This window comes from bacterium (genome assembly GCA_035691305.1).
In the GTDB taxonomy this organism is placed as follows: Bacteria; Sysuimicrobiota; Sysuimicrobiia; order Sysuimicrobiales; family Segetimicrobiaceae; genus DASSJF01.
On sequence record DASSJF010000041.1, the window covers coordinates 1 to 56,916 of the forward strand.

A 56,916-nucleotide genomic window follows, 5' to 3' on the forward strand; every position below is an offset into this window, starting at 1 on the left:
CTCAGGGTGGCGTAAGATGTGCATCCAAGGGTTCACGTCCTTGGGAGTGACAATGTCCTGGACGTACGCGTCGGACAGGTTGTGAGACCAGGGACAGGTCACGCGGCCGCTCGGCGACCGAAGAAAGATCGCGGCGCGTTCGGCGTTCGTTAAGAACAACAAAGCACGCCCGATCGTTATGACCGCCGGTTCGACCGACCTGGCGTTGTCGAGCATCTCGGTGGCAGCGGCCAAGCGGGCTGACAGTTCACCATACTGCCCAACGTTACCAGGGCCCCCCTTCTCGGTGGGGGCAGGTGTCTCTTGCTCGTGTCCGACGGTACTGTGCGCGTCTATGACCATAAGTGTCCGCCCGGAGAGAACCCTACCCTTCGCGATTTTCCGTTGTGGTTGACGCACATGTGCGACGGCCAACCCAGTAATACCCGGTCCGCGAGGTTCCCAGACGAGGCATCTTGGGTGAGTGCACACCGCATCAAGGCGCAGATCAACTGGAAGAACGTTTGAAGGGCGGTCCTTCAGCGAGGCAGGGTTCTCGGAAGTATCCCGCAAGTTCTGCTCGCCCCGAAAGCGGTTCAAAGCGCGACTCATGCCGCGGCCGGTGCTTTCGGCGTGCAAGCTTTTCAACGGAACCGGTCTGCGAAATTGCCGCCGGGGGGCGCGTCAGAGGAACGGGTTCACCGCCCGAACGCTTCCATAGAGGCGGTCCTGCTCAAAATCCTCGGATACCAGCTCCGAAAGGCCGAAATGTTCCGCGTATGCCCACAGATGCGCATCGAACCAGGACAATTGATACGCTACCGCGCCGCGCAGAGCCGTTCTCAACAGCATCTCATCGGGGTACAGGACCGTAAATTGCGTCAGCATTTCCTCTGCTTCCCGGACCGCGTCTTGCGCCGGCAGTAGTGGCGCCGCGGAGCCCAGCGGCCGGGTCACCGCTGCCACAAACTCCATGATCGCCTGATGGGGAACACGTATCGAATCTTCTGCGATTCCGCGTCTCAGAATCTCAGTCGCGATCTTCTGGCGGGCTGGGAACCGCGCGTCGAAGCGATAGACAAGGATGTTCGTGTCAACGAGGACCGCCACGACGATACAGGTCCTCCCGACTCCACCCGCGAGTTTGCGCCGATGCCGCGTGAGCCTGTTTGTTTCGCTTCAACTGCCTGACGGTGGCCAGGTCGAAGCGGCGAAGCCGTTCGGCGGCGCTCAATGTCTTGATCTTCTTCCCCGGGGGAACGACCCGAATCACGTCGCCGGACACGAGCCATTCGATCTCGTCCCCCGGGCGAATGCCATAGTGGTCCGCGACCGTTTTCGGAACCGTAACCTGAAGCTTCGACGTTACCTTCGGCATATCCTTACTCTAGCAATGACACTATCCTTGTCAAGTACGCCTATGAGAGTCCCCCAGAACCCGGCCACCAGTCTTACCAATAAATTAGGCACAAGTTACACTGGCGGGGACCAGCATGTAGTCGACTGGGTGCCACTCCCCTCGCGGAGCGGCTGCCAACAAGTGTACGATGATCGTGGTCGGAAGAACGCGGGCGGACGTGGTTCCGCGTCGATCTTAGCGCGTTGGGGGGCTCGCCACAGTCACTTATTGGGAGGTGGGCGACGTTGGAGTACGCGCTGAACACCATGAACGTCATCTCACAGAGCGTTGTTCCAGTCGCTAACGGGTTGCAGGATGAGCTGTCGCAGGCTCTCGGCCAAGTCACTGGGTCCGTGCATCGGGTTATCTACGACGCTTGGCCCACGGCAGGCACTGGCGGCGGAGGCGTTCCGGCAGTCTACATGATCGCGGGCGCTATGCTTTTCGCTGTCGGGTATTTCACGTTGCGCCGCGCGTGACGATCAGGCGGGGGGTGCTCACGGCGGCCGCCCGTCGATTCAGAAGGTGTTGGTGCGCTTTCCCGCCCGCTCACTGTCCTCCGGCTTCGGGATGGTACTGCTCCGGCGCGGGCGAGGGAAGAGGGGAGGCCGGCCTCGTCGTGCCGCCCCCCGGCGCCACCACGCCGATCGCCACCACGGTGGCGTAGCCCGTCGCCTGTTTGTCGAGCTGGATCTCGAACCACACGCCCAACGCACCGTACCGCAAAATCGCCCGCTGCGACGCCGTGTCGACGGTGACCGCGGACGGGGCGCCCAGCGCCGCGCGGATGTCGGGCCCCGTGTTTCCGGTGTGCAACCCGCCGGCCGTCGTGTATCGCTCATCGCCCATGATGACGACGCGGTCGACAACCCCGCCCTTCGTGACGTGGACCGCGAACCCGTGTTCCGCCGGCGCGTCGGCCCACCGGTAGGTGACGCCGTCGGCCGCCGCTTTCTTGCTCGTGGAGGCGCCGGCGATCGCCGTGACCTCGGCGAGTTTCATGCCGAGCCGGATCGCGCCGATGCTCCGGCCGGGGACGATCGATGCGGGCTCTCCCGGTGAGGCGCGGACGGCGACCATCTGAACGGAGCGCGAGGGGACAGCCGTCGCGGGCGCCCTCTGCGGAGCAGGTGCGGGTGGCGCGGATTGCGGCGGCGATGTCTGGGGCGGCGCCGCCGATGCCGCGGGCTGCGCCGCGGCCGCGCCCACGATAATCGAGTAGACCTTGCCGTTCAGTTTCGCGTCCTGTGCACCCGACGGAATGTAGAACAAGATGCCGGGATACCGCAGGACCTCGAGCCGGCCCAACGTCGTGCTCGGCAGCGATGCGCTCTCGAGCGGCGCGCCCATGACTCCGCGAACGTCGTCGGCCGCGACCCCGTCGCGCAGCCCCCGCGCCGTCGCATAGCGCGGGTCGAGGTTCACGCCGACGTTCTTTGCCCTGCCGTCCGTGTCGAACCATACGCCGAGGCGCCCGCTTCCCGTCGTCTTCCAGGCGAGCACGGTTGCGCCGGTGACGGGATCGGCCGTCGACCGGAGTTCCCGGCCGAGCGCGGCCCGAATCTCCACGACCGTCATCCCGAGGCGCACGGGCCCGATGCTCTCCCCCGGCACGATCAAGAACGCCTGCGCGACTGCGGCGGTCTGCGCGAATGCGCCGGCCGGAACGCACAACGCCAGCGCGAGCGCCGTCACCGCGGTCATGAGTCGATTCGAAAGTTGTCGCAACGGGCTGTTCCTCTTCTGGTCGGCCGTCCGATCGACCGGCCTCTCCCGGGTATTCTACTCGCCGCCGGCACGCCGGAAAAGGGGCCCGGCCCCAGGGCCGACGACCGGCGCTGAGGAAGTGCATCGGTGCATGGCGCCGGCCAATCGTTCCGAAGCGAATCCTCGGGTCTTGCTACTGCTCAACAACCTGCTGCAGCTGGTGACGAACTGCGCCTGGTACATCGGAACGCCCTTCATCTCGCTCTATCTCGTGTCGCACGGTGCGTCCGTCGGGGCTGTTGGGGCGGTGGCCGGCCTGTCCGGAATCGCACCGCTCGCCATCGCGCTACACCTGGGCGGTCTCGTCGACGAGCGCGGCCCGACGCTTGTGTTTGTGGGGTCCGTCGTGCTGTTCGGACTCGGGGCGGCGATGCTGGCCGCGTTTCCCGGGATCGTCGAGGTCACGGTCGCCTACACGCTCCTGATCGCTTCGAATACCGGGCTCGCCGTCGCGTCCCAGGCCGTCGTGGCCGGCGCGAGCACCGACGCCACGCGCATCAGAAATTACGGCTACTACGCGGTGTCGTACTCCGCCGGCGCCGTCGCGGGGCCGGTGATCGGCGGATATCTGGCCGCGCGGTTCGGCTATGCGGCCGCGTTCCTTGCGATGGCGCTGTTCATGGCGCCGTCGCTCGCCGTCGCGGCGGTGATGCGGGTTCCCCCGGCCGCGGATCGGCGCAGCGTCGCCGCGCGGGCGGTTCACACGGTGATCGGGCCGATCTTGAAGGAACACGGGGTCGCGGCGGTGATGTTCGTCTCGAGCATCATGAACTGCGCGCAGGCGCTGCAGGGCACGTTCTATCCGCTGTACCTGTCGCACGTAGGATTGTCGCCCACGCTGATCGGGGTCGCGATTGCCGCCATCAGCGTGGCGTCGATGGCCGTCCGCATGCTTTTGGCCGGCGCCGTCGCGCGGTTGGGGCAGAAGGGCGCCTTGGTCGGTGCGATGGCCCTCAGCGCGGTGGCGTTCGCCGTAACGCCGATTGCACGGAAGTTGGTCCCGCTGCTCGGCGTGTCGGCGCTGATGGGGGCGAGTCTCGGGTTTACGCAGCCGCTGTCGATGAGCCTGCTGGCCGAGTCGGTGGCTCAGCCCTTTTGGGGCGCCGCGTTCGGGATTCGGCAGAGCGTGCAGCGGGTGGCCAGCATCGTCAGCCCGCTGATATTCGGAGTCGCGAGCACGGCCCGGGGCGTGGAATTCGCGTTCTATCTCGGCGCGCTGGTGCTCGCCGGCGCTGCCGGCATCACGGCGAAGGTGACCGACGGGTTCGGCCGCCGTCCCGAAGAGTAGGGTCCCGCGGCCTGTCGCCCGATCCTAGCCGCGCGCGACGATGCGGCAGAACGCGGCGGCTACTTCCGGGTCGAAACGCGTCCCGGACTCACGCTGGAGCCCCGCGATCGCGTCGCGATAGTAGAGTTTCGGAACGCCGGGGCGGCCCGTAATCATTTCGCCGTAGGCGTCCACGACGGCCAGAACGCGAGCACCGAGAGGGATCGCCTTCCCTGTGAGCCGGTCCGGATGCCCGGCGCCATCCCAGCGCTCAAAACGGTGACGGAGAATCGTCGCAACGTCGTTCAGACCGTCGGCGTCCTTGAGCATCTGATGAGCGATGGCCGGTTCTTGTCTGATCATGCCGAGCTCGTCGTCCGTCGGCGCCGTCGCCTTTTTCAGCGTCGCTGCGGGTACGTCGATCTTGCCGATGTCGTGGAGCAGCGCGGCCCGGCGCGTCGACGCCACGTCCTGATCGGAGCACCGGAGCGCGCGCGCGAGCGCTTCCGCCCACTCGGCCAGACGCTTGCCGTAGTCCGCGATGTGGCCGTTGTGCGCATCCAGGTGCCGCGCCACCGCGACAATTTGCTTGTCTATGTCCGATACATTCGCCACGCCCACCCGGCCGACGAGGTCGGCATAGGTCGTCGCCACGGGTTCCACCTCGTGGACCGGCGGGACCCGTTTCTCTTCCGTTCCGGTGAACTGCCGGTCCTTGGCCGGTGCGGCGTCCGCCGCCCCCGGTGGCGCGGCCGGCTGCGCGCGCTCTGCGTCCAGCGCCCGGCGCTCGGCGCTGAGGCGGACGGCCTCCGCCTCCAGCGCCCGCCGCGTTTCCGCCAGGCGGTCCTTCTCCGCGGCGAGAATCGCCTGCGAATCCGCGAAGCGCCGGGTATCCGCCTCGAGCGCGGCTCGGTCGCCGGCGAGCCGGACCCCTTGCGCTTCCAGGTCTCGGCGCAGCGTTTCGAGGCGCGTATGCTCCTCGTGCAGCCGGGTACGATCCGCCGCGAGGCGCGTCTCTTCGCTCGCGGCTTCGGTCCGGGCCGCGGTCAGCCGTTCGCCGTCGCCCTCGTGTCGGGCTCGTTCAGCATCGAACGCTGCGCGGGCTTCCGCCAGCCGTACCCGTTCGACCTCGACTTGGCGTTGCACGCCGGCCAGCCGGTCGCGCTCGGCGGCATGGCTGCGCTGCGCTTCGGTGAGGCGCCCCCGTTCGTCCGCGACCTGCTGCTGCTCGGCCGCGATGCGCCGGCGTGCCTCCGCCGCGTGTGCCTGGGCGGTCTCGAGCTCCTGCCGCGCCGCCGCGAGCTTTTCGCGTTCGCCCGCGAGCCGGTGCGCGTCGGCCTCCAGCGCGGCGCGCTCCGCTGCGAGTCCGGCCGCTTCGGCGGCCGCGGCGGGTTGGGCCGGAGTCGACGGTCTGTCCGCGACGGCGGGGCCCGTCGGCGCGCGGCGCGGCCACCCCGCTCCGGGCGCTTGCTGCGTGTCGCGCCGGACCGGGCCGCCGGCGGGCGAAGGGTCCTCGCCGAGGACGGCTGTCGCCTGCGCCGCGAACGCACGCATCGTCTGCTGTTCCTCTTCGGCGCACTCGTGCGGCGTGTCGTAGTAGCACGCCAGCGCTGCCGTGACGCGGCCGTCCCGGCTGAGCGGCCACACGAACATCGCCCGGAGGTTCTCGCGTACGAACCGGTCAAGGAGCGCCGCGTGATCGGAGGACAGCGCCAGCACGTCGGGCACGATCCACGGCGCGGGATCGACTCTCCGCCGCGTCTTCGGCAGATCCATGCAGGTGAGCTCCGGATGGCGGAGGATGTGAATCCACGGGTTGACGCCGTCCGGCGTGGCGAGCTCGGCGACGTACTGCTCCGACAAGTTGTGCGACCATGGGCAGGTCACGACGCCGGTAGGCGAGCGGAAGAAGATCGCGGCGTGGTCCGCCTCGGACACGACAAGGAGGGCTCGTGCGATCGCGGCGACGGGAGACTCGGCCGGTGCTCCGCTCCTGAGCATCTTGCCGGCTTCGGCAAGACGGGTCGCGAACGCAGGCGGTGGAGCGTCGTCTTCCGGCGCCGCACCTCCCGGCGTCTCCGCCGCGGGCCGCGCGTCTCCTGCGTTTTCCACGCTCGCTCCGCCGCCTGTGGAAATCAGGCTCGACGCTCTCCGCGGCAGGCGTGGGCGGGGCGTTTCATCGAACGGCGGAGGTGTACCCGGACGCTCGCGCGTCTCGAGCGCCGGGCGGCGGGACCGCCATCACATGCGCGGGCGCCTGGACGGAGGCCGGGTGGGCCGGCTGCCAGTAGAAATGGTAGGCCAGGAACGCCGAAGCCGCCGCCAACACCAGCATGCTCGTGCGGTCCAATTCGTACAGGCCGAACACCCCTCCGGCCAAGAGCGCCGTGAAGATCGCGATCGCCGCGGCCGGCCACAGGTTGAAGATCCCGTTCATCATGCGTTCGCCCCAGTAGGATTCACCGGTGTCCAGTTGAGCCTGCGCGACACCGATACCCACGATGCTGACGATGAGCAGCGTTGCGATCACGACCATAGACAGCTGGCGTACCGGCATAGTTTCTCTCCCCCCGGCCGCACGCAGGCTGAAATCAAGGTTCGGCATGGTCATACCCCGGCGGATCGGCTTTCGGACGCGGCAGGGAGGAGGAGCGGCGAGGTGCCCCGGGGCGGCCCTGTTCCGTGCCGCGGAAGTGAGGACCGCCCAGGCGCCGTTGCGAATCTTTATACGCAATGTCGGGCGTGTTGGAACGCATCCGCCTCGCCGGCGACTTCCTGCGACGGAGTCGATGGACCGCGGTGTTGACCGGCGCCGGCGTCAGCACCGAGTCGGGGCTCCCGGACTTTCGGTCGACGCCGTCGCCCCGCCGAGGCGGCGGGTTGTGGACCGGGGTGGATCCAATGCGCGTGGCTTCGGCGACGGCGTTCGCGCGCGACCCCGACGCGTTTTACGAATTCTACCGGCGGCGCCTGTCTCACCTGGCGGGCGCCGAGCCCAATCCGGCGCACCGGGCGATCGCGCGGCTCGAGGCGATCGGCCTCGTTCAGCTGGTGATCACCCAGAACGTGGACCGGCTTCACCAAGCGGCCGGCTCGCGAGAAGTTGTGGAAGTGCACGGCAATCTGGCCGAAGCGCGATGCCAGTCGTGCGGCACGGTCGCGCCGGTGGGGGAGATGACGCGGCAGCTCGAGGCCGGCGGCCGCCCGCGATGCGCGGCCTGCGGCGGCCGGCTCAGGCCGAACGTCGTGCTCTTCGAGGAGATGCTGCCGGCGGCGGCGTACGGCCGCGCTGAGGACGCGTGCCGGCGCTGCGATGTGCTGCTGGTGGCGGGATCGTCCCTCGAAGTCTACCCCGTCGCGGGACTGCCGCGGCGGGCCAAAGAGCACGGCGCGACGATCGTCATCGTGAACAGGGAGCCGACGACGTGCGACGGCCTTGCAGACGTCGTCCTCCGGGGGCAGGCGGGAGAGATCCTTCCGGACATCGTCAGGACCGTCGAGCAGGGAACGGTATGGCCGCACCCGCCGCAAGACCCAGGAAACCGCCGAGGCTAGACCCGGCGCACCACTAGAACGCGCCCTGTTTCCGCAGCCACTTCCAGAACGCTGCCGGCACCGCCATGGTACTCAGCCGGCCCTGGCGCACCAGCGGCAGGCCGTCAAACTCATGCGATTCTTTGATGTCCCGCAGGGTCACCCGCCGCTTGGCGTGCCCGACGTACTTGAAATCCGCCTCCCACGATCGCGGGTCGTCCTTGGCCGGCCGCGGCGGCGACACGACGGTGGCCAGGCCGGCGACGGCCGTCTCGGGTCCCGAATGGTAGATGATGACGGTGTCTCCGGGCTTCATCGTTTTGATCGCGTTGACGGCGGCCGGGTTGCGCACGCCGTCCCACACCGCCGTGCCCTCACGCTTGAGGTCGTCGATTGAGTATTCGCTCGGCTCGGTTTTCGCGAGGAAGTATGCCACCACGTCACCTCCGATTCCGTTCTTCTTCGAGATGGATCGTCCGCTCTCCGCGCTCGGCCGGCGGCGGCAGGATGCGATCCACCGCGAGCGAGAATCACCGCCGTACGGCGGCGTTGATCCGGTTACCGGTGGGTTCGGACGAGTGACGCCGGTTCGGGAGGGTTGACATGGCCGAGGTGAAGGTGACCCAAGCCAGCCGCGTGGTACCGGGGACGGGCGTGGTCGTCGACGCCGCGGGGCAGGCAATCGCGGTATTCAACGTCGGCGGGACGTATTACGCGATTGCCAACGCCTGTACGCATCGGGGCGGACCGCTTGGCGAGGGGCGCTTGGACGGGACCACGGTTACCTGCCCATGGCACGGCAGCCAGTTCGACGTAACGTCCGGCCAGGTGCGGCGGGGACCCGCGCAGCAGCCGGTCGTCTCGTATCCCGTGCGGGTGCAGGGGGATGACGTCTTGGTATCGCTCCCGTGAGATGAAATAAACGATCCCGAGCGCCGTCAGCGGGTCCGCCCACCACCTGCCGAGCGCGCTAAGAGAGTCAAGGGCGCGCGCCGCCAGTAGCCGGCCGTTCTCATCTTGCAAATGGATGAGCGGCGTACACCGCCCCTCCCGCGTTTACGGTGACAATACGCGCCGAGGGCGGCGCGGGACCCCGGAAAAGGATAGGCCCCCCCGTTTTCCAGAAGACCCTTCGAGGTGCGGACGTCTCGCGCGATCGCGGGTCCTGCTCGCGCGGCCACCGTCACAACGTTGTTCGGAGCCTGGAGCATATGACACCGCAGTCGCGCGTGTCGGGGACCGTCCTCGCCCGATGAGTTCGCCGGCCCCCGCCGCACCGGTATACGCGATCGTCGGCACGCGCCGGCCGCGCATCGACGCGGCCGCCTTCGCCCGCGGCACCGCCCGTTACGCGACCGACACCGCGGCGCCGGGAATGCTGCACTGCCGGCTTCTGTACGCACAGCGGGCTCCGGCGCGGATCACGGGCCTCAGCGTCGAGGCCGCGCGGCGGCTGCCGGGCGTCCTGGCCGTGGCCACGGCCGCCGACGCCCCGTCGATGCCACCGACCGGCATGAGCATCGCCGCGAGGCATTTGTTCGCACGCGACGACGTCAGGACGATCGCGGACGTGATCGCCGCCGTGGCCGCCGTCGACGACGAGACCGCGCGCCGCGCCGTGGAGTTGATCGAGGTCGCGTACGAGGACCTGCCGGGCGCGTTTACGCTCGAGACGGCACTGGCGCCGGGCGCGCCGATGGTGCATCCCGGGAAGGCCGAGTATCCGGGCGCCCAGTGGCTCACGCGCTACCGGGTCGCGGAGCCCGGCAACGTCGCGACGCATTTCCGCCTGCGGAAGGGGGACGTCGCGGCCGCGCGCGCGCACGCGCACGTCGTCGTGCACGGCCGGTTCCAGACGCAGCGGATGGAGCATTTTTCGATGGAGCCTCACGCCGCGGTCGTCAACTACGATCCCGCGACGCAGCGGGTGACCCTGTGGGCGTCCACCGGCAAGCCGTTTCGGACGATCATCCAGATGGGCGAGCTGCTGCGGCTGCCGATGAATCGCGTGAACGCGGTCTACGTGCCGACCGGCGGCGACTTTGGCGGCAAGGGCGAAGTGACGATCGAGCCGTACTGCGCGGTGCTCTCGATGATGACCGGCCGTCCGGTGAAGGGCGTCTACACCCGCGAGGAAGAGTTTTTTGCCGCGACCTGCAAGACGCCCTTCGACATAACGATGGCGCTGGGCACCGACGGCGACGGCCGGCTGCTCTTTGCCGAGGGTGACCTCCGGCTCGATACCGGCGCGTACAACTCGATGCCGGCGATGGTGGCCACGTACGCCGCGATCCTGTTCGAGGGGCCCTACGCCGTGCCGAACGTCGCCGTCGATGCGCGCTGTGTGTTTACGCACAACGTGATGAGCGGGTCGTTCCGCGGATTCGGCAGCCCGCAGGTCGCGTTCGCCCGGGAGGCGCTGCTCGACGAGGCGTCGGTCCGCCTCGGCCTCGATCCCGTGGAGATCCGGCTGCGCAACGCGTGGACGACCGGCGCGGTCACGGTGATGGGGCAGGTGCTGCGTCCCGAGCGGCACAGCGTCACCGTGCGCGACACCATCACCGCAGCGGCGGACGCGGCGGGCTGGCGGGCGCGCCGGGCCGGCGCCGCGGCGCCCGGGAAGCCCGGCTCGAGAACGCGGCGGGGCATCGGCGTCGCGACGGCGCACCACGCGCTCGGGGGCCCCGCGGTGATCGGGACGGACACGGCGACCGCCTTCGTCAAGGCCAATCCGGACGGCACGGTGACGCTGATCACCGGGGCGGCCGATGTGGGCCAGGGCATCGACACCGCGCTGGGCCAGATCGTCGGCGAGGAACTCCGGGTGCCGGCCGGCCGGATCGCGATTGCGATGAAGACGACGGACGGCGTGCCCGACGATCAAGGCGCCTCGGCGAGCCGCACCATGTACTCGGTCGGCAACGCGGCGCGGCACGCGGCGCTCAATCTGAAGGAGAAGCTGCTCGGGCTCGCCGCGGAGATGCTGGAGGCGGACCGGCAGGATCTGGAGTGGGGGCAGGGCGCGGCGTATGTTCGGGGGATGCCGGCCCGGGCGTTGACGCTAACCGATCTCGTCCGCCACTCGATGCGACTACGCGGCGAGCAGCCGATCGGCTCCGGCGTGCACCACGGCCACGGCGTCGCGCTTGACGAACGCGGGCGGGGCGAGGTGCAGAGCTTCGAATATTCGACGCAGATCGCCGAGGTCGAGGTCGATCTCGACACCGGTGCCGTCCGCGTGCTGCGCCTCGTGAACGCGCAGGAGGTCGGCCGCGCGATCAACCCGCTGATCGTCGAAGGGCAGATCGAAGGCGGGATGGTGATGGGCCTCGGGTTCGCGCTCTTCGAGGAAGTCGTCTGCAGCGACGGCCAGGTGTTGAACCCGTTTGCCTTCGACTACCGTGTGCCGCGGGCGGAGGATACGCCGGAGATTACGACCGTGCTGCTCGAGCACCGCGACCCGATCGGCCCCTACGGGGCCAAAGGCTGCGGCGAGATCTGCATGGATCCGACCGCCGCGGCGATCGCCAACGCCGTGGCGGACGCGATCGGCGCGCGCGTGACCTCGCTGCCGATCACGCCGGAGAAAGTGCTGCGGGCCCTCCGCGGCAAGGTCGGCCGGTGACGGGGACGCCGGACGCCGTGACACGGCGACTGCCGGATCGCGCACCAGAGGCGGCCGAGCGGCGTCGGGCGGCCAACGCCGCGGCACTCGCGCGCCTCACCGCCGGCCATCCGTTCCTGATCGACGTCCGGGCGGCCCTCGATGTCGTCCCGGGGATGACGCCCGATCTCATCCTCCACGCGGGTCCGCCCCTCGACTGGGATGAGATGGTGCCGCCGATGCGCGCGGCCGTGCAGGGCGCGCTCGTTCACGCCGGACGCTGCGCCACGCCCGCGGAGGCCGGCGCGCTCGTTCGGGACGGCCGCGTCCGTTTCGCGCCGGCCCACGACCACGGCATGGTGGGGCCGATGGCCGGTGTCGTGTGCGCCGCGATGCCGGTGTTCGTGGTGCGCAACGAGGCCCACGGCAACCTCGCGTTTGCGACGATCAACGAAGGCCTCGGTCGCGTGCTGCGATTCGGCGCCAACGATGAGACGGTCCTGGAGCGGCTCGCCTGGATCCGGGACGTGCTGGCGCCTTCGCTCGCCGCCGCCATCCGCCGCAGCGGGCCGGTCGATCTCCGCCGGATGGTGTCGGAGGCGCTGCACCGCGGCGACGAAGCGCACAACCGGAACAAGGCCGGCACGGCGCTCTTCATCCGCCACGTCGCGCCCCATCTCTGCCGCGCCGTGGACGGCGGCGTCGCGGCCCGGTGCCTCGAGTTCATCGGCGGCAACGATCACTTCTTCCTCAACCTGTCGATCGCGCACAGCAAGGCGCTGACGGACGCCGTGGGAACGGCGCCGCACAGCAGCCTCGTCACGGCGATGGCGGGGAACGGGGTGCGGTTCGGCCTGCGGGTGGCGGGGCTCGGCGCGGAATGGGTCACCGCGCCGCCTGATCCGCCGGTCGGTCGGATGTTCCCGGGGTTCACGCGGGACGACGGCGTCCCGCTGATGGGCGATTCCTACGTCTCGGAGGTCGCGGGGATCGGCGCGTTTGCGCTCGCGGCGGCGCCGGCGATCGCGGGTTTCATCGGCGGCACCGCCGGCGAGATGACGGCGCATACGCTGAGGATGTACGGGATCACGCTGGGCGAGCATCCATGGTACACGATTCCGGCGCTCGATTTCCGCGGCACCCCGGTCGGCATCGACGCCGAGGCGGTCGCGGCGACCGGCGTTCAGCCGATTCTCAACACCGGAATCGCCGGCCGGCGAGCCGGGGTGGGACAGGTCGGCGCCGGCATCGCGGCGGCGCCGCTCGCGTGCTTCGCGGCCGCCGCCGCCCGTCTGGACCGATGAACACGGGGAGGTCCTAGCGTGCTGCAGCCGTTCCGACTGCACGAGCCCACGACCGTGGGCGAGGCTTCCGGCCTGCTCGCGCGGCTCGGCGACGAAGGCCGCATCTACGCGGGCGGCACCGAACTGCTGCTGGCGATGAAGCAGGGCCTGCTGCGCTATTCGGATCTCGTGAACATCAAGCGCATCGGGCTGGACGGTATCGCGTTCGATGAAGCGGCGGGGACGCTGCGCGTGGGCGCCACGACCACTCACCGGTCGGTCGAGCGGTCGCCGGCCGTCGGCGCGCGCTACCCGATGCTCGCGGCGATGGAGCGGCACCTCGCGAACGTCCGCGTGCGGGCCGTCGGCACCGTGGGCGGGAATTTGTCCTTCGCGGAGCCGCACTCCGATCTCGCGACGGTCCTGCTGCTTTACGGCGCGACGGTCCGGATCGGCGGGGCCTCCGGCCCGCGGGTGATCGGCGTGGCGGAGCTGCTGGTCGATGCGTATACGACGTCGCTCGCGCCTGATGAGCTGCTGCTCGGGATCGATATCCCGGCGCTCCCCGCCGGGGCCGGCGCGGACTATCGCAAGTTCGCGTTTTTCGAGCGGCCGTCGGTCGGCGCCGGCGCGGCGTTGATACCTGGACAGGGCGGTGCCCTCGCGGAGGCCCGGGTGGCGGTGGGCTGCGTGGGGCCCGTGCCGCGCCGCGTCGCCGAAGCCGAGTCCGCGCTCGCCGGCGTATCCCTGCGGAACGGCGCGTTTGAGCGCGCGGCGTCGCGGGCGGCCGAAGCCGTGCGCCACGCCTGCGATCCGGTCGACGACCTGTACGGCTCGGCCGAGTATAAGCGGCACCTGGCCGGCGTGCTGACGGAGCGCGCGCTGGCCGCTGCGCGTGACCGGATTCTGGCGCGAGGGCGGCACGGGGAGGGCCGAGGATGATCCGGGAAGAGCGCCCCGGCGGCGAGCCGGCGGCGCCGCAACACGTCGCGATCGAGGCGCAGGTCAACGGCCGTCGAGTCCGGGGCAACGTGCCGGCGCACCGGACGCTGTTGGATTTTCTTCGCGAAGACCTCGCGCTGACCGCCGCCAAGCGGGCGTGCGACGTGCAGGTCTGCGGCGCCTGCACGGTCCTGGTGGACGGCCTCGCGGTGAGCGCCTGCACGTACCTGGCGTTCGAGATCAACGGCAGGTCGGTTGAGACCTGTGAGGGTCTTGCCCGTCCGGGGGAACTGCACCCCATCCAGCGGGCGTTTGTGGACGCCGGGGCGCTGCAGTGCGGGTACTGCACGCCCGGCATGGTCATGATCACGAAGGCGCTGCTCGCCGACCATCCGCGGCCATCGGTCGAGCAGATCAAAGAGTATCTGCACGGCAACATCTGCCGCTGTACCGGCTACAAGAAAATCCTCGACGCCGTGCTCGCCGCGGCCGGGGCGAAGTAATCAGTCGAACCGAGGAGGCGATATGAAGAGATACTTGGTGGCCCGCAGTGGGATCGCGCTCATCGTCGCGGCGGTGCTGGTTGTCGGGCTCGCGGGAATCGCGCTGCCCCAAACCAAGTACACGGTGCGGTTCGGCATCGTCGGCGTGCCGTCGACGACATACTACGCGCCGCTCGTCGTCGCACAACAGAAGGGCTTCTTCGCACAGCAGGGGGTGGAGCTGAAACAGACCGTGATCGGGCCGGACGACAATCTGGTCCGGGCCGTGGCCGGCGGGGCGCTCGACCTCGGCATTCCCGAGGCGAGCATCGCCATCAACGGCAACGCCCACGGGGCGCCGGTCAAGGTGATCGCCTGCCTCACAGACCGGTACCCCTACAACCTCTTCGCGCGGCCCGGTATCAAGTCGTACGCGGACCTGAAGGGCAAGACGATTTCGCATTGGACGGTTGCGCCGGAGGCCAGCACGGCCCTGATCCGTCGGCTCATGACGGGCGGCGGGCTGAAGGACGGCGAGTACAACCTGATCGCGGGCGGCGGCCTGGCGGCGCGTTACGCGGCGCTGAGCAAGGGCGCCGTCGACGCGGCCATCCTGACCGCGCCGTTCAACCTCCTCGCGCGGAAGGACGGCATGACCGACCTGGGCGGCCTGTTCGACATTCCGGCGGTTTTCGCGTGCGTGGTCGACAATACCAACTGGGCCGCGCGCAACCGCGACGCCACCGTGGCGACGTTGAAGGCCCTGATCATGGGTTTCCGCTACACCGCGAACACGGCGCACAAGGACGAGGTCGTGAAGATGCTCTCGGACCTCGGGCACCTGGATCCGGCCGTTGTGGGTCAGACCTACGACCAGTTCTACCGGACGCAAACCTATCTCACGAGCTGGGATCTTGCGCCGAGCCCCCGCTCGATGCAGGGCGTCGTAGACATTCTGGCGGGCCTCGGCCAGGTCCCGAAGGGCGCCAATGCGCAGCGCTACTTCGACCTGTCATACTTGAACGCCGCGCTGGCGCAGGCCGGCAAGTAGTTCCGCGGCAGTGCCACCCCGGCCAGCCGTCTTCACTGCGGTAGGGGCGCGAACGCCGCGGCTCGACGCCGCGGCGTTCGCGACGGGCCGGGCGTCCTTCTCGACGGACATCGGCCTGCCCGGCATGCTCCACTGCCGGCTGCTCTACGCCGAGCAGGCCCCCGCCCGCATCACCGGGGTGGATCTCTCGGAGACGCTCCGGCTGCCGGGCGTCGAGGCCGTGATCACCGCCGCGGACGTGCCGTCGATGCCGCCGGCCGGCACCAGCATCTCGTCCCGGCATCTCTTCGCGCGGGGCGACGCGCGGTGCATCGGCGATGTCATCGCCGCGGTTGCGGCGGTCGACGTCGAGACGGCGCAGCGGGCGACCGAGCTGATCCGCGTCCGCTACGAGGCGCAGCCGGCGGTGTACACGCTCGACGCCGCGCTCGCGCCCGGGGCGCCGCCGGTGCATCCCGGCAAGGCCGGCTACCCGGTCGCGTCGTGGATGCGCAAATGGTTCGTGGACGCGGTGGGCAACGAGGCGACTCACTTCCGGCTGGTCAAAGGGGACGTCGGCGGCGCGCGGGCACGCTCGCACGTGGTCGTCCGGGACCGCTTCCGCACGCAGCGGATCGAGCACTTTTCCATGGAGCCGCACGCCGGGGTCGCGGAGTACGATCAAGCTACCGGCCGCGTCACGGTCTGGTGCTCCACCGGGAAGCCGTTCCGAACCCAGTTGCAGTTGGCCGAGCTCCTTCAGGTGCCGCTGAACCGCGTCAACGTCGTGTTCGTCCCGACCGGCGGCGATTTCGGCGGCAAAGGCGAGGTCACCGTCGAGCCGTACTGCGCCCTGCTGGCCATGCGGACCGGGCGTCCGGTCAAGTGCGTGTACACGCGCGAAGAAGAGTTCTTCGCGGCGACCTGCAAGACGCCGTTCGACATCGACCTCGCGCTGGGGTTCGATCGGGACGGCCTGCTGCAGTTCGCGGACGGCGAGTTGTGGCTCGACACCGGCGCCTACAACTCGATGCCGGCGATGATCTCCGTCTATGCCGCGATTCACCTCGAGGGCCCGTACGCGGTGCCGAATCTCAACATCCAGTCGCGCTGCGCGTTCACGCACAACACCATGAGCGGGTCGTTCCGGGGATTCGGCAATCCGCAGGTCTCCTTCGCGCGGGAGAGCCTCCTCGATGAAGGGGCGGCGCGGCTCGGCCTCGATCCGCTCGAGGTCCGGCTTCGCAACGCCTGGCGGCCGGGCTGGACGAACTGCACCGGCCAGGTCCTGGACCCGGCGAAGCACAGCGTGCACGTCCGCGAGGTGATCGCGGCGGCCGGGGAGGCGAGCGACTTTCGAACGCGGTGGCGCGCGCTGCGGGAGGCGCGTCGCGGCGCGGCATCCACCGCGCCGCGCCGGGGACTCGGTGTCGCCGCCGCCCACCACGGACTCGGCGGTCCGGCGCTCCACGGCACGGACACGGGTGCCGCGCTTCTGAAGGCCAATCCCGACGGCACCGTCACGCTGATCACCGGGGCCGCCGACGTCGGGCAGGGCATCGACACGGCCCTCAGCCAGGTTGTCGCGGAGGCGCTCGGGTTGCCCCGCGACGCCATCGCGATCGCGCCGAAGACGACCGACGGTGTGCCCCAGGACCTGGGTGCCTCGGCCAGCCGCACGACGTACTTCGTCGGCAACGCCGTTCGGGCCGCGTCGCTTGATTTGCGGCAGAAACTGACCGCCGTCGCGGCCGAGATGCTGGAGGCCGACCCCCAGGATCTCGAGTGCGCCGGCGGCAAGGTCTTCGTCCGCGGCACGCCCGCGAGGGCGCTCGCGTTCGCGGAGGTCGTCCACTACTCGATGCGCCGCCGCGGCGAGCAGCCGTTCGGCCAGGGGGTCCATCAGGGCCGAACGACGGAGCTGGATGAGCGCGGCCAGGGCAACGCCAACAACACGTTCGAGTACTCGTGCCAGGTCGCCGAGGTGGAAGTCGATCCGGGCACCGGGGAAGTCCGCGTTCTGCGCCTCCTCAACGCGCAGGACGTCGGCCGCGCGCTCAACCCGCTGATCGTCGAGGGGCAGATGGAGGGCGGGATGGTGATGGGCCTCGGGTTCGCGCTCCTCGAGGAAGTGGTGTGCGAAGAGGGGCGGGTGCTGAATCCGTTTGCCTTCGATTACCGGACCCCGCGTGCCGGCGACCTGCCGGAGCTGCGGACCGTATTGCTCGAGCACCGCGATCCGGTCGGCCCCTACGGCGCGAAGGGAGTCGGGGAGATCTGCATGAACCCGACCGCCGCGGCAATCGCGAACGCGGTCGCGGACGCGATCGGGATCCGCATCACCTCGCTGCCGATTACGCCGGAGAAGGTCCTCGCGGCCCTCCGCGCCGCCGGCCGCCGCGGTCCCGCGGAAGGAGACTAGTCATGGTGCAGTTTCCGCTGTCGTCGCTCGTCGGCGCTGAAGCGGTGGTGCTGTTTCGGGAGGAACTCCTCCTGTGCAATCTGCGGTCTTCGGAGAAAGTGCTGATCGTTTCCGACGCCTCGACCAACCCGCACTACGTCGCCGCCTGTTTCGGGGCGGTGCTCGAGATCGGCGCCGAGGTCGCGCAGGTCGTCGTGCCGTACGTCGAAGGCACGCCCGAGATGACGGCGCGCCGCCGCGTGGAGAAGCGGGTCCCCTACGAGCACATCATCGATCTGATGAAACGGATGGACTTCGTCGCCGATCTCACGTCGATCGGTTTTCTCCACTCCGAGCGGCAGATCGAGATGCTCTCCCAGGGGACGCGCATGCTCCGCGTTCGGGAGCCGATCGAGGTATTGCAGCGGTTGTTCCCGACGCGTGAGATCAAGGCGCGGGTCGAAGCCGGCGCCCGCGTTCTGGGCGCGAGCCGCCGTCTGCGCGTGACGACGCCCGCGGGTACCGATCTCTCCGTCGATCGCGGCGACCGCCCCGTCTTCATGCAGTACGGCTTCGCGGATCTGCCGGGCCGCTGGGACCACTGGCCGACGGCGCAGGTGGTCCTCGCGCCGGCCGAAGATACCGCAGCCGGAACGCTGGTGCTCACGCCGGGCGACATCATCGGCCACCGGTACGCCGGCAGTCCCGTGCGGCTGACGGTCGAGCACGGCCGCATCACCGGGATGGAGGGCGGCGGGTTTGACGTGGTGCTGCTGCGCGACCATTTCGCCCGAGGCCGGGAGAGCGACGCGGACCGCATCTCGCACATCGGCTGGGGCTGCGATCCGCGGGCGCGCTACGACGCCCTGGACCGGTACGCGCACTACCATACCCGCGGCGCCGAGGTGCGCGGCGTGTACGGTGCGGTGACGCTGGCTTTCGGGTCCAACGCCGACCTCGGCGGCGGCAACCGCACGCCGCTCCACCTCGACCTGGGGTTCCGGGGCGCGCGGTTTCTGCTCGACGACCGGCCGGTCCTGGAGCGCGAGGCGTTCCTCATCCCGGAGCTGCGGTGAGGACGGGGCTCCTGCTCGCGCGATGGGGGCGCGTCACGTTGAGCGGCGCGGCCGGCATCGTGCTGTGGCAGTGGTTCGCCATCTACGTGGTGCGGAATCCGCTCTTTCTCCCGACGCCGTCCTCCGTGCTCGCCGCGACGATCCAGGTCATCGGCAGCGGCGAGCTGCTCGATAACATCAAAGTCAGCTTGACGTATTTCTCGGTGGGATCCTCGCTCGGCTTCGCCGGCGGCGTGCTGCTCGGCGTGCTGTTGGGCGCGAGCCCGCGGACCGCGGAATACGTCGATCCCTGGGTCTCCGCGGCCTACACCGCGCCGCTCGTCGCGCTCACGCCGCTCCTGATCATCTGGTTCGGCATCGGCCTGTGGTCGAAGACCATCATCATTGCGCTGGTTGTGATTTTCCCGGTGACGATCGGCACGGTGGCGGGCATCCGGTCTACCGACCGGTCGCTGCTGGAGGTGGCAACCAGCATGGGCGCCGGCCGGCTGGACACGCTGCGCAAAGTGATGGTGCCGTGGGCGCTTTCGTTCATCCTGTCGGGTGCGCGGATCGGCGTCGGGCGCGGGGTGATCGGCATCTTCGTCGCGGAGCTGTTCGGCGGCGCCAGCAAAGGCGTCGGGCTGATGATCACCAACGCGGCGTCTGTCTTCAACACACCGCTCCTGTTCGTCGGCATCATCGTGCTGGCTGTGATGGGCGTGGCCGTGACGAGCGTGCTGCGGTATCTGGAACGGAGGATGGCGCCGTGGCGTACGCAGTCGGTCGTGTAGCGGCGTCGACCGAACTCAGCGTCGAGCGGCTCGCGGTCTCGTTCGAGCGGACCGGCGCGCCGCCGCTGCTCGTCCTCGACCATGTGAGCTTCGACGTCCAGGAGGGGCAGTTCGTCGCGCTCGTCGGTCCGAGCGGCTGCGGCAAGACGACAGTGCTGCGCTGCATGGCCGGTCTGCAGCGGCCGGGCGAGGGCCGCATCACCATCGGCGGCCGCCCGCTCACGGGGGTCGACCGCCGAGTGGCGATGGTGTTCCAGAGCGATTCGCTGTTTCCGTGGCGCACGGTGCAGGCGAACGTCGCCTTCGGGCTGGAGGTGCGCCGGGTGCCGCGGGCGCGGTCCGGCGAAACCGTCCAGGAACTCGTGGATCTCGTCGGCCTGAGCGGATTCGAGCGCGCCTACCCGCATCAGCTGTCCGGCGGGATGCGTCAGCGCGTGAACCTCGCGCGCGCCCTCGCGGTGGATCCCGAGGTCCTGCTGATGGACGAACCGTTCAGCGCGCTCGACATGCTGACGCGCGAGCTGATGCAGGCGGAACTGCAACGCATTTGGCTCCGCCGGAAGAAGACGGTGCTCTTCGTGACGCACCAGATCGAAGAGGCGGTGTTTCTCGCGGATCGCGTGCTCCTGATGTCGCGCCGGCCCGGCCGCCTGCGCGCGGACGTGGCCGTGCCGCTCACGCGGCCGAGGGAGGCCCACGACCGGCACACGCCGGAGTTCCACGCGCTCGTCGATGATCTGGCCGAGGCGCTCAGCGCGGAGCTGAGCCCCTCCGACGCCGCCCGGTAGGCACCCGCGGAGCGGCGGGCGCCTCTGCCTAGCGCGTGATCGGCAGTTTCGCCTCGATCTTCATGTAGTCGTCGGACACCGCCTCCGTCTTGATGTCCGGAATCTTTGCCGGCTTCTCGCCGTCGTCGTAGAGGCCCACGGCGTTCGGGTGCGTTCCGCCGAGATAGACCGGCGCGAATACTTCGAGGATCGTGCACGGCTTGTCCGACGTGATCCAGCCCCAATGCACCGCGTTGCGCGGAATGCGGTAGTAGTCGCCCGCCTTCACCAGGAAAAACGTGTCCTCGACAAAGACCCAGATCTCTCCGTCGATCACGTAGTTCATCTGCTCGGTGTCGTGCTTGTGGGGGTGCGAGTGATACCCTCCGGGGCGCGTCGCGAGCATGAGGCAGCTTTCGGCGCCGTACACCATCTGGGTCGACATGTGCGTGTACTGCGTCCTCACCGTATCGTCGGCAATGTCCTCGCGACGGACGTATAACGGCATCGCTCACACCTCCGGGGATTTGGTATCGCGGCACGCGGCCGGCTGTCCGCCGATGCCCCGTTCGTAGCTTCCATGGTTGGGCGGACGATTCCCTGCGCCCGGTGCGGCCCGCGTGGTATGGTGGGCCCATGCGTTTCGAAAAGGAGATCGCCGTCGCCCGGTCGCCCGAGCAGGTGTGGCAATTTCTGTGGGACGTCGAGCGGGTGGCGCGGTGCCTGCCCGGCTGCCGCGACGCGCGGACGCTCGTGCCGCACGAGCGCTACGCCGCCGTCGTGGCGGAGCGCATCGGACCGTTCAGCGTGACGTTCCCGATGGAAATTCAGATTCTCGAGGTCGAGGAGGGACGGCGCCTGCGGGCCCAGGCGGGCGGCCGCGACAGCGCGATGGGAAGTTCGCTCCGGGTGACGCTCGACCTCGCCGTCGAGCCGCGGGATGGCGGCAGCGTGCTCCGCCTGGCCTCGGACGCCGCGGTCCTGGGCAGGCTCGGCACGCTGGGGCAGGGCATGATTCAGCGAAAGGCGGACCAGATCATGGAACAGTTTGCCGACGCCCTGAGGCGGGCGCTGGAGATCCCGGTCTAGAGGTCGGGGCACCGAGCCGCGTGAGGCTCATCGATGGGAGTGCAGCACTTCGAACATCCGGCGCACGTCGTCGAGCGTGTTGGTCTCCGCGGCCGGTTTGTCGTCGCGGACGCGAACGATCCGCGGAAAGCGCAGCGCGAACCCCGAGTCGTGACGGTCGCTCCGCGTGATCGCATCGAAGGCGACTTCGAGCACCACCCCCGGTTCGACCGTCCGCATGAACCCGAGGTCCTCGCGCGTGTGCGCGAGAAACCAGGCGGTCAGTTCCTTAATCTCTTTGTCCGTGAGGCCCGAATACGCTTTGCCGATCGTCGCCAGCCGGTCCGCGTCCCGGACCGCAAACGTGTAGTCGGAGAGCACGCCGGCGCGCCTTCCGTGCCCGTACTCCGCCGCGACCACGACGACGTCGAGCGTGCCGACGCCGGGTTTCCATTTCGTCCAGAGCCGTCCGCGCCGGCCGGGCTGGTAGGGCGCGTCCGGCCGCTTCATCACGATGCCCTCGTTGCCGGCCGCCCGCGCGGCGGCGAAGCGCCGCTCCAGGTCCTTCGGGGTCCGCGCCTCCTCGGCGGTGCTGAGCCGGACCGGCGACGGAAGGTCGAGCGCTTCGAGCGCCGCTCCGCCAGCGGCAGACCGAGCAGGTCCCGGCCGTCGAGGTGCACCACGTCGAAGGCCACGAGCACGACCGGAATCTCGGCGACCAGCGCTCCCGGGCGTCGGCGCTGCAGCCGCTGCTGCAGCCGTCCAAACGCGAGCGCGCGGCCGTCCTTCCAGGCGACGATCTCGCCGTCGACGATGTACGCGCCGGCGCGCGCGGCGAGCGCCGGCGGGAGCTCCGGAAACGCCGCCGTCACATTGTCGAGCGTCCGCGAGAGGATCACCACCCCCTCGCCCGTGCGATGCGCCTGGACGCGGATGCCGTCGTACTTGTCCTCGACCCACAGGACGGGCGTGCGGTCGTCGAAGGCGTCGGCGGGCGTCTCCAGCGGGCTCGCCAGCATGAAGCGGAACGGGCGGCCGGGGACGAGCGAGGCGCCGTCCAGCGTTCCGGCGCGGGCGCGCACCGCGACCTCCCCCGGTTCGGCGATCAACAGCGCCGCCTGCCGCACCGCCGCGGGGTCGCGCGCGAAGGCCGTGGCGATCGCGGGCAGCAGCAGCCCTTCGCGCAGGCCGACCCGCATGTCCGAAGTCATGATCTTGATGAGGTATGCCGTTTCTCGCGGGGCGGTGCCGCCGAGGAGGTCCCGCAGCGCCGCGGCTTTGGCGCGCCGCGACGCCCGGCCCTGGGCCGCGGCGATCGCCGCGAACTCTTCCTCGACGTGCGCAAGCGTGAGCGGCCGCGCGAACAGGCCGGCCGGCGGCGGGTACCGTGCGAGCAGCGCGGCCGCGGCGTCCCCGAGATCGCCGTGGGCACGGTAGGTCGCGCCCATCTCCGCGTCCGGCGCGCGCGTCAACTCTTGGAGCACCGCGCCGATCGCGGCCCACCCCAGGCCGAGGCGGCGGCCGTCGCCCGGCGCGAACGGCCGGCCCGCGAGAAACGTGCAGGCGCGGCCGAGGTCCTCGTCCGAGAGCGTCGTGAGGTACCCGGCCAGCCGGGCGACCTTCGCCGAGATCGAGGCGGTGACGCGAATCTCGTCCAGCACGGCGGCGAGATCCTGGAACCGCGCCTCGTCGCGGCCGTGGTCCACGCGGTCTAGACCTTTGCCAGTACCGTCTTCTTGATGTCTCGAATGCGCGCTTCGTCTCGCTTGTAGAACGTCCAGCGTTTGATCCGCTTGGCCCGGACGAGTCCCGTTTGAGTGAGAATCTGCATGTGCCGGCTCACCGTCGGCTGGCTGATCCCGAGCTTCCGGGCGATGAGCAGGCCGCAGACCCCGTCCCGAATCAGGTCGCCGTCCGCCTGCGGCGGAAAGTGTGCCGTGGGATCCTTCAGCCACTCCAGGATGCGCAACCGACGCTCGTTGGCGAGGGCCCGGATCGCCGCCTCGGTGGACATATTGTAACTTTGCTAATTATCTAATAGTATGTCAAGTGCCATGGCGGAGTGTGCGGATCGCATCACCCGGGAACGGATCGCGGCCACTTATTCGGTCATCAAACCGTACATCCGGCGTACCCCCGTCCTCGAGGTGGACGGCGCGGATTTCGGTTTGGGCCGGTTTCCGACCCTCTTGAAGCTCGAGCTCTTTCAGCACTCCGGCTCGTTCAAGGCGCGCGGGGCCTTCGCGAACCTGCTCGGCCGGACGGTGCCGCGCGCCGGCGTCGTCGCGGCGTCGGGCGGCAACCACGGGGCGGCGGTCGCGTACGCCGCGATGAAGACCGGTGTTCCGGCGAAGATCTTCGTGCCGGCGATCTCGTCGCAGGCGAAGATCGACCGGATCCGCGGTTACGGCGCCGATCTCGTCGTCGGCGGCGACCGGTACGCGGACGCCCTCGAGGCGAGCGAGGCGTGGGCCGCGTCGAGCGGCGCGCTGCCGGTCCATGCTTTCGACCAGGTCGAGACCCTGCTCGGGCAGGGCACGATCGGGCTCGAACTGGCGGAGCAGGGGGCGGCCGTCGACACCCTCCTCGTCGCCGTCGGCGGCGGCGGGCTGATCGGCGGCATCGCGGCGTGGTTTGGCGGGGGCGTCTGCGTCGTCGGCGTCGAGCCGGAGGCTTCCCCGACCCTGTATCGCGCGCTCGCGGCCGGTCGTCCCGTGGACGCCGAGGCGGGTGGACTCGCCGCGGACTCGCTTGCGCCGCGCCGGGTCGGGGAGTTGATGTATCCGATCGCGCAGCGCTACGTGAGCCGGGTCGTACTGGTCACGGACGAGGCGATCCGGCACGCGCAGCAGGCGCTGTGGAACGCCGCGCGGGTCGCGGCGGAGCCGGGCGGCGCCGCGGCACTGGCCGCGCTGCTGTCCGGCCGCTATCAGCCCGAGCCGGGTGCGCGCGTCGGCGTGCTCGTCAGCGGCGGCAATACCACCGCCGTAGACTTCACCCGGTAGACGGGTCCAAGCCCACGGCTGCCCGGCGGGCGGACGCCCGCCGCCTACCGCCGCCGTTCGTACGAGACGATGTTTTCCCACTCGGAGGCGTCGGACCGCGCGACGACGGCCACGACAGGCTCCGTGTCGCTGAGGTTGCGCACTTCGTGGGGGATCCCCGGCTCGATGAAAATGAAGTCGCCCGCCTCGTTGTCGATGCTCAGCGAACAGTTCGGCCCGTACTCATGCCGGACGCGGCCCCGCAGGATGTAGAGCATTACCTCGAACCCGACGTGGATGTGGGCGTAGGCCACGCCCCCGGGCGGGATCGTCGCGACGTTCATCGAGAGGTGCTTGGCCCCGACGTTCTTCGCGGACAACCCCGTCTTGTAGCGGATGTTGTTCCAGCTGCGGTGGAGGGTGCTACCGCGTACGGTCAGAATGCCGCCGCTCCCGTCTATGTCGTGCGTCAGATTGTCCGGTGAAGACGCCATCTCGCTTCCTCCCACGGCGCCTTGGGCCGGCCGCACGATTGGGACGGGCGGTCAACGAGGCGTCTCCCCCTTACGGGGACGAGCCGGCGATATGCGCCGGCGTCGCCGTCTTTATTGTAGGGCAACGCGGTGCACAAAAGCGTGGGGGCCCGGTGCGGTCCTCCGTTCGGGATTGCGCGCGAGTGGTGCAGCCGGGGGCATGCTCATCGGCCGACCATGCCCCCGGCCGGTGGTGCGGGTCGCCCCTAGACGGTGTGCCGGAAGATGTCCGCGCGGCCGTGGCGCGAGAGCCCGGCCGCCGGGAAGATGACGGTCAGACAGTCGGCCGGCCACGCCGTCGCGGTGCCCGCGAGGATACCGGCGACGCCGCGGAGCCGACGAAGATTGCTCAAGTTCGTCCCTTTCCGCGGGAGCCGCCACCGATGTCCGACGGGCGAACCCGCCATCCGATATAATGCCGAGCCGCCGGATGCGGTAGACTCGCGAACCCGAAAGAGTACACCGCCGGCCGCCGCTCAATCGAGCACGTCTGCAAAGGATCGCCGAGACGGTGCGCCGAACCTGCCGCTCGGCCGATGACCGCGCGTCCACCGCAGGCGCCGTCCCTGGAGGGCCAGTCGAGCCCGGGTCTCGGCGGCCCCATCGTCCCGTTTCCATCCGCCCGGCCGCGCGACGGCCGAGACGGCGCCGATGCCGCGGCGCAGAGTCAGATTTTCCGGCAGACCGGTGCCGGGCGGACGCCGACGATCGTCATCGCGGGCTTCCTGCCCGACGCCACAGAGTCGATCGAGTATCAGCGGGACCTCGTCGCGCGTTACGGCGACATCTACTACGTCAACTATCCGCGCAACCGGTTTTGCACCCGGGCGCTCTTCGCGCAGGTCGGCGGGCTCATCAGGCACCTCAACGCGCGCGGCGAGTACCCCGTCCTCTTCAGCATCTGCTTCGGCGCGGGGCTGGTGGTGAAGTTGCTGTGCGAGCGGGGGGCGCAGCCGGCGCACGCCGGGCCCCAGCTCCAGCTCGCCGGCGTCGTCATGGTCAGCCCGATACTCTGCGCCGCGGACATGGTCCGTCTGGACGCCGCGGCGGCCGGCGCCGCGCCGCTGCGGGAACGGGCCGCGCGGACGTTCTTCCTCGGCGGCCACCACGGCGATCTCGAGCGCGAAGTGGCCCGCACGCGGCGCGCCTTCGGCAGCCTCTTCCGCCGCGAGCGCGCGACGCGGCTGCTCAACGACCGCAATGCGGCGATCATCGCCCGGGTACTCGCCGCCGTGCACGAGATCAGCGTGACCGGCTATTACGAACGGGCGCTGGCGCTGCGGGCTCTGAGCTGGCCGTCTGCCCGCACGCCGATTTTCCGCGGGCCGGCGCTCGTGCTGTTCGCGGAAGACGAGGACGGCGTATTCGTGCCGACCTCACCCACGCTCGCGGCGCTGCGCACGCCGTCGGTCGCCGCGCGGTTCTTTCCCCGCGGCGCGGTGCACGAGGTCGCGTCGTCCGATGCCGGCGATCCGGTGGTGCACGGCTCGATCGTCGTGCACCACCGCTACTTCAATCCGTTCATCACCGCCTGGTACGACCGGCTGGCCGGCACGGCGGCCGTGTAGGGGGGCGCCGCCTACTCGTACTTCAGCGCGTCCACCGGCTGTACGGCCACCGCGCGGGCTGCGGGGTACAGGCTGCCGGCGATCCCGAGCACGAGCGTCACGGCGGCGGCCTCCAGCAGCAGGCGCGGACCGATCTCCGGCTGGACGATGCCGCGCAGCATCGGCGTCTGCGCGAGCCACCGAAGCCCTGCGGCGCCCAGGACGACGCCGGCCGCGCTGCCGGCGAGCGTAAGGGCGAGCCCTTCGAGCACGACCATCGCGAGCACGCGCCCGGGACTCCAGCCGAGCGCGGACAGCACGCCGAACTCGCGGATGCGCTCCGTGACGGACATAAGCAGGGTGTTCAATACCGTGAACAGCCCGATCGCGAGCGCGATGATGGAGATGCCCCACGCCATCGCGCGGATCAGGCGCAGGATGTCGTTGCTGTCGGCCACCGAGCGCGTTTCCGTGAAGGTAAGACCGGGGAACGCGGCGGCGAGCCGCGCCCGCACCGCGTCGACCTGCTCAGGATCCCCGGGCTGCGCCAGCCGCAGGTCGATGACCGTTGCCTTGCCCGGCCGATTGAGGAGCCGCTGCAGCGTCGGCAGCGGGATGATGACCATGTTGTTGTTGATCACGCCGCTCGGACGAAAGACCGCGGTCACGGCGAGCCGCGTCCCGAGGAGATCGAGGCTGCCGCCCGGCTCGAGCCGGAGGGCCGCCGCGAGCCCCTGGCCGACCACGGCGCCGTCCGGCCGCGCCGCGGCGGGGAGGCGGCCGGCGCTGAGGCGCAGCGTCTCCCACAGGAAGCTACCCGCCGGCCAGCCGACCACCAGCACCGGCTGGCCCGACGGCAGCATGACCATATCCGCGAGTTCCTCGGTGGCGTCGCGCACGCCCGCGAATTGCGCGAGCCGGGCCGCCAGCGAGTCGTCCACGGACGCCGTCAGAATCTCCACCGTGCCGCGCGGGATCGCGGTCATGTGGACGTCGCGTTCGACCAGGCTCACCGTCCAGGCGTGCTCCATGCCGCGCGAAAATCCCGTCAGGACCACGAACCCGCCGACCGCCAGCGCGACCCCAAACGCGGTCAGGACGGACCGCACGGGCCGGCGGGTCAGGTTGCGTGCGGGAATGCTCAGGAAGCGCACGAGTCGGCGACGATCCGGCCGTCGGCCAGGCGGATGATCCGGCCGGCCCGGGCGGCGACCTCGGTGTTGTGGGTGGCCAGAACCAGACTCGCGCCGTCGCGCCGCCGCAGGTCGGCGAGCAGGTCGAGCACCTCCAGGGAAGCGTGCGAATCGAGGTTGCCCGTCGGTTCGTCGGCGCCTATGAGAATCGGAGTGTTGGCCAGGCTGCGGGCGATCGCGACGCGCTGCCGCTCGCCGCCGGAGAGTTGCGACGGCAGGTGGTCCAGCCGGCCGCCGAGGCCGACGCGGTCCAGCAGGGCGCGCGCGCGCCGCCGCCGCTCGGCCGCGTGCGGCACGACGCCGAACATCGGGATCTCGACGTTCTCGAGCGCGGTCAACGTCGGGAACAGATAGAACGCCTGGAAGACGAAGCCGATCTGCCGCGCCCGTACCCGGGTCCACGCGGCCGGCGAGGGCGGCTCCGCGCCGCGGAACAGCACGCGGCCGGCCGTCGGGCGGTCGAGGCCGCAGAGCAGGTGAAGCAACGTCGACTTCCCGCTCCCGCTCGGACCGACGATCGCGACGAACTCGCCCGGGGCCACACGGAGCGTGACGTCGCGCAGGGCGACCACCCGGCCGCCGTCGTAGCCGCGGCTCACCTGCTCGAGCGCGACGAGCGGCTCGGCCATGGACGGGCCGCTCAGACGAACAGCGGCAGCATCTCGAGGCGGGCCGCCGACTCGCGCACCGCGGCCTCGTCCGGAGGTGCGGCGTATCGCGAGGCGGCGTCGAGCACCTTCGGCAGCAGCGCGACGTCGCCGACGGTGTTGAGGAAGATGCCGGGCCGGGCGAGCACCCAGTGGACCGCGAGGTCGATGTCCCGCTGGTCTTCGACCGGCTGATACCACGTGGTCCGGGTGCGCTCCCGGCCCCACCACGGGCGCCGCGCCACCGACTTGATCGTCTGCACCGCGACGTTGCGGTCGCGGCAGGCCGCGGCGACGCGCTCGAACATCCCGGCGTAGTGCCCGTCCTGCATCATCACGTAATTGTAGGGCAGCAGCACCGAGTCGAAGTCGAACCGCTCGAGGCTGCGCAGGTGCGTGGCCGCGATCTGGGTCCCATGGCCGGTCACCCCGATGAACCGCACGAGGCCTTCGTCGCGCGCCTCCCGGCAGGCGTCGAGCGCGCCGCGCGGGCTGAGCGCGGTGTCCCACTCGATCGGGTCGGCCAGATTGTGCAGCTGGATCAGGTCGATCCGACCGACCCCCATCCGCTCGAGCGACTGGTGGATCTGTCGCTTCGCGGCGTCGTAGGTGCGCGCGCCGGTCTTGGTCGCGAGAAAGAAACGGTCGCGGTGCGTCCGCAGCCACGGCGCGATCCGCAGTTCCGCCTCCCCGTAGCTCGCCGCGACGTCGATGTGATTCACGCCGTAGCGCAGCAGCAGCTCCAGCACCGGATCGGCCTGATCCTGGGTGACCCGGGCGAGCGCCGCCGCCCCGAAGATCGTGCGGGTGCTCTCGTGCCCGGTACGTCCGAACGCCAGCGTTGGGATCACGGCCCGTGGACCTCCCCCTCCATCGTCGTGGAATGACCGTCCGGCCCCTCGGCGTCCACCGTCTACTTAGCCACGCCGTCTACTTAGCGTCGGTCCCGGGCACAATACCGGCGGATGGCGGGAGAAGCGTTCGCCGTGTGACGGCGATCTTCCGGCAGGGGGGACTGTGTGAGAGCCTGGGTTCCGGTTGGCCTGATCGCGGCGTTTATTCTTGTAGCGACTTCCCCGGCGACCTACATCGGCGTCGTCGGCGGCGGCGAGCGGCCGCACCCGTCCGCCGCGATCTCGCCACCGGTGCCCCGGACGACGACCGACTCCTTCGATCCTCTCGATCCGCCGTGGGTCTACATCCGCTCCGCGGGGGCGCGCGGGGACGGCGTCACGGACGATACCGCGGCGGTCCAGGCCGCTTTCACCGAGGCGGCCACGAGCGGCCGCCCCGTCTTTTGCCGGTCGGGGATCTACCTCGTATCGGCCACCCTGGTGCTCGGTACGGACTTCGCCGGGTCGCCGTCCGCCGGGCGGGCGGCGTGCGTCGTCAAATTCGTCGGTTCCGGCCCGGCGGTGATGGTCACCGCGAACCCGGTGCAGATTCAAAACCTCGTGCTGGACCTTACCGCGAACGCTCACACCGGGACCGGCGGGCTGCTGCTTCCCGACGCCTGCGTACGCTGTACCTTTTCGTCGATTAGAGTCGAGGGGCCGCCCAACGGCGTGATCCCCTACCTCAACTACGGCATCTTTCTGCGGGGCGGCGGCACGGGAGACCGGCTCACGAACATTTCGACCGAATACGCGACCTCGGCCATCATCGCGGGGATCGGCGGCAACCTCTTCTATCAGAGCACGTTCGACAATATCTTCGCCCACCACTGCGGTCAAACGGCGGGGCGCGCCTGTCTGGAGATCACCGGCGCGGTCGACACCGTGATGAACTCGGGGATCGGCGGCGGCGGCGGTTTCCCGGGGGCGCCGACCCGTGTGCCCGTGCGGATCTCCGGCACCGACGCCGAGGCCATCGACATCATCGCCACCGAACTGATTGCGGACGCGCCGCATGGGACGGCGGTGGTCATCGCCCGGCCGGCCCACGACGTGAGCGTCGTCACGCTGATCGACGTCCGCCTGCCGGTACCCGCCCGCCTGGCGTCCGACGTCGTCACTCCGCCGCGGGTCACCCGCATCGCGACGCAGGAGAGCGGCGCAGGCCCCGTCGGGTTCATCAGCGCGGCGGCCCCGATCGCCGCGTTTGTGCCGGCGCGGGATTCGGGCATCACGCTCGACGGCTGCAGCTGCACGGCGGTTGCCGGCACCGTCTCGTTCACGACGGGCGCGGCCGCCCCGGACGGCGCGGCCCCGTTCGGCGAGATCCGGTTTCAGCGCGTGTACCCGCAGCCGCCGATCGTCATCCTGAGCTGGAATTCGGATTCCGCGGCGACCGCGGGGGTGTACGTGCACTCGACGTCGGACCAAGGCGTCCGGCTCCGCTCCTCGCATCTGCAGTCCCGCACACGGTACGTGCTGAGCTACCAGGTGATCGAACAGTAAAGCCGGCCGCGGGGCTTTACCCCGACACCGCCTCGGCCGGTACGCCGCCAGGCTCCAGGTAGAAGTCGTCCGTCAGTTCGTCGAACGCGTAGATCTCGGCGTACCGCCCCCAGCCGATCAGGATCTCCAGTTGGCGACGCGCCTCCTCGTTGCTGAAGTGGCGCTCCAGCTCGTCGAGCACGTCGCCGGCCGGCATCCGGTGGTCTTCGTTTCGGTTGAGTTGCGCGACGATCTCCCGTGTCTGGCTCACCGTGTCGAGCAGCCGCGAGCGGAAGATCTCCTTCTTCTCCTGCACGGTCGCCGCGGCCAGCACCCCACCGCGTTCGGTCAGCTTCAGGTCGCCGGCGTGGGCGGTCGCAAAGCCCAAGAGCTCCGCGGCCTCGACGGCCGGGAGGAGATCTTCGACGTCGAAATGCAGCTCCGCGCCGACCCGCGCGAGATCCGCCTCGTTGCCCCGGTCGTGGATGAACTCTACGAGACCGATCAGCATGCTGACGGTTGCGCTCGGCAGCCTGGGAATGAGCTGCTTGAGATGCTCGAGGCGCCGCGCGCGGTCGCCGGTCAGCAGCTCGTAGACCCGCTCGACGACCTGTTGAAACTGCGGCGAGCGGCGATCCCGCCAGTGCGGCAGTTCCGGCCGGACCTCGTCGACGATGCGCCCCGGCGTCGTCGCCAGTACGATGATGCGGTCGGCCATGAACACGGCCTCCTCGATGCTGTGGGTCACGACGACGATCGCGCGCGTCGGAAAACGGCGCTTCAGCCAGAGTTCCAGCAGGTCCGTGCGGAGGTTCTCCGCGGTCAGCGGGTCGAGCGCGGAAAAGGGTTCGTCCATCAACAGAATGTCCGGTTCCACGGCGAGCGCGCGGGCGAAGCCGACCCGCTGGCGCATGCCGCCGGACAATTCCTTGGGGAAAGCCGACTCGAAGCCGTCGAGTCCGATCAGGTCGATCATCTCGAGCGCCCGCGTCCGGGCCCGCTCCGGTGTCGCGCCCGCCGCCTTGAGCCCCAGTTCGACGTTGTCCAACACGGTCAGCCAGGGGAACAGGGCGAAAGTTTGAAACACCATCGCGACACCCGGGTTGGGACCGGCGAGCGGCTGCCCGCGGTAGAGGACCGTGCCCTCGGTGGGCCGGAGCAGGCCGGCCAGCACGCGGAGGAGGCTCGACTTCCCGCAGCCGGACGGGCCCAGCAGGGCGAGGATCTCGCCCGCGCGGATTTGCAGATCGACGCGGTACAGCACGGCGGTCGATCCGCCGTCGGGCCGCGCGTAGGCAATGGTCAGGCTCCTGGCCTCGACGAGAACGGTCGGGGGGCTGCTGATCGCCACGGCTATGCTCCTCCGTCACGCCGGGCCGCGTGCGCCCGCGCATCGTTCATCCCAGATGGTACCGTTCCTCCGCGAGATGCGCCGCGCGCCGCCAGAAGAGGCGGTTCCAGACGACGACGATCGTGCCCATCGCCACGGTCGCCGCGGCCAGCAGCGGGTAATTCGCGTTCGCGGCGGCCGCCGAGATCAGGGCGCCGAGGCCGATCGTCTGCAGCGTCCTGTTCTCGAACGTCACGTATTCCGAGACGATCGAGGCGTTGAAGGCGCCGCCCTGGGCCGTGATGCCGCCGGTGACGAGGTGCGGAAAAATACCCGGAAGGATGAGGGTTCGCCACCGCGCCCAGCCCCGGACCTTCATCACGTCGGTGGCCTCCAGCAGGTCGCGCGGCAGCGCAATCGCCCCCGCGATGGCGTTGAACAGGACGTACCATTGAGTGCCGAGCAGCATCAATAGAATGGATGCGATCGTGAGCCCGCCGCCGACGTGGATCAGGAGGAGCAGCAGGATCGGGAAGACCGCGGTCGCCGGCACCGACGCCGCGACCTGCGCCAGGGGCTCCGCCACCCGGGCGAGGCGCGGGTGCAGCCCGATCGCGACGCCCGCGGGGACCGTCCAGGCGAGCGACACGGCGAGGGCGACGATGATCCGCAGCAGCGTGGCTCCCGTGCCCGCGCCGATCGTGAGCCATTGCACGGCCGGCAGGGCGGCGATCAGTCTGATCAAGGAGACGGTGCCCCAGACGACGGCGGCGAGCGCGGCCGCGGTCGCGACCCAGCCCAAGCCCCTCGTCACCGCCGCGGCGGCGGGGTCCGGCGCCGCCGGGCGGGGCGCACGGGCCGGGGGCCGTCCCTTCTGCATGCGCGCGGACATCGTGCGCAGCGCGCGGCCTGCGGCGGGCAGCAAGGTGGAGTCGCGCAGCACGTTGAGGGCCCACGAGCGCGGGACGTCCTGTCCCTCGGACAGCTCGACCTTGAACCGTTCGCTCCAGGCGATGAGGGGCCGCCAGACCAGCTGATCGAGCGCGACGATCAGCGCGATCAGCGTGCCGAGCCCCCACAAGATCGCGCCAAAGTTGCCCTTGTTCGCCGCGTCGGCAAGGTAACTGCCCAACCCCGGCAGCGCAAACGACTGCCTGCCCAACGTGAACTCCTCGGTGGCCATGAGGAAGAACCATCCGCCCGCCCAGGACATCATGCTGTTCCAGACGAGCCCGATAATCGACGCCGGCAGCTCGAGCGACAGCAGCCTGCGCAGAGGCGACAGGCGGAAGGCCTGCGCCGCCTCGGTCAGCTCTTCGGGAATCGTCCGCAGCGAGTGGTAGAAGCTAAACGCCATGTTCCAGACCATGCCCGTGAAGATGAGCAGAATGCTCCCGAGCTCGAGGCCGAGCGTCCGTCCGGGAAACAGGGCGATCATCGCCAGCAGCACCGTCGGCAGAAACGAAAGCACGGGGATGGACTGCAGCACATCGAGCGCCGGCACGATCAGCCGGCCCGCCGTCGCGTTTCTCGCCGCGGCGTAGCCGACGCCGAGCGTAAAGGCGAGCGCGAGGGTGTAGGCGCCGATCATGCGGAGCAGCGAGAGCAGCGCATATTCCGGCAGCGCGGACGGCCGCAGGTCGATCGTGATGGACGGGATCGAGCGGTGCAGCTCCCGCGGCGCGAGCGTCAGCAGCACGTAGAACGCGGCGGCGACGCTGCCGAGGATCAGGACGTCGGCCGCCCACGTGCGGGGCGTACGGAGGAGGACGGGGCCGGGGTCGCGGGCGGACATCAGGCCGAGCGCGCCGTCCGCGCATGTCGAGCCGGTGGCGTCATGCTCCCCTCCGGTCGGGGCTCGAAGCCGAGATCAATCCAACGATTCGCTCCGGCAGCAGGGGGCCTTCCGTGATCCGGACTCCGAACGGCGCCAGCGCGTCTTCGACGGCGTTCGCGAGGGCGGCCGGGGGCGCGATCGCGCCTCCCTCGCCGACGCCCTTCGCCCCGAGCGGGTTGCGCGGCGACGGATACTCGAGATGGACGGTCTCGAACCGCGGCAGTTCCCGGGCTTTCGGGATCGCGTAGTCCATCAGTGACCCCGAGAGCAACTGCCCGCCGGTGTCGTAGGCCAGCATCTCGCTCATGCCGCCGCCGATCCCCTGCGCGACGCCGCCGTGGATCTGACCTTCCACAATCAGTGGATTGACCACGCGGCCGCAGTCGTGGGCGACGACGTACCGGAGGATCGCGACCGCGCCGGTCTCGGGATCGACCTCGACGACCGCGACGTGGACGGCGCTCGCGTAGGTGACCGTCGGCACGGTCCCGTACCGGGACGCTTCGAAGATCGGGTCGGCGACGCGCGCGCCGGCGAGCGTGGGGAGGCTCGATCGCACGACTTCGGCCAGCGTCAGCCCGCGGCCGGGGGTGCCGCGCACGAAGACGCGCCCTCCGCCGACGTCGAGATCGGGCTCCGCGGCTTCGAGCAGCGCGGCGGCGGCGCGCACCACCTTCCCCCGGACGTCCGTCGCCGCGCCGGCCACGGCGTTGCCGGCGACGACGAGGCTGCGGCTGGCAAACGTGCCGATGCCGGCCGCGATCGCCCGCGTGTCCCCGCCGACCACCGTCACGTCGTCGAGCGCGACGCCGAGCGCGTCCGCGGCGATCTGCGCGAAGGTGGTTTCGTGTCCCTGGCCCTGTGAACAGGCGCCGGTCGCCACGACGACCTTCCCCGACGAGTCCAGCCGTACGGCGGCGCTTTCGTAGGGTCCGATGCCGGTGCCCTCGACGTACGCCGCGATCCCGATGCCGCGGTACACGCCGCGCGCGCGCAGCCCGCGCTGCTCGCTTCGGAACGCGGCGTACCCGACGTGGTCGAGCGCGCGTTCGAGCGCGCCGGCGAAGTCGCCGCTGTCGTAGACGCACGGGTTGCCGTCGCGGTAGAGAAACCCGGCGTCGTAGGGCATCTCGTCGCTGCGGATCGTGTTGCGCCGGCGCAGGTCGGCGGGATCGATCTCGAGGCGGCGGGCGAGCAGATCGAGCATGCGCTCCATCACAAACACGGCTTCCGGGCGGCCGGCGCCGCGGTACGGGGCGTGCGGCGTCTTGTTGGTGACGACGGACCGAACGTCGAAGGCGGCGTGCCGGATACGGTAGGGGCCGAGTGTATGCGCCACCGTGTTGTACGGCTGCACGATGCCCCACGGATTGTAGGCGCCCTGATCCAACAGCAGGCGGTCGCGAAAAGCGAGCACCGTCCCGCCGGCGTCCGCGGCGATCTCGGCCTCGTGGAGCTGTTCCCTCGAATGGCTGGCGCTCTGCATATGCTCGCGGCGCGTTTCGATCCACTTCACCGGCCGGCGGAGGCGCGTCGCGATGAGCGGAATCAGCATTTCCTCCGGATAGACCGAACACTTGGTGCCGAAGCCCCCGCCCACGTCCGGCGCGATGACGCGCACCTTGTGCGCCGCGAGGCGCAGCGCCTCGCTGAGCGCGCGCTGCAGAATGTGCGGCACCTGCGTCGAGCTCCACACGGTGATACCGCCGTCCCGGCGGTCCGGCACCGCCAGCACCCCGCGGGGTTCGATCGGCATCCCCGCCGAGCGGGGTACCCGGAGCGTCGCCCGGACCCGCACCGGCGCATTGGCGAACGCCCGATCCGGGTCGCCGACCCGCATCGCAAAGCACACCGCCACGTTGTCGCCCCAGTCCGGATGGACCACGGGCGCGCCGGCCGCGAGGCCCGCGACCACGTCCGTCACGGGCGGCAGCGGCTCGTAGGCGGCGTCGACCAGCGCGAGGGCGTCGTCGGCGGCCGCGCGCCCATCGGCCGCGAGGACGGCGATCGGTTCCCCGGCGTAGCGGACGCGGTCGGAGGCGAGCGCGAACTGGGCCGCGTTCCGGACTTGGAAGCGGATGCGCGCGCCGAGCGCCGCGGGGGCGAGGCCCGCGGACGGCAGCGGGGCGAGGTCCTTCGCGAGATCGGCGAACGTGAAGGCGGCCACGACCGCAGGATGCCGCCGCGCCCGTTCGAGATCGACCGCCACGAGACGCGCGTGGGCGTGCGTGGAGCGCGCGACCGCCGCGTAGAGACACCCGGCCGCCGCGATGTCGTCCACGTACTGCCCGCCGCCCGTCAGGAGGCGCGGGTCTTCGCGCCGGCGCACCGCTGCGCCGACGTAGCGCGTGCTCACGGGCGGCAGCCCCGCCGGTCAGGCAAAGTTGGGCGCGACGTGCCGGGCGATGAGGTCGATCTGCCCGGGATCGTCGGTCACCGGTCCGAGCACCAGGTAGGTGAGGCCGGCGCCGGCGAGATCCGCGATCCGCGCGTTGATGTGGTCGATGCCGCCGATCATGTAGCACTCTTGCAGGTGCTCGTAGGAGCGGTGCGTCCCCATGACCCGGATGAACGGCTCGCGGGATTCCGCGAGCGCTTTGGTCTGGTCGGCCGTGTCCACCAGGTGAATGAAGTTGCAGTGTCCGAAGGTGATCCCCGCGGGGTCTGTGCCCATCGTCCGGGCGTGCGCCTTGATTTGCTCCCAATCCCGCTTTACCCACTCCTGGGTGCCGGAGCAGCGCGACAGCCAGTTGCCGGCCTTCACGACGCGGGTGAGCACGGCTTTCGACATGAACGGGACGTCGTGTTCGTCCGGGTCCGGCACACGGGACCCGCCGGAGACCCATACTTCGGGCGGCGCCGCGGGCCGCGGGTCGATTGTCACGTCGTCGAACTGGTAGTACCGGCCGTGGTAGGAAGCGTTGGGACGGCTCAACAGGAGCATCACGGCTTCGAGGATCTCATCGGTACGCCGTCCGCGCTCCTCGATCCTCGAGCCGGTGACCGTGAACTCCTGCGCGTACCACCCGGGGCCGATGCCGAAGACAAAGCGTCCGCCGGACAACCGGCACAGCGTCGAGATCTCCTTGGCGAGCATCACGGGGTTCCGCACCGGCAGGACCAGGATGCCGGTGGCGAGGCGCGCGCGCCGCGTCAGCGCCGCGGCGTAGGAGAGCACGTTCAGCGGCTCGAGCCACGCCATGCCGTACAGACCCGGAGCGGTCAGCAGATGGTCGATCACCCAGATGTCGAAGCCGTATTCCTCGCATTTTTGGATGGACGATGTCAGCCGGTGCATTCGTTCGGACCCGCCGTCCCGCCACGCGTAGGAGGGTACCCACACGCCGAACTTGAGCTTTGCCATCAGCCTTCTCCCCTCAGCCACCGGATCGGCGTGATGCGGTAGTCGCAGCGCAGCGCCGTGCCACGCCGGTCGTCACGCAGCTCGACCTCGAAGCGCTCGCCGTACGCGAACGCGCCGCCGAGCAGCGCGAACGTGCCCGAGAAGATCGCGGTGCCGGTCAGGTCGCCGTCGAGCCGGCCGCGCACGAGGGCCAGCAGGTCGTCCGGACGCATCATCGATCCGAGCCGGCCCTCCTGGTACGGGGCGCGGCGGCCGTCCACCGTCGCGTGCCCCGTCAGCACGAGATCGTCCCAGCCGTCGCGCACGTCCTCGAGGTCCCACACCTCGCTCGAGATCACGTTCGGCGCGACCAGCTTCGATTTCTCGATCGTGATCTTCTCGAGCCCGCGGTCGGTGTGGTCGCTGCCGCAGGCGACCAGGATGCGGCCGGGCGCGGCGAGCAGGACGAACTCCGCCTCGCCGGATGTCTCCGAGCCTAGCACCTCAATCGTCCCCGCCGTGGTGAGCAGGTGGGCCATTTTCGGATACAGGACCGGCACGCGGTCCGGGCACGGGATGCCGTGCACGCGCATCTCGTCGATGTGCCGTTGCACCGCCGCCCGGTCGCGGCCGGAGAAGCCGGCGTTGATCACGCGGCGCACCTCGAACCGCAGCGGGGCGGCGCGGCCGTTCTGCCGGAGCGTCAGGTCGAGGGAGGTCATCCGCGCGTCGCTAGGGCTTCGTGGTTGCTTCTTGCGGCTTTCGGCATCGGGCGCACCCCCGCAAGATACATTCCGTGGACTGCAAGCCCGTCCCCTTGTCGCCGCGCGGACACGGCCCGCTCGGGGCGTTCGCGGACGGAGGGAACCGTCTCCACGGCCCGAAGGCCGCGGGAAGGGAGGGGATCGACGATGCGCACCGCAAAGGCCGTGCTCGGCGTGTTGATGCTGGCCGCGGGCGGGACGTGGTGCCTCCAGGGAATGCGCGTGCTGCCGGGCAGCTTCATGACGGGTTCCAGATTCTGGGCCGTCACGGGTGCGGTCGTGGGCCTCGCCGGGATCGCACTCTTCATCGACGGCATGCGGCGGCGGGCGGCATAGCCGAATGCGGGTCGAGACAGGGAGTGGTGGTGGCGGTATGGGACTGACGCGGGACGTGGCGCAGTGGGTGGCGCGGATGTCGATCGACGAGGCGCCCCCCGGCGTGGTGGACGCGGCCCGGTCCGCGATCATCGACACCGTCGCCGTGATTCTGGCCGGCGCGGCCGAACCCGTGTCGAAGATCGTCGCGGACGCGGTCGCGGAAGACGGAGCCGCGCCGGTGGCCGATCGTCTGGGCGCGCGGCTTCGCACTTCGATGGAGGGCGCCGCGCTGGTCAACGGGGTCAGCGGGCACGCCCTCGACTACGACGACGTCAACCGGTCCTCGATTGGCCATCCGAGCGTGGTGATCCTGCCCGCGGCGCTCGCGGCGGCCCAGGGCGCGGGCGCGTCCGGCCGCCGGCTGGTGGAAGCCTACGTGGCCGGCGTCGAGGTCATGACCAAGCTCGGCCGGGCGATGGGCACGGCGCATTACCGGACCGGCTGGCACGCGACCTCCACGCTCGGGACGCTCGGCGCGGCGATGGCGGCGGGGAAGGTCTTCGGGCTCCCGACGGAAGTGTTGCAGCACGCGCTCGCCGTCGCGGCGTCGGAGGCGTCGGGCAGCCGCCAGAATTTCGGCACGATGACGAAGCCCTATCATCCGGGGCACGCCGCACGCTGCGGGGTCGCCGCCGCGCGTCTGGCGCGCAGAGGGATGACCGGCGATACCACCATTCTGGAGGCGCCGCTCGGCTACTTCGCCATCTTCGCCTACGGCGAAGCCGGCACGGCGGGCCTGGCGGCCTCGCTCGGCAATCCGTACGACGTGGTGTCGCCCGGCATGAACGTGAAGCGGTATCCGTGCTGCTATGCCACGCACCGCGCGGCCGACGCCGTGCTGGATCTGGTTCGTGAGTACGAGCTGCGTGCCGGGGACGTCGAATCCGCGGAGGTCACGGTGCCGCCGGGCGGGCTGGCCGCGGTGACCCGGGACCGTCCGCGCACCGGCCTCGAAGGGAAGTTCAGCCTGCCGTACGTCGTGGCCGCCGCGTTGCTCGACGGCCGCGTCGCCCTCGACAGCTTCACCGACGAGAAGGTGCTGCGTCCGGACGCGCAGGCACTGCTGCGGGCGGTCCGTCCGGTGGAGGACCCGAGCATCGCGGTGGAGTTCAACCCGATCGAGGAGGGGTACGTGACCGTCAAGATTCACCGCCGCAGCGGGGCGCCGTTGAAGCGCCGCGTCGACTACCCGCGCGGCGCTCCGCAGAATCCGCTCAGCCGCGAGGAGCTGCACGAGAAGTTCCGCGACTGCGCCCGGGGTGTTCTACCCCCGGTGCAGAGCGCGCGGGCGCTCGACCTGCTGGCGTCGATCGAGGCGCTCCCGCGGCTCGATGACCTGATCGCGTCGCTGGTCCCGCCGGAAGGGGGGGCGTAGATGGCCGGACGGGCCACCCCGGCGCAGCGCGGTCCCCGACTCTGGCTCAGGACGTTTGTGGGCTTCTATCCGCCGCACGCCGAGGCGCGCGCGGCGCTCGATCCGGTCGCGGGGTTTCTCTTCTCGGCCCGCAGCGTGATCCTGGTCATCTCGGCGCAGGCCGCGGTGATCGCGGGGCTGCTCGCGGCGGCGGACGGCCGCTTCGACCCGCTCGCGTTTGTGCTTGTGCTCGTCGGTTTCGTCACGGCGCACGCGATCAGCAACCTCAGCAATGACTACTTCGGCTACCGGCGCGGCCACGACACGCCGGATTCGCCGCGGCTCCGGTACACGATACACCCGATCGCGAGCGGCGTGCTCGACGCCCGCAGCCTCCTCGCCGGACTCGCCATCCTGGCGGCGGTCGGCACGGCGATTGCCGCGTATTTCGTCGCGGCGCGCGGGCCGATCGCCCTCGGGTTTTTTGCCGCGGGCCTGCTGCTGCTGTACCTCTACGACGCCGCGCCCACCCCGCTCAAGGCGATCGGCATGGGGGAGGTCGCGGCGTTTCTCGTCTGGGGCCCGCTCATGGTGGGCGGCGGTTACTTCGTGATCGCCGGCCGGCTGTCGGGGGCGGCGTTCTTCGCGTCGATTCCGTACGGTCTCGGCGTGATGTCGATTCTCATCGGTAAGCACATCGACCAGGCGAACTTCGACCGCGCCCACGGGCAGCGGACGCTGCCCGTCGTCCTCGGGGACCGGCGGGCGCGGGTGCTCAACCGCGCGGTGATCGCCGGGATGTACGCCGTGGTCGCGGCGCTGATCGTCGCGCGCGCGATCACGCCGTTTGTTGTGCTCGTCGCCGTGGCGCTGCCCCGGGCCGCCCGTGCGCTGTCGGTGATGGCGAAGCCGAAGCCCCCGGCGCCGCCGGCGGGGTACGTCGGCTGGCCGCTGTGGTACCATCGCGTCTCGCTGATGCACAACCGGCTGTTCGGCTGGGTCTATATCGCCGGGCTCGCGCTCGGCGCGATCGCGCGCGCGTTTCGATTCTAACGGCGCCGCGGCCCGCGGCGGCCCGGCTCTAAGACGCGCCCGCCAGGCCGGCCACGCGCTCGATCACGTCCGCGGGGGCGGGGCCGCGTCCGGTCCACCGCAGCGCGTCCTCGAGCTGTATCCGGTCGGAGTAGCCGACGAGGACCGTCGAGATCCCCTGTGCGGCCAGTGCGAATCGAAGCGCGAGTTCCAGCGGGCCGTCGTAGCCCAGTTCCGCGGCGAGCCGGCGAATCGCCGCGGCGCGTTCGAGATCTCGTCCGTACCCGGCGCCCGCGGCGAGCTGCGACCCCGGGTCGCCCGCGTTCATGTGCCGGCCCGGCTGCGCCGACAGCGCCCCCACCGCCATGACCCGGATCGCGATCACGCCGAGTCCGGCCGACGCGGCCGCGTCGATCAGGCCGGCAAAATCCTGTTCGCCGCCCGCGGCGCCCGGGTGCGCGCCGCTCGGGTTCACCGCGTTGTAATAGGTCTGGGCCGTGGCGAACTTCCCGGACGCCACGGCGCCGTGCAGCGCCTTGGTCTGTCCCAGTCCCGTGATGCCGATGTAGCGCGCGAGCCCCCGCGACACGAGGCGGCGCATGCCGTCCGCGATCGGCCCGCAAACCGCGTCGAGGCCGATCGCCTGGCCGCTCCCCTGCACGGACGGCGCGGCTTCGCCGCTCTCCGCGATCGGGTTGTGGAGCTGGACGAGGTCGACGGACTCGCGCCCGAGGCGGCCCAGGCTGGCTTCCAGGGATCGCGCGATCGCCGGCGCGGGATCGTCGAGATCGGGCGGTCGCAGGCGCACCTTCGTGCCGACGACGACATCGCGCCACGCGCCGAGTTCCCGCATGACCCGGCCGAGGTTTTCCTCCGACCGGCCGTCGCCGTAGCTTGGGGCGGTATCGAAATAGGTGACGCCGGCGTCGAGCGCTCGGGCGACCGCGGCGGTTTGCTCGCTGTGATCGCCGCGGACCATGAGGCCACCCACGGCCCCGCAGCCGAAGCCGAGCGCCGAGACCCGGAGTCCTGTCTTGCCGAGCGGGCGTCGCTCCACGGCGCTACGTTCCGCCGGCGATCGCGCCGACGATCATGAACGGCTCGTCCCCCGCGGCGACGGCCTCGGGGAGCGGGGTGTCGGGCGACTCGTGCGACAGATCCTGCTGGCAGGCAAAGAACCGCACGAGCGGGCGCCGCTGCTGCGTCGTGTGGTCGCGGATCGTCCCCCGCAGCACGGGATAGCGCTCCTCGAGCGCGTCGAGGACCGAGCGCTGCGTCACCCGGCCCTCGACGTCGAGCGCGACCTCACGCCCGGTTCTCGCGAGCGTGCGGAGATGATGCGGCAGGACGACCTTTATCACGCGAGCGTCTGCACCTCGACGGACAGCACCGCCGGCAGGTCCCGGACGATGGGCTTCCACGTGTCGCCGGCGTCCGCCGACGCGTACACCTGTCCGCCCGTCGTGCCGAAGTAGAGGCCGCATTTGTCGAGCGAGTCGACGGCCATCGCGTCGCGCAGCACGTTGACGTAGCAGTCCCGCTGCGGGAGGCCGTTCGTCAGCGCTTCCCACTCGTTCCCGCCCGTCCGGCTGCGGTAGACCTGCAGCCTGCCGTCGAGCGGGAAGTGTTCGGAGTCGCTCTTGATTGGGATCACGTAGATCGTCTGCGGCTCATGCGCGTGGACGTCGATGACGAACCCGAAGTCCGTCGGCAGGTTGCCGCTCACTTCATGCCAGGATTCCGCGCCGTCGTCGCTGCGGCAGACGTCCCAGTGCTTCTGCATGAACAGCGTGCGCGGTTTCGACGGGTGCATCGCGATGCGGTGCACGCAGTGCCCCACCTCGGCCGTAGGATTCGGCAGGATCTCCGAGCGCAGACCGCCGTTCGCCGGCCGCCACGTCTTCGCCCCGTCGTCCGTGCGGAAGACCCCGGCGGCGGAGATCGCGATGTACATGCGCGCGGCGTCGCGCGGATCGAGCAGGATCGTATGGAGGCACATGCCGCCTGCGCCCGGCATCCAGTTCGGTCCGGTGCCGTGCCCCCGCAGCCCCGCGAGCTCCTGCCAGCTCTTTCCGCCGTCCGCCGAATGGAAGAGCGCCGCGTCCTCCACGCCCGCGTAGACGGCCTCCGGGTCGGCCAGGGACGGCTCGAGATGCCACACGCGCTTGAACTCCCACGGATGCTGGGTGCCGTCGTACCACTGATGAGTTCCGGTCGGACCGGCATAGGCGAACTGGTTGCCCACCGGCTCCCAGGTCTTCCCGCCGTCGTCCGACCGCTGAAGCTGCTGGCCGAACCAGCCGCTCGACTGTGAGGCGTACAGCCGGTTCGGATTTACCGGCGAGCCCTTGACGTGGTAGATCTCCCATCCGGCGAAATGCGGGCCCGCGACGTTCCACCGGTCCCGCGTCCCGTCGGACGTGAGGACAAACGCGCCCTTGCGTGTTCCCACGAGCACCCGCACCTGACTCATCGCACGCTCCTCTCGACGTAGTCCTGCGCTTCCTTCCACGCGGGAAAGGCGGTTTCTGCCTTGCGCCGTCCGGCCGTCGTCAGCCGCAGTTGATGCGTTCGGGCATCCGGGCCGCGCCCGAAGCCCACCCAACCGTTGCGCTCGAGCACCGCGGCGACGCGTGTGAGCGTGGTCCGCTCCAAATCCAGCAGCGCGGCGAGCTTGGAGATCCGGCTTGGCCCCGTGAGCGCGAGGGCGGCCATTACGGAGAACTGGGTCGCGCGCAGCCCGTGCAAACGCAGCCGGCGCTCGTAGATCCGCGTCAGGATGCGGGCGCGGCGCCGTGCCGCGAGGCAGCGGCAGTTTCTTGTCGCCGAGAGATCCACTCCGGCCCCCGGATCAGGCGTGTATATGCACTAATTTGACGGGCGCCACGAAAACTCCCCCGCCGCGCCGGCCCTCGACCTCCGGGCGCTTCTTTGCCTATCGTCGCGTCGCGGCCGCAAATTCGACACGAAGAAGGGGCGCCTCGGCGTGCGACCGCAGGAACGGGCGGCCGGATTGGTCGAACACGATCTGCGGCGTCCCGAGAGGGCGCAGGGCATCAAGGGGGAGGCGGCTATGATGCGGACCGGTCTCTACCGTGTCGGCGCACTGGTGACGGCGTGCGCCGTGGCGCTCACGCTCGGCATTCCGTACGGCGGCCAGGCGGCCGCGCCTACATCGCTCCACGTCGCGATCGGCATCGATGCCGACACGCTGGACCCTGAAGGCCAGACGACCACCACCGTCGCCAACATGGTGGACTATATGTTCGACTCGCTCGTCTGGCCGAACGACGAGCGGTCCGGGGTGAAGCCCGGCGAGCCGCAGTACACGAAGCTCGTGCCGCAACTCGCGACGTCGTGGACGGTCAGCCGGGACGGCCTCACCTACACGTTCAAGCTGCGGCAGGGCGTCAAGTTTCATGACGGGACGGACTTCAACGCCGACGCCGTGAAGTTCAACGTGCAGCGCTGGCTCGACCCCGCCGTGCGCAACCCCAACCGTTACTACTTCACGGACATCGATACGAGCCGCATCGAGACCCCGGACCCTTCCACGATCGTCCTGCATCTGAAACAGCCGAGCCCGACGTTGCTCGGCAGGATCGCGAGCGGTGTGGGCGAGATCCTGTCTCCCGCCGCGGTGCGGAAAATCGGCAACGACAAGATCCCGCTTGGACCCCTCGACGCGGGCACGGGGCCCTACGTGTTCAAAGAGTGGGTCCACGGCGACCACATCACACTCGTTCGCAACCCCGGCTACTGGGGCCGCAAGCCGTACTTTGACGAGGTCGTGTTCCGCGTCGTCCCGAACGCCGGTACCCGCGAGACGATGCTGCGCGCCGGCGACGTGCAGATGGCGTTCGAGCCGCCGGCGCCCGACGTGCCGGCGTTGCGCCGGGACGCAGGCCTTCGCGTCGTCGAGGGGCCGAGCGACCGCGATGTGTTCATCGGCCTCAACAATCAGTACGGGCCGCTCAAGGACGTGCGGGTCCGGCAGGCGCTCAACTACGCGATCAACAAGCAGGCGATCATCCACAGCGTGCTCTTCGGGCTGGCGACGGTACTCGAATCGCCGACCACACCGGCCCTTTTCGGGTACGCGAAGCTCCAGGCCGGCGGGTGGCCGTTCAACCCCGTGAAGGCGAAGGCCATGCTGGCGGAGGCCGGGTATGCCAACGGCTTTACCCTGAACTTCCGTACCCCGACCGGCCGCTACATCCAAGACTACCAGTTCGCGCAGGCCGTCGCCGCGCAGCTGGCCAACGTGGGGATCAAGGCCCAGATTCAAACCACCGACTGGCCGACCTACGTCAGCTGGATCCTGACCCCGCTCGAGCGGACGCCGCTGCAGATCTTCGTGCTGGGCTGGGCGACGCAGTACCTCGACGCGGACGGCGAGCTGTACGGGCAGTTCTACTCGGCGCAGGCGCCGCCGAAGGGGCTCGCGCCGTCGTTCTACAAGGACGCCAAGGTCGACGAGCTGCTGATCGCCGGGCAGACGACGTCGGATCCCAAGAGGCGCGAGGCGATCTATAAGGAAGCGCAGCAATTGATCTGGAACGACGCGCCGTGGATTTTCCTGTGGAGCCAGAACTTCTACGTGGTGACGAGCAGCCGCCTGGAAGGCGTGACGACCACGCCCAACGAGAAATGGGCGGCGATCTACGCCACGTGGAAGTAGGCGTCCGTCGAACGGGCTGACCGCGGGGCGCGGCGGAGCGGGTCATCGCCGGGGGCTTCCTCGCCTATGCGCTCCGCCGGCTCTTTGCGGCGGTGCCGACCCTCTTCGGGGTCACGCTCATCATTTTCTTCATGGTGCGGGTGCTCCCCGGCGACCCCGCGCGCGTGCTGGCCGGCCTGGAGGCGGACCAACACGAGGTGGACCGGATCCGCGTACAGTTGGGCCTCGACAAGCCGGCCCCGGTCCAGTACGCGTTCTTTCTCGAACACGCCCTGCGGGGCGACCTCGGCCGCTCGACCGTGACGCAGGCGCCGGTGTTGGCGGAAATCGCCGGCCGCCTCGGCCCGACGACGCTGCTCGCGGCCACTGCGACGATCCTCGCCGGCGTGCTCGGCGTCGCGTCGGGCATTCTCGTCAGCACGCGGCAGTACACGGCGGCGGACTACGCGCTGACGGTGCTTGCCCTCGCCGGCGTGAGCATCCCCGTGTACTGGCTCGGGCTCATGCTGATGCTGGTGTTCGCGGTGGCCCTCCACCTGTTACCCGCCGGCGGCGACACCGCGCCGCAGAGCCTGATTCTGCCGTCGATCACGCTCGCGGCTTTCAGCCTCGCGATCATCGAGCGCATGACCCGCAGCAGCATGCTCGAGAGCCTGCGGCAGGACTACGTCCGCACGGCGCGCGCCAAGGGCCTCGCGGACCAGGTCGTCGTGTACCGCCACGCGCTGCGGAACGCCCTCATCCCGGTCGTGACGGTGCTCGGGCTGCAGTTCGGCGCGCTGATCGGCGGCGCCATCCTGACGGAGACCACCTTCGCGTGGCCCGGGATCGGGCGCCTCTTGGTCGACGCGATCGCCCGGCGTGATTACCCGATGATCCAGGGCGTGGTGCTGCTGTTCGCGGTGACTTTCGTGCTGGTCAATCTGGCCGTGGACCTCTTGTATGGCTACATCGATCCGCGTATCCGCTTCGGTTAGGCCGGCCGGCGAGCGGGCGTTCCGCCATCCGCTGGCGGTGCTCGGCCGGCTCGCGCGCAACCGGGCCGCCGTGGCCGGCTTCGCCGTGCTCGCCCTCATGGCGGCCGCCGCGCTGCTGGCCGGGGCGCTGCTGCCCTACGGGGCGGAGACCGCCGATTTCAACGCGGTGCTGCAGCCGCCCAGCCGGGCTCATCTCTTCGGCACGGATCAGCTCGGCCGCGACATCCTGGCGCGCATCGTCTACGGCGGCCGCATCTCGCTGCTAATCGGCGCCCTGGCCGTCGCGGTCGGCGCGGCGGTCGGCGTTCCGCTCGGCGTGGTGTCCGGTTTCTACCGCGGCCGCACGGACGCGTTGATCCAGCGCGGCGTCGACATCATGCTGTCGTTCCCCGGCTTCCTGCTCGCGCTGACGCTGATCAGTCTGCTCGGCGTCGGCCCGCGCAACGTCGTCCTCAGCGTCGGCATCGCGTCGGTGCCGGTGTACGTGCGGCTCGTCCGCAGCGTCACGCTGTCGGTGCGGGAACTGGCTTACGTCGAGTCGGCGCGGGCGATCGGGCTGCCGGATCTGCGGATCATGCTGCGCCACGTGCTGCCCAACACCGCCGCCCCGATCATCGTCCAGTCTTCACTGCAGCTGGGCGTCGCGCTGCTGACCGCGGCGGGGCTTGGGTTCCTCGGCATCGGCGTCACCCCGCCTACGCCCGAATGGGGCACGATGCTCGGCGAAGCGCAGACCTACGTCCTCACCGCCTGGTACATGGGGACGTTCCCGGGCCTCGCGATCTTCGCCGCGGTGATGGCGTTCAATCTGCTCGGCGACGGCCTGCGCGACGCCCTGGATCCGAGGATGAAAACCCTCTGAGGCGGGCTCTACTCCTCGAAGCCCCAGGAACTGACGCGGCGGGGCGTCACCTCGACGATGACCGAGTCGCGCTCGCCGATCGCGGATTCCTTGGGGTACTGAGGGTACTTGCGATAGAGCAGATCGCGGAGCTTTCGAAACCGCGGGCCGCTTTCGATGAGCGCGGCCGACCCCTCGATCGTCACCCCCCGCAGGAGGCTCCAGTCCTCGGAGTACACGTCCACGCTCATCGCGATGTTCGGGTTCGCCCGCAGGTGGCGAACCTTGAGGCTGTCCTTTCCCGCGGCGAAGTAGACGCGCCCGTCGTCGGCGGCGTGGCAGACCGGCACGACGTGTGGACGCCCGTCGCGCCCGGCCGTGGCAATCCGGGATACCCGTTCCATCGCGACGATCTTGGCGAGGTCTTTGCGCAGCCGCATGGGGGCTCACCTCCGCACGCCGCGCGCCTCGAGCCGGGCTGTGGTGGCGGCGCGGCCGGACGCCGGGTTACCTTTATTATGCCGCGGACTAGCCTCCGCAGGAGGGCAGGATGGCCGTGAAGATCGCCGACGTCAAGGTTTACGTGATGGGATCGGCGTGGCGCAACTTCGTCTTCGCCCTTGTCCGCACGGACGACGGGCTCGAGGGCGTCGGCGAGGCGCGGCCCGTGAACCGCGAGGAGGCCGTCGCGGCGTATCTCGAGGCGATCACGCACCGCTACGTGCTCGGCAGCGATCCGTTCAACGTCGAAGATCTGCTGCTGCGCGTCACCCGAGACGACTATGAAGTGCCCGGCGCGACGGAGATGACGGCGATCGCGATCGTCGAGATGGCGTGCTGGGACATCATCGGTAAATCACTCGGCCAGCCGGTCTACCGGCTGCTCGGCGGGCGGTGCCGGGAGCGGATCAAGGCCTACGCGAACGGCTGGTACCAGGTGGTCCGCGCGCCGGAGGAATTCGCGCAGGCCGCGCGCCGCGTGGTGGCGCGCGGGTACCGCGCGCTGAAGTTCGATCCGTTCGGCGCCGGCGCGGGCGAACTGAGCCGCGCGGAGCACCGCCGGTCGGTCGAACTCGTCTACGCGGTGCGGGACGCGATCGGCCCCGAGGTCGAGTTGTTCGTCGAGATGCACGGCCGGTTTACCGCCTCGCAGGCGATCGCGCTCGCGCGCGATTTGGAGGGCGCGGCTCCGGGCTGGCTCGAGGAGCCGGTGCCCCCCGACCAGCCCGCGGCGCTGGCGCGGGTGGCGGCGCACACGCCGCTGCCGATCGCCACCGGCGAACGGCTGCACACCCGCGCGGCGTTCCGCGACCTGTTCATGCTGGGCGCGGTGGACGTGGCGCAGCCCGATCTTTCGCACTGCGGCGGAATTTTGGAGGCGAAGAAAATCGCGGCGATGGCCGAGGCCCACGGCGTGGCGCTGGCGCCGCACAACGTCGGCGCATCGGTCAGCACCGCCGCGGCGCTCCACCTGGCCGCGTGCGTACCCAACCTCAAGATTCAGGAATACTTCAACGACTTCGACGACCCGTTCGTGGCGGAGACAGCGACGGGGTTGCCGCCCGTCACGGACGGTTGCTTCGCGCTCCCGGAGCGCCCCGGGCTCGGCGTGACGTTCAACGAGGACGTGGTGCTTGCGCACCCGTACCGCCGCCAGCACTTCAATCTGTTCGCGGAGGACTGGCAGCGCCGCCAGGCCAAGCCCGTGCCCTGACGCCCGCCAGAGCAGGGGGCGCGGCACACCCATCACGAACCGCCTAGTGGTTCGACGTCAGCGCGTCCGGCCGGCCGGGGTGAAACTGAGGCCGGCCAACCCCGTGGGGCGACCCCTGTTTCTCGAACGGAGGCCCGATGTGGCGACGCCCGTGAAGATCGGCCTGATCGGCTGCGGCAGCATTGCCCGCGGCGCGCATCTGCCCGCGATGGACGCGCTGCGGGACCGCGTCGCACTTGTCGCCGCGGCCGACTTGAATCGCGAGGCGGCCCAGGCGGCCGCATCATCGTGGGGCGCGGATGCCTACGCCGACGGCCGCCGGGTGGTCGACCGCGAAGACGTCGAGGCCGTCGTGATCACGACACCCGAGGCCGCGCACCGGGAGTGGACGGTCGCCGCCGCGGCGGCCGGCAAGCACGTCCTCTGCGAGAAGCCGATGGCCCCGTCGCTGGACGACGCCGACGCGATGGTCGACGCGTGCCGCCGTGCCGGCGTCCACCTGATGATCGGCCACAGCCGCCGTTTCACCCGCCGTTACATGGAGATCCGCCGCGCGATCGACCGCGGCGAAATCGGCTCCGTCCGGCTCGTCCGCGAGAACGAGCGGCGCCCCGGTGCGCGCGCCGGCCGGCCCGGTTATTACACGAAGTCGCACTGGACCGGGGATCCGTCGGTGTCGGTGGGCGCGGCGCTCACGAACGGCATCCACGAGGCCGACCTGCTGCGCTGGTTCGCGGGATCGGAGCCCTCGTCGGTCTTTGCCGAGCACAAGGTCACGATCGAAGACAACCCGGGCGTGCCGGATTTCATCACCTGGACGGTACGGTTCGCCAACGGGGCGCTCGGTTCGAGCGAGGTCAGCAACTGCCTGCCGCCGGGCTATCCCGCGTTCCACCAGTGCGAGGTCTACGGGCTGCGCGGGGCGATCCGCGCCCGGGACCACGAGCTCGTGAGCCTCACGCGCTTCCGCGATGGGGCCGCGGATTATCCCGAGAGCACGCACATTTTGCTGCACAATCAGACGGCCTACACCCGCGAGCACGCGGCGTTCGTCGACGCCATCCGGTCGGGACGGCCGCTGCCGCTGGCGCCGGAGGACGCGCGCGCGGCTTTGCGGGTGGCCCTCGCCGCGGTGGAGTCCGCCCGCACCGGCGCCGTGGTGTCGCTCCTGGATGCCGGCGCCGCGGAGGCGCGCGCGTGACCGGCGCGCCCGTCTCGATCGGCATCGTGGGCGGCGGCCGGCACGCGGTCGCGCTCGGCGACCACCACGCGCCGCTGCCCGGCGTGCGCATCGCCCGGTGGGCGGCCAGCCCGGGCGCCGCGGACCTGTCGATGATCCGGGAACTCGCCGTCCGCCTCGAGGCCCCGTTCGCCCGGGACTGGGAGGCGCTGGCTCGGGATCCCGACCTGCGCGCGGTGCTGATCCTGGGCGAATCGGGCGGCGCCGCGATGGCGGCCGAGGCGGCGCTCGGCGCCGGCAAGATTGTGTTTTGCGCCGCGCCGGCGGCGATCCGGGCCGAAGAGGCGAACCGTCTCGCGGGCGCCGCCGCCGGCGGGCGCGGCGTGCTCCTCGCCGGGGGCACGGTGCGCCACTCGCCGGCCGGCCGGGAGGCGCTGCGCCTGATCGCGGGCGGCGACCTCGGACCGCTGCACTCGCTCTTCGCCTCCGTACGGCTGCCGGCGGGCGGCAACGGCGACCGGCCCGGCCCGGCGCATCGGCCGGTGCTCGAGGACGCCGCGTGGGATCTCCTCGACTTTATCGTGGCCGCCACCGCGGCCGTGCCGTCGCGCGTGCACGCACACGTCGACACGCTGTTCGGGACCGGGGCCGCCGATACCGCGGTCGGCGTCATCCGGTTCGACAACGACCTCATCGCGACGGTCGAGCTGGCGCGCTGCCTGCCTCCGTCGGTTCCGGCGTCGGCCGACGGCGAGGTCGAGATCGAGGTGATCGGCGGGCGGCAGGCGATCCGGCTGCAGCCGAGCGCGACCGCGGTGAGCGTGTACGGTCGCGGCGCGACGCTGCGGCCCTGGCTGGACGCGCCGGTGATCTCGATGGTAGAGACCCTCGCTGCGGCGGCCGGCACCGATGCGGGCGCCGATCGCGTTCGCGCGGACGGCGTCGCGACCGTCCGCCGCACGGTGGAGCTCATGGAAGCCATTCGCGCCGCGGCCTCGCGGTCCGCGCGCGGCGGCTGACGGCGATCGGCGGCGAACCCGGCCGCCGGCCCGCGCCGTAGGAAGCTCCTGGGGGGTGAGCGGCGATGCGCATCGCATACATCGGCCCGCAGGGCCGGAATTCGGTCTTGCAGGGGTGGGCCAGTCCGGGCGTCGTGGTCGAGACCCGCAGCGCGAACTTCAACGGCGTGATTGAGTCACAGTACGACGAGTATCTGTATGTGCCGCGACTGCTCGAGGCCGTGGAGCAGATCGAGGGGGACGGGTTCGACGCGGCGCTCGTCGGCTGTTTCGGCGACCCGGGGCTCGACGGGGTAAGGGAACTCGCGCGGATGCCGGTGGTGGGTCCGGCCGAGGCATCGCTGCACGTCGCCGCGATGCTGGCCGACCGATTCGGGATCATCACCGCGACGCCCGAGATCCGGTCGCCGCTTTACCGGCTGGCGGAGCGGTATCACGTGGACCGGCAGCTCACCGGTGTGACGGACATCGGGTGCCCTATCCTGGACATCCGGCGGGATCCGGACGCCCACTACCCGGTGCTCGTCGAGGTGGCGCGGCGCATGCTGCGGGAGCAGGGCGCGCAGGCGCTCGTCCTCGGCTGCGGCAGCATGGCCTTCTACGCCGACCGGCTCGCCGGAGACACCGGCGTGCCCTGCGTCAACCCGCTGCGCGTCGGGTTGAAGATGTGCGAGCTCCTTGCCGGCGCCGGCCTCACGCACTCGAAACTGACCTATCCGTATCCGTCGAGCCGGCGAACGCCGGCGGAGCCGCACGCCGTCGCGAGGTGAGCGCCGTGCGGACGCGCTCGTGGGCGTGAAGGAGTACGCGCGCGACGGGTCGGAATTGTCGAACGCGATCCGCCAGACGGGATCGGCCCGGGGGAGGGAAACCGGGCGGCAGCTATCCTAGGGTAGGGAGGACGCCATGCGAGCACGGGTAGTGAAAGTAGCTCTTGCGGCCGCTGCGATCGCGGCGATGTTCGTCGGAGCGGCGCCCGGCACGAACGCACAGGCCAGCCGTCAGGTGCGCGAGCTGGTCCTGGTCACGTGGCCGCAGGCCGCCGATCCGCAGCAGTACGAAGCGGCGCGCATCGCGGCCGAGGGGATGCGCAAGCTCGGGCTCAAAGTCACGGTGCGCCCGATGCCATGGGAGCAACTGGCCGACTACGTCTGGTACAACCGCGAGAAGTGGGACATGACGACGTGGCAGATGGTCGGTCGCCCCGAACGGTCCGATCCGGACGAGATCCTCGTCAACCTGTTCTCGTCCGGCACCGCGAAGGACGGCTACAACTTCGTCGGGTTCCTCGATCCGTCCTACGACAAGATCGCGGAGGAGCAGCGCTCGGCGACCGACCCGGCCGCCCGGCGGCGGCTGGTCTACGAAGCCCAGCAGATGCTGGCGCAGCAGCAGCCGTACACCCTGCTTGTGAACCCGAAGTCCATCTATGCCTACAACAGCCAGGTGTGGGACTCGAAGACGATCGTGGAGCAGAAGGGCATCGGCATCAAGAACTTCTGGACGTTCATTCAGGCGACGCCGAAGGGCGCGCAAAAAGACATGATCCTGAACGCCCAGGACCCGGTGCAGGCGATCAACCCGCTGTACATCAGCGGCAAGGTCGATTCGTGGATCACCGAGCTGATCTGGGACCGGCTCGTCCGAATCGGGCCCGACGGCCTCCCGCAGCCCTGGGCGGCCAGCGCGTACAAGTGGGTCAGCCCGACCGTCCTCGACGTGACGCTCCGGCCGGGCATGAAGTGGCACGACGGCCAGCCGGTGACGGCGGACGACGTCATCTTTTCGTTCACGGCGCCCCAGGGCGACAAGGTGCCGATGTACCGGCCGTTCGTCGCCAACATCGAGAGCATCAAGACGCTCAGCGCGACGGCGCTGCGGTTCACGCTGAAGAAGCCGCAGGCCGCGTTCCTCACCTCGACGCTCGGCAAGGTGAACCTGGTGCCGAAGCATGTGTGGGCGCCGATGCTGCAGTCGCTCCAGGGCAAGAAAGAGAACGCCGAAACGCTCCAGGAGAAGGCGCCGATCGGCTCGGGTCCGTTCAAATTCGTGAGCTGGACGCGCGGGCAGGAGGTCGTGCTAGAGGCGAACCCGCAGCACTGGGCCGCCCCGAAGATGCACCGCTGGATCCTCCGCACCGTGGCGAACGTTGAAGCGTCGCTCGGCGGGCTGCGCAACGGCGAGATCAACTTCCTCTCCGACTACCTCGGCGATCCGGAGGTTCTGGCGCGCCTGAGCCGTCAGGATCCGCGCATCACGGTTGTCGCGTCGACCGACATCGGCTTCCAGTTCATCGGATACAACGAGCGCCGGCCGCCGTTCAACGACCCGGCGTTCCGCAAGGCGCTCGGCATGGCGATCGACCGGACCATGATTCGGCTGGTGGCCTACAAGGGCTACGGCGTGGTCGCCGACTCGCCGGTCAGCAAGGCGCTCGAGTACTGGCATGCTCCGAACCTGCCGGACTTGACATACAACGTGAAAGCGGCCCGCGATCTCCTCAAGGGGGCCGGCTACGACTGGGACAGTCAGGGGCGGCTGTTGTATCCATCGAACGCGACGGAGACGCTCCAGGTCGCGCGGTAGGGCGCGCGGCACAGCGCCGGGGTCCGGCGGGTCTCGCGCCGCCGGCCCCCCGTGTGCCGCCTAGACTCGCCGGGGGGCGGCACCGATGAGACGTACGTCGTCGCGCTGGATTCTGCAGCGCCTCGCGCAGATGGCGCTCGTGCTGTGGGTCATCGCGACGATCCTGTTCTTCATCTTCCGGCTGATGCCGGGCAACCCGCTCGTCGCGTACCTCGATCCGAATTTCACGGCCGAGCAACAGCGGGCACTCATCCACGAGTTCGGCCTCGATCTGCCGCTGTGGCAGCAGTATCTCGTATACTTGAAGGCGTCCGCGACCGGGCACATGGGGCAGTCGTTCTTCTATCACGCTCCGGTGGGGCAGCTGGTCTGGGAGACGCTGCCGAACACGCTCATCCTCACCCTGGGCGCGGTGATTTTGGCGTATCTTTTCGGCGCCGCCGCCGGCGCGTTCTTGGCGTGGAAGCGCGGGACGGCCGTGGAGGGCGCCGGGATCCCGCTCGTGCTGGCGGCGCGCGCGGCGCCGGAGTTCTGGGTCGGCATGATCCTGCTGGCCGCCTTCTCCTTCTCCAATCACTGGTTCCCGTCGTCGGGCACGGCGAGCCCCGGCGTCCAGTACACGTCCGTCTGGCAGCAACTGACGAGCGTCGACTTCCTGCACCACCTCGTCCTGCCGCTCGTCACGTTCGTGTTGTACCTGCAGGGACTGCCGCTCCTGCTCATGCGCAGCAGCATGCTCGACGTGATGGAGGAGGAGTTCGTCGTGATGGCGCGGATGAAGGGCCTGCCCGAACGGCGGATCCTCCTGCGCCACGCCGCCCGCAACGCGCTGCTGCCGGTGGCGACCGCGTTTGCGCTCGTCGTCGGCTACAGCCTCGGGGGCGACGTCGTCATCGAAAACGTCTTCAGCTGGCCCGGGCTGGGCCGGCTACTCGTGAAGGCCGTCGCGTCCAAGGACTACCCGCTCGCCCAGGGCGCGTTCTTGCTGATCGCGGCGCTCGCGATCTCGATGAACCTGCTGGCCGATCTCGTTTACGGCTGGCTCGATCCCCGCGTCTCGTATGCGAAACGTTAGCGTCGAGGCGCTGCCGCGTCCGCGGGCGGCCGGGGCGCCGGCCTGGCGCCGCGCGCTGCGCGCGGCCGGCGGGGTGCTCTCGCACGACCGCTTCGCCGCCGCGGGCATCGGCATCTACCTGCTGTTCATCGCGGTGGCGCTGCTGGCGCCGTGGATCGCCCCGTACGATCCGCAGCAGACCATCGTGCGGGGCGACACGCTCATGGCCGGACGGCCGCCGGGCCGCGACTTTCTGCTGGGCACGACAAACGTCGGTCGCGACATCTTCTCGCAGCTGATCTACGGCGCGCGTCCGGCGCTGACGGTCGGGTTCGCCGCCGCCGTTGCCGTGACGCTGCTGGGGACGGCGGTCGGCATCGTCGCGGGCTACTCGGGCGGCTGGATCGATGGGGTGCTGATGCGCCTCGCCGACGTCGCCTTCGGCATTCCGTTCCTGCCGCTCGTGATCGTGCTCGTGGCCTTTCTGGGGCCGAGCCTCTGGAACATCGTCTTCACCATGGCGCTGCTGCTGTGGAAGGACACCGCGCGCGTCGTCCGCGCGCAGGTGCTCTCGCTGCGGGAGCGGGGCTTCGTCGATGCGGCGCGGGTGCTCGGGGCGTCCCCGGTCCGGATCATGCTGGAGCACATCGCGCCCAACGTTCTCCCGATCGCGCTGCTCTACGGCTCGCTGGCGGTGGGCTGGGGAATCCTGACCGAGGCCGCCGTGAGTTTCCTCGGGTTCGGGGACTCCACCCAGATCTCGTGGGGCTTCATGCTGCAGGACGCCTACGTATCCCAGGCGCTCAGCAGCGGCGCGTTCAACTGGTTCGTGCCGCCGGGCGTCTGTATCATGCTCGTGGTGATGGCAGGCTACTTCATCAGCCGCGGCTACGAAGAACTGCTGTTCCCGCGCCTGCGGAGGCAGTAGGCCGGTGGCGCTGCTCGCGATCCAGGACCTGACGGTCGAGTACCGGCTGCGGCGCGGGATGCGCCGCGCGGTGGACGGTGTCACGCTGGAGGTGCGCTCCGGAGAGATCCTCGGCCTCGTGGGGGAGAGCGGCTGCGGCAAGACGACGCTCGGCCGCGCGATCATCCGCGTGCTGCCGCGCAACGCCCGGATCGCGGGCGGCCGCCTGCTCTTCGAGAACGTGGACCTCGCCGCGCTCGGAGAGACGGAGATGCGCGAGTACCGGTGGCGCAAGATCGCGATGGTGCCGCAGGCGTCCATGGACTCGCTGGATCCCGTGTACCGGCTGGGCGACCAGTTCGTCGAGGTGCTGACGGTCACCGGCGGCGTCCCGCGCGCCGCGGCGCGGGAGCGCGCCGCGGCGTTGTGCGACCACGTCGGGCTGGACCGGCGGCGGCTCGCGAGCTTCCCGCACGAACTCTCCGGCGGGATGCGGCAGCGGGCCGCCATCGCGATGGCCCTCGCCCTGCACCCGCGGCTCGTGCTCGCCGACGAACCGGTGACGGCGCTCGACGTGGTGGTGCAGCACCATGTATTGAGGCGACTGCGCGGGTTGACCGGCGAACTCGGGTTGAGTGTCGTGCTGATCACCCACGACATCTCGGTGATCGCCCAGACCTGCGACCGCATGGCCGTCATGTACGCGGGCACGATCGTCGAACTCGGCGCGACGGCCGACGTATTCGCGGGTCCGATACATCCCTACACGATGGGCCTGCAGAACTCGTTCCCGAACCTCGTGCGGCCGCAGGATACGCTCATCCCGATCGAGGGCAGTCCTCCGGATTTGATCGATCCGCCGCCGGGCTGTCGGTTTGCGCCGCGCTGCCCCTTCGCCGTCGACCGCTGCCGCGTGGAGAATCCCGCGCTTCGCGAACTCGCCCCGGGCCGGTGGGCCGCCTGCCACCGCGCGGACGAGGCGGCGGGTCTGCGCGTGCAGTCCAAAGACGCGCGGCGGTGGCGCGCCGCCGTCTCATGACGGCGCCGCTGATCGACGTCGACGGACTGCGGAAGTACTTTCCGCTGCGCCGTGCCTTCTGGAGCCGCACCGGCGGCCACTACGTTCGCGGCGTCGACGGCGTCTCGTTCGCGGTGCCGCGGGGTTCGTCGCTCGGCATCGCGGGCGAAAGCGGCTGCGGCAAAACCACCCTGGCCCGCCTGCTCGTGCGGCTGCTCGCCGCAACCTCGGGCAGCGTCCGGTTCGA

56 protein-coding genes (1 of these 56 only partly in view) are annotated in these 56,916 nt (G+C 70.1%); 31 read left to right on the forward strand and 25 right to left on the reverse strand.

Annotated features, from left to right (window positions below):
* Positions 1-663 precede the first annotated feature (663 nt).
* From VFL28_07430 to VFL28_07440, 3 genes are all read right to left on the reverse strand, one after another.
* A complete protein-coding gene (locus tag VFL28_07430; protein HET7264482.1) occupies positions 664-1,089 on the reverse strand; it encodes a PIN domain-containing protein in 426 nt (141 codons plus the stop codon).
* A complete protein-coding gene (locus VFL28_07435; GenBank protein ID HET7264483.1) occupies positions 1,073-1,357 on the reverse strand; it encodes an AbrB/MazE/SpoVT family DNA-binding domain-containing protein in 285 nt (94 codons plus the stop codon). The genes VFL28_07430 and VFL28_07435 overlap by 17 nt, the downstream gene beginning before the upstream one ends.
* A gap of 570 nt (positions 1,358-1,927) precedes the next feature.
* Positions 1,928-3,082, reverse strand: a complete 1,155-nt coding sequence (locus tag VFL28_07440; GenBank protein HET7264484.1) for a hypothetical protein — start codon at positions 3,080-3,082, stop codon at positions 1,928-1,930.
* 154 nt (positions 3,083-3,236) lie between these two features.
* Between VFL28_07440 and VFL28_07445 the strand changes: the two genes are divergently transcribed.
* Entirely contained in the window at positions 3,237-4,433 is a 1,197-nt protein-coding gene (locus VFL28_07445) for an MFS transporter (GenBank protein HET7264485.1), read from the forward strand.
* A 24-nt stretch (positions 4,434-4,457) separates the two neighbouring features.
* Here VFL28_07445 and VFL28_07450 read toward each other — a convergent pair whose 3' ends face one another.
* Positions 4,458-6,524 (reverse strand): HD domain-containing phosphohydrolase, encoded by a 2,067-nt coding sequence (locus VFL28_07450; GenBank protein ID HET7264486.1) that lies wholly within the window; start codon positions 6,522-6,524, stop codon positions 4,458-4,460.
* A gap of 64 nt (positions 6,525-6,588) precedes the next feature.
* Positions 6,589-6,969 carry a hypothetical protein gene (locus tag VFL28_07455; GenBank protein ID HET7264487.1) on the reverse strand — a complete coding sequence of 127 codons (381 nt, stop codon included), beginning with the start codon at positions 6,967-6,969 and terminating at the stop codon, positions 6,589-6,591.
* A gap of 185 nt (positions 6,970-7,154) precedes the next feature.
* Here VFL28_07455 and VFL28_07460 point away from each other — a divergent pair, with 185 nt between their 5' ends.
* A complete protein-coding gene (locus VFL28_07460) occupies positions 7,155-7,967 on the forward strand; it encodes an NAD-dependent deacylase (protein ID HET7264488.1) in 813 nt (270 codons plus the stop codon).
* A 13-nt stretch (positions 7,968-7,980) separates the two neighbouring features.
* On the opposite strand, the gene VFL28_07465 is transcribed toward VFL28_07460, so the two are convergent.
* The gene (locus VFL28_07465; GenBank protein HET7264489.1) at positions 7,981-8,382 is read right to left on the reverse strand and encodes an EVE domain-containing protein; all 402 of its coding nucleotides are present in this window, start codon (positions 8,380-8,382) and stop codon (positions 7,981-7,983) included.
* 167 nt (positions 8,383-8,549) lie between these two features.
* Between VFL28_07465 and VFL28_07470 the strand changes: the two genes are divergently transcribed.
* From VFL28_07470 to VFL28_07515, 10 genes are all read left to right on the forward strand, one after another.
* Positions 8,550-8,858, forward strand: a complete 309-nt coding sequence (locus tag VFL28_07470) for a non-heme iron oxygenase ferredoxin subunit (protein HET7264490.1) — start codon at positions 8,550-8,552, stop codon at positions 8,856-8,858.
* Between the two features lie 340 nt (positions 8,859-9,198).
* Complete coding sequence (locus VFL28_07475; protein ID HET7264491.1) at positions 9,199-11,571, forward strand: xanthine dehydrogenase family protein molybdopterin-binding subunit; 2,373 nt, start codon at positions 9,199-9,201, stop codon at positions 11,569-11,571.
* 17 nt (positions 11,572-11,588) lie between these two features.
* Positions 11,589-12,854, forward strand: coding sequence for a DUF1116 domain-containing protein (locus VFL28_07480; GenBank protein ID HET7264492.1), 1,266 nt, complete (start codon positions 11,589-11,591; stop codon positions 12,852-12,854).
* An 18-nt stretch (positions 12,855-12,872) separates the two neighbouring features.
* Positions 12,873-13,775, forward strand: coding sequence for a xanthine dehydrogenase family protein subunit M (locus VFL28_07485; GenBank protein HET7264493.1), 903 nt, complete (start codon positions 12,873-12,875; stop codon positions 13,773-13,775).
* Positions 13,772-14,278, forward strand: a complete 507-nt coding sequence (locus tag VFL28_07490; protein HET7264494.1) for a (2Fe-2S)-binding protein — start codon at positions 13,772-13,774, stop codon at positions 14,276-14,278. The genes VFL28_07485 and VFL28_07490 overlap by 4 nt, the downstream gene beginning before the upstream one ends.
* Before the next feature lie 22 nt (positions 14,279-14,300).
* A complete protein-coding gene (locus VFL28_07495) occupies positions 14,301-15,308 on the forward strand; it encodes an ABC transporter substrate-binding protein (protein ID HET7264495.1) in 1,008 nt (335 codons plus the stop codon).
* A gap of 10 nt (positions 15,309-15,318) precedes the next feature.
* On the forward strand, positions 15,319-17,709 hold the full coding sequence (locus VFL28_07500) for a xanthine dehydrogenase family protein molybdopterin-binding subunit (GenBank protein ID HET7264496.1): 2,391 nt from the start codon (positions 15,319-15,321) through the stop codon (positions 17,707-17,709).
* Positions 17,710-17,711: 2 nt separating this feature from the next.
* The gene (locus VFL28_07505) at positions 17,712-18,764 is read left to right on the forward strand and encodes a hypothetical protein (protein HET7264497.1); all 1,053 of its coding nucleotides are present in this window, start codon (positions 17,712-17,714) and stop codon (positions 18,762-18,764) included.
* Positions 18,761-19,537 carry an ABC transporter permease gene (locus VFL28_07510; GenBank protein HET7264498.1) on the forward strand — a complete coding sequence of 259 codons (777 nt, stop codon included), beginning with the start codon at positions 18,761-18,763 and terminating at the stop codon, positions 19,535-19,537. The genes VFL28_07505 and VFL28_07510 overlap by 4 nt, the downstream gene beginning before the upstream one ends.
* Positions 19,513-20,325 (forward strand): ABC transporter ATP-binding protein, encoded by an 813-nt coding sequence (locus VFL28_07515; protein ID HET7264499.1) that lies wholly within the window; start codon positions 19,513-19,515, stop codon positions 20,323-20,325. The genes VFL28_07510 and VFL28_07515 overlap by 25 nt, the downstream gene beginning before the upstream one ends.
* Positions 20,326-20,353: 28 nt before the next feature.
* Here VFL28_07515 and VFL28_07520 read toward each other — a convergent pair whose 3' ends face one another.
* On the reverse strand, positions 20,354-20,812 hold the full coding sequence (locus VFL28_07520) for a cupin domain-containing protein (protein ID HET7264500.1): 459 nt from the start codon (positions 20,810-20,812) through the stop codon (positions 20,354-20,356).
* A 128-nt stretch (positions 20,813-20,940) separates the two neighbouring features.
* Here VFL28_07520 and VFL28_07525 point away from each other — a divergent pair, with 128 nt between their 5' ends.
* Entirely contained in the window at positions 20,941-21,393 is a 453-nt protein-coding gene (locus tag VFL28_07525; GenBank protein ID HET7264501.1) for an SRPBCC domain-containing protein, read from the forward strand.
* A gap of 27 nt (positions 21,394-21,420) precedes the next feature.
* Here the strand turns inward: VFL28_07525 and VFL28_07530 are convergent, their stop codons facing one another.
* The 3 genes from VFL28_07530 to VFL28_07540 are packed head-to-tail and all read right to left on the reverse strand — an operon-like array spanning position 21,421 to position 23,386.
* A complete protein-coding gene (locus VFL28_07530; GenBank protein ID HET7264502.1) occupies positions 21,421-21,933 on the reverse strand; it encodes a hypothetical protein in 513 nt (170 codons plus the stop codon).
* On the reverse strand, positions 21,882-23,078 hold the full coding sequence (locus tag VFL28_07535; GenBank protein HET7264503.1) for a hypothetical protein: 1,197 nt from the start codon (positions 23,076-23,078) through the stop codon (positions 21,882-21,884). The genes VFL28_07530 and VFL28_07535 overlap by 52 nt, the downstream gene beginning before the upstream one ends.
* A 5-nt stretch (positions 23,079-23,083) precedes the next feature.
* Positions 23,084-23,386 carry a metalloregulator ArsR/SmtB family transcription factor gene (locus VFL28_07540; protein ID HET7264504.1) on the reverse strand — a complete coding sequence of 101 codons (303 nt, stop codon included), beginning with the start codon at positions 23,384-23,386 and terminating at the stop codon, positions 23,084-23,086.
* A gap of 40 nt (positions 23,387-23,426) precedes the next feature.
* On the opposite strand from VFL28_07540, the gene VFL28_07545 reads away from it, so the two are divergent.
* On the forward strand, positions 23,427-24,377 hold the full coding sequence (locus tag VFL28_07545) for a threonine/serine dehydratase (protein ID HET7264505.1): 951 nt from the start codon (positions 23,427-23,429) through the stop codon (positions 24,375-24,377).
* Positions 24,378-24,421: 44 nt separating this feature from the next.
* Here the strand turns inward: VFL28_07545 and VFL28_07550 are convergent, their stop codons facing one another.
* Positions 24,422-24,850 (reverse strand): cupin domain-containing protein, encoded by a 429-nt coding sequence (locus tag VFL28_07550; GenBank protein HET7264506.1) that lies wholly within the window; start codon positions 24,848-24,850, stop codon positions 24,422-24,424.
* A 245-nt stretch (positions 24,851-25,095) separates the two neighbouring features.
* Positions 25,096-25,242, reverse strand: coding sequence for a hypothetical protein (locus VFL28_07555; protein HET7264507.1), 147 nt, complete (start codon positions 25,240-25,242; stop codon positions 25,096-25,098).
* Positions 25,243-25,425: 183 nt separating this feature from the next.
* On the opposite strand from VFL28_07555, the gene VFL28_07560 reads away from it, so the two are divergent.
* Positions 25,426-26,457 carry an alpha/beta hydrolase gene (locus VFL28_07560; GenBank protein ID HET7264508.1) on the forward strand — a complete coding sequence of 344 codons (1,032 nt, stop codon included), beginning with the start codon at positions 25,426-25,428 and terminating at the stop codon, positions 26,455-26,457.
* An 11-nt stretch (positions 26,458-26,468) separates the two neighbouring features.
* Here VFL28_07560 and VFL28_07565 read toward each other — a convergent pair whose 3' ends face one another.
* From VFL28_07565 to VFL28_07575, 3 genes are read right to left on the reverse strand one after another with little or no spacing between them, the layout of a single operon-like run.
* Entirely contained in the window at positions 26,469-27,590 is a 1,122-nt protein-coding gene (locus VFL28_07565) for an FtsX-like permease family protein (GenBank protein ID HET7264509.1), read from the reverse strand.
* The gene (locus VFL28_07570; GenBank protein HET7264510.1) at positions 27,578-28,258 is read right to left on the reverse strand and encodes an ABC transporter ATP-binding protein; all 681 of its coding nucleotides are present in this window, start codon (positions 28,256-28,258) and stop codon (positions 27,578-27,580) included. The genes VFL28_07565 and VFL28_07570 overlap by 13 nt, the downstream gene beginning before the upstream one ends.
* An 11-nt stretch (positions 28,259-28,269) precedes the next feature.
* Entirely contained in the window at positions 28,270-29,127 is an 858-nt protein-coding gene (locus VFL28_07575; GenBank protein ID HET7264511.1) for an aldo/keto reductase, read from the reverse strand.
* A gap of 168 nt (positions 29,128-29,295) precedes the next feature.
* Between VFL28_07575 and VFL28_07580 the strand changes: the two genes are divergently transcribed.
* The gene (locus VFL28_07580; protein ID HET7264512.1) at positions 29,296-30,675 is read left to right on the forward strand and encodes a glycosyl hydrolase family 28-related protein; all 1,380 of its coding nucleotides are present in this window, start codon (positions 29,296-29,298) and stop codon (positions 30,673-30,675) included.
* A 16-nt stretch (positions 30,676-30,691) separates the two neighbouring features.
* Here the strand turns inward: VFL28_07580 and VFL28_07585 are convergent, their stop codons facing one another.
* Genes VFL28_07585 through VFL28_07605 form a run of 5 tightly spaced genes read right to left on the reverse strand, consistent with a single transcriptional unit; the run spans position 30,692 to position 37,886 of the window.
* Complete coding sequence (locus VFL28_07585) at positions 30,692-32,005, reverse strand: nitrate/sulfonate/bicarbonate ABC transporter ATP-binding protein (GenBank protein ID HET7264513.1); 1,314 nt, start codon at positions 32,003-32,005, stop codon at positions 30,692-30,694.
* A 46-nt stretch (positions 32,006-32,051) separates the two neighbouring features.
* Positions 32,052-33,779 (reverse strand): ABC transporter permease subunit, encoded by a 1,728-nt coding sequence (locus tag VFL28_07590; protein ID HET7264514.1) that lies wholly within the window; start codon positions 33,777-33,779, stop codon positions 32,052-32,054.
* Between the two features lie 40 nt (positions 33,780-33,819).
* Entirely contained in the window at positions 33,820-36,177 is a 2,358-nt protein-coding gene (locus VFL28_07595) for a xanthine dehydrogenase family protein molybdopterin-binding subunit (protein ID HET7264515.1), read from the reverse strand.
* 18 nt (positions 36,178-36,195) lie between these two features.
* Positions 36,196-37,185, reverse strand: a complete 990-nt coding sequence (locus VFL28_07600; GenBank protein ID HET7264516.1) for an LLM class flavin-dependent oxidoreductase — start codon at positions 37,183-37,185, stop codon at positions 36,196-36,198.
* Positions 37,185-37,886 carry a DUF2848 family protein gene (locus tag VFL28_07605; GenBank protein ID HET7264517.1) on the reverse strand — a complete coding sequence of 234 codons (702 nt, stop codon included), beginning with the start codon at positions 37,884-37,886 and terminating at the stop codon, positions 37,185-37,187. The genes VFL28_07600 and VFL28_07605 overlap by 1 nt, the downstream gene beginning before the upstream one ends.
* A gap of 189 nt (positions 37,887-38,075) precedes the next feature.
* Between VFL28_07605 and VFL28_07610 the strand changes: the two genes are divergently transcribed.
* Genes VFL28_07610 through VFL28_07620 form a run of 3 tightly spaced genes read left to right on the forward strand, consistent with a single transcriptional unit; the run spans position 38,076 to position 40,713 of the window.
* Complete coding sequence (locus VFL28_07610) at positions 38,076-38,264, forward strand: hypothetical protein (GenBank protein HET7264518.1); 189 nt, start codon at positions 38,076-38,078, stop codon at positions 38,262-38,264.
* 37 nt (positions 38,265-38,301) lie between these two features.
* Positions 38,302-39,681 (forward strand): MmgE/PrpD family protein, encoded by a 1,380-nt coding sequence (locus VFL28_07615; GenBank protein HET7264519.1) that lies wholly within the window; start codon positions 38,302-38,304, stop codon positions 39,679-39,681.
* Positions 39,682-40,713 (forward strand): prenyltransferase, encoded by a 1,032-nt coding sequence (locus tag VFL28_07620; protein ID HET7264520.1) that lies wholly within the window; start codon positions 39,682-39,684, stop codon positions 40,711-40,713.
* Between the two features lie 28 nt (positions 40,714-40,741).
* Here VFL28_07620 and VFL28_07625 read toward each other — a convergent pair whose 3' ends face one another.
* The 4 genes from VFL28_07625 to VFL28_07640 are packed head-to-tail and all read right to left on the reverse strand — an operon-like array spanning position 40,742 to position 43,530.
* Positions 40,742-41,749, reverse strand: a complete 1,008-nt coding sequence (locus VFL28_07625; GenBank protein ID HET7264521.1) for an aldo/keto reductase — start codon at positions 41,747-41,749, stop codon at positions 40,742-40,744.
* A gap of 4 nt (positions 41,750-41,753) precedes the next feature.
* The gene (locus VFL28_07630; GenBank protein ID HET7264522.1) at positions 41,754-42,053 is read right to left on the reverse strand and encodes a MoaD/ThiS family protein; all 300 of its coding nucleotides are present in this window, start codon (positions 42,051-42,053) and stop codon (positions 41,754-41,756) included.
* Positions 42,050-43,165: a sialidase family protein gene (locus tag VFL28_07635; GenBank protein HET7264523.1), complete on the reverse strand. Its 1,116-nt coding sequence runs from the start codon at positions 43,163-43,165 to the stop codon at positions 42,050-42,052. Before VFL28_07635 ends, VFL28_07630 begins: the two co-directional genes overlap by 4 nt.
* Entirely contained in the window at positions 43,162-43,530 is a 369-nt protein-coding gene (locus tag VFL28_07640) for a MarR family winged helix-turn-helix transcriptional regulator (GenBank protein HET7264524.1), read from the reverse strand. Before VFL28_07640 ends, VFL28_07635 begins: the two co-directional genes overlap by 4 nt.
* 235 nt (positions 43,531-43,765) lie before the next feature.
* Here VFL28_07640 and VFL28_07645 point away from each other — a divergent pair, with 235 nt between their 5' ends.
* Genes VFL28_07645 through VFL28_07655 form a run of 3 tightly spaced genes read left to right on the forward strand, consistent with a single transcriptional unit; the run spans position 43,766 to position 47,212 of the window.
* Positions 43,766-45,373 carry an ABC transporter substrate-binding protein gene (locus VFL28_07645; protein ID HET7264525.1) on the forward strand — a complete coding sequence of 536 codons (1,608 nt, stop codon included), beginning with the start codon at positions 43,766-43,768 and terminating at the stop codon, positions 45,371-45,373.
* Positions 45,374-45,417: 44 nt separating this feature from the next.
* Complete coding sequence (locus VFL28_07650; protein HET7264526.1) at positions 45,418-46,350, forward strand: ABC transporter permease; 933 nt, start codon at positions 45,418-45,420, stop codon at positions 46,348-46,350.
* Positions 46,316-47,212 carry an ABC transporter permease gene (locus tag VFL28_07655; GenBank protein ID HET7264527.1) on the forward strand — a complete coding sequence of 299 codons (897 nt, stop codon included), beginning with the start codon at positions 46,316-46,318 and terminating at the stop codon, positions 47,210-47,212. The genes VFL28_07650 and VFL28_07655 overlap by 35 nt, the downstream gene beginning before the upstream one ends.
* 8 nt (positions 47,213-47,220) lie before the next feature.
* On the opposite strand, the gene VFL28_07660 is transcribed toward VFL28_07655, so the two are convergent.
* Positions 47,221-47,631 carry a pyridoxamine 5'-phosphate oxidase family protein gene (locus VFL28_07660; GenBank protein HET7264528.1) on the reverse strand — a complete coding sequence of 137 codons (411 nt, stop codon included), beginning with the start codon at positions 47,629-47,631 and terminating at the stop codon, positions 47,221-47,223.
* A 116-nt stretch (positions 47,632-47,747) separates the two neighbouring features.
* Between VFL28_07660 and VFL28_07665 the strand changes: the two genes are divergently transcribed.
* The 9 genes from VFL28_07665 to VFL28_07705 all read left to right on the forward strand — a co-directional run.
* On the forward strand, positions 47,748-48,905 hold the full coding sequence (locus VFL28_07665; protein HET7264529.1) for a mandelate racemase/muconate lactonizing enzyme family protein: 1,158 nt from the start codon (positions 47,748-47,750) through the stop codon (positions 48,903-48,905).
* 139 nt (positions 48,906-49,044) lie between these two features.
* Positions 49,045-50,106: a Gfo/Idh/MocA family oxidoreductase gene (locus VFL28_07670; protein ID HET7264530.1), complete on the forward strand. Its 1,062-nt coding sequence runs from the start codon at positions 49,045-49,047 to the stop codon at positions 50,104-50,106.
* Entirely contained in the window at positions 50,103-51,104 is a 1,002-nt protein-coding gene (locus VFL28_07675) for a Gfo/Idh/MocA family oxidoreductase (GenBank protein HET7264531.1), read from the forward strand. Before VFL28_07670 ends, VFL28_07675 begins: the two co-directional genes overlap by 4 nt.
* Positions 51,105-51,169: 65 nt before the next feature.
* The gene (locus VFL28_07680; GenBank protein ID HET7264532.1) at positions 51,170-51,874 is read left to right on the forward strand and encodes an aspartate/glutamate racemase family protein; all 705 of its coding nucleotides are present in this window, start codon (positions 51,170-51,172) and stop codon (positions 51,872-51,874) included.
* 136 nt (positions 51,875-52,010) lie between these two features.
* Positions 52,011-53,690 carry an ABC transporter substrate-binding protein gene (locus VFL28_07685; GenBank protein HET7264533.1) on the forward strand — a complete coding sequence of 560 codons (1,680 nt, stop codon included), beginning with the start codon at positions 52,011-52,013 and terminating at the stop codon, positions 53,688-53,690.
* Between the two features lie 85 nt (positions 53,691-53,775).
* Positions 53,776-54,765, forward strand: coding sequence for an ABC transporter permease (locus VFL28_07690; GenBank protein ID HET7264534.1), 990 nt, complete (start codon positions 53,776-53,778; stop codon positions 54,763-54,765).
* Positions 54,752-55,672, forward strand: coding sequence for an ABC transporter permease (locus tag VFL28_07695; GenBank protein ID HET7264535.1), 921 nt, complete (start codon positions 54,752-54,754; stop codon positions 55,670-55,672). The genes VFL28_07690 and VFL28_07695 overlap by 14 nt, the downstream gene beginning before the upstream one ends.
* Before the next feature lie 4 nt (positions 55,673-55,676).
* Positions 55,677-56,690: an ABC transporter ATP-binding protein gene (locus tag VFL28_07700; protein HET7264536.1), complete on the forward strand. Its 1,014-nt coding sequence runs from the start codon at positions 55,677-55,679 to the stop codon at positions 56,688-56,690.
* Positions 56,669-56,916: the beginning of an ABC transporter ATP-binding protein gene (locus VFL28_07705; protein HET7264537.1), read on the forward strand. It continues 748 nt past the right edge of the window; only the first 248 of its 996 coding nucleotides appear in the window; the start codon lies at positions 56,669-56,671; the stop codon falls past the right edge of the window. The genes VFL28_07700 and VFL28_07705 overlap by 22 nt, the downstream gene beginning before the upstream one ends.

Excerpts from the sequence above, each read along its gene's own strand:
- VFL28_07605 (HET7264517.1), bottom strand. The coding sequence starts at position 37,886 with ATGACCTCCCTCGACCTGACGCTCCGGCAGAACGGCCGCGCCGCCCCG.
- VFL28_07470 (HET7264490.1), top strand. The coding sequence starts at position 8,550 with ATGGCCGAGGTGAAGGTGACCCAAGCCAGCCGCGTGGTACCGGGGACG.
- VFL28_07690 (HET7264534.1), top strand. The coding sequence starts at position 53,776 with ATGAGACGTACGTCGTCGCGCTGGATTCTGCAGCGCCTCGCGCAGATG.
- VFL28_07540 (HET7264504.1), bottom strand. The coding sequence starts at position 23,386 with ATGTCCACCGAGGCGGCGATCCGGGCCCTCGCCAACGAGCGTCGGTTG.
- VFL28_07680 (HET7264532.1), top strand. The coding sequence starts at position 51,170 with ATGCGCATCGCATACATCGGCCCGCAGGGCCGGAATTCGGTCTTGCAG.
- VFL28_07520 (HET7264500.1), bottom strand. The coding sequence starts at position 20,812 with ATGCCGTTATACGTCCGTCGCGAGGACATTGCCGACGATACGGTGAGG.
- VFL28_07445 (HET7264485.1), top strand. The coding sequence starts at position 3,237 with ATGGCGCCGGCCAATCGTTCCGAAGCGAATCCTCGGGTCTTGCTACTG.
- VFL28_07570 (HET7264510.1), bottom strand. The coding sequence starts at position 28,258 with ATGGCCGAGCCGCTCGTCGCGCTCGAGCAGGTGAGCCGCGGCTACGAC.
- VFL28_07495 (HET7264495.1), top strand. The coding sequence starts at position 14,301 with ATGAAGAGATACTTGGTGGCCCGCAGTGGGATCGCGCTCATCGTCGCG.
- VFL28_07440 (HET7264484.1), bottom strand. The coding sequence starts at position 3,082 with ATGACCGCGGTGACGGCGCTCGCGCTGGCGTTGTGCGTTCCGGCCGGC.
- VFL28_07660 (HET7264528.1), bottom strand. The coding sequence starts at position 47,631 with ATGCGGCTGCGCAAAGACCTCGCCAAGATCGTCGCGATGGAACGGGTA.
- VFL28_07695 (HET7264535.1), top strand. The coding sequence starts at position 54,752 with ATGCGAAACGTTAGCGTCGAGGCGCTGCCGCGTCCGCGGGCGGCCGGG.
- VFL28_07545 (HET7264505.1), top strand. The coding sequence starts at position 23,427 with ATGGCGGAGTGTGCGGATCGCATCACCCGGGAACGGATCGCGGCCACT.
- VFL28_07590 (HET7264514.1), bottom strand. The coding sequence starts at position 33,779 with ATGTCCGCCCGCGACCCCGGCCCCGTCCTCCTCCGTACGCCCCGCACG.
- VFL28_07475 (HET7264491.1), top strand. The coding sequence starts at position 9,199 with ATGAGTTCGCCGGCCCCCGCCGCACCGGTATACGCGATCGTCGGCACG.
- VFL28_07610 (HET7264518.1), top strand. The coding sequence starts at position 38,076 with ATGCGCACCGCAAAGGCCGTGCTCGGCGTGTTGATGCTGGCCGCGGGC.
- VFL28_07620 (HET7264520.1), top strand. The coding sequence starts at position 39,682 with ATGGCCGGACGGGCCACCCCGGCGCAGCGCGGTCCCCGACTCTGGCTC.
- VFL28_07455 (HET7264487.1), bottom strand. The coding sequence starts at position 6,969 with ATGCCGGTACGCCAGCTGTCTATGGTCGTGATCGCAACGCTGCTCATC.
- VFL28_07525 (HET7264501.1), top strand. The coding sequence starts at position 20,941 with ATGCGTTTCGAAAAGGAGATCGCCGTCGCCCGGTCGCCCGAGCAGGTG.
- VFL28_07685 (HET7264533.1), top strand. The coding sequence starts at position 52,011 with ATGCGAGCACGGGTAGTGAAAGTAGCTCTTGCGGCCGCTGCGATCGCG.
- VFL28_07615 (HET7264519.1), top strand. The coding sequence starts at position 38,302 with ATGGGACTGACGCGGGACGTGGCGCAGTGGGTGGCGCGGATGTCGATC.
- VFL28_07635 (HET7264523.1), bottom strand. The coding sequence starts at position 43,165 with ATGAGTCAGGTGCGGGTGCTCGTGGGAACACGCAAGGGCGCGTTTGTC.
- VFL28_07550 (HET7264506.1), bottom strand. The coding sequence starts at position 24,850 with ATGGCGTCTTCACCGGACAATCTGACGCACGACATAGACGGGAGCGGC.
- VFL28_07645 (HET7264525.1), top strand. The coding sequence starts at position 43,766 with ATGATGCGGACCGGTCTCTACCGTGTCGGCGCACTGGTGACGGCGTGC.
- VFL28_07505 (HET7264497.1), top strand. The coding sequence starts at position 17,712 with ATGGTGCAGTTTCCGCTGTCGTCGCTCGTCGGCGCTGAAGCGGTGGTG.
- VFL28_07655 (HET7264527.1), top strand. The coding sequence starts at position 46,316 with ATGGCTACATCGATCCGCGTATCCGCTTCGGTTAGGCCGGCCGGCGAG.
- VFL28_07560 (HET7264508.1), top strand. The coding sequence starts at position 25,426 with ATGACCGCGCGTCCACCGCAGGCGCCGTCCCTGGAGGGCCAGTCGAGC.
- VFL28_07490 (HET7264494.1), top strand. The coding sequence starts at position 13,772 with ATGATCCGGGAAGAGCGCCCCGGCGGCGAGCCGGCGGCGCCGCAACAC.
- VFL28_07435 (HET7264483.1), bottom strand. The coding sequence starts at position 1,357 with ATGCCGAAGGTAACGTCGAAGCTTCAGGTTACGGTTCCGAAAACGGTC.
- VFL28_07600 (HET7264516.1), bottom strand. The coding sequence starts at position 37,185 with ATGGCAAAGCTCAAGTTCGGCGTGTGGGTACCCTCCTACGCGTGGCGG.